The following is a 57671-nucleotide window of genomic DNA, read 5'->3' on the forward strand; positions in this document are numbered from 1 at the left end:
GTTCCCTCCCGGATCAACGCGAAGCCGTGCCCACCTTTGACGAGAGTCTGCATCTCGGAGGGGTGCGAGGCACAAGAGTGTTCTTCAAGCTGCACACCGGCGTCTCCGAGCAGTTCCAGCAGCCGCACGTGAGCATCGGGGTGTCGCTGCGGGTGGTACAGGACGGCAAGATTGCCCTGCAACTCAGCGGTCTGCAAAGAGGCCTTCGCCGCGAGCGGATCGTCTCGTCGCAAGCAGGCAACCAGCCGGTCTCGCCGCAATTCTTCGATGCGTAGATCTGGATGCCGCAAGGGCAAGGTCACAAAGGCGGCGTCGACCGTTCCCGACACAACTTCTTCCGCGAGGTGCGCGGTGTCTCCGTGCGTTGGCCGTATAGGGCAGACGGGAAGGATCTCTTTGTGCAGATCGCAGAAGGTTCGAAACAAGCCCTGGTCAACCAGAGGAGTGCATCCGAACCGAACAGAGTCAACCTCACCGCGCTCAATCGCTATGAGCGCGTCGATGACTTCATCGCGTGTCTCCAGCAGGAACTTGGCTAAGACCTTGAATGCAACTCCAGTGTCCGTGGGCCGAATACGCCCGCCCTTCATCTTGCGGAAGAGACGAACCGAAGCGTTCTCCTGGAACTGTCGGGCCTGAACGCTGAGATTGGGTTGCGCGGTACGCAACTCCTCCGCAGCAGCTCGGAATCCCTGTCTCTCCAAGATCGTCAGCAGATATCTGAAATGGCGAAGCTCGGCCCATTCATACATAACGCACCGCTCAACAAGAAGTAGTAGCGCTCTCGACTTGACTCCAAACGAGCGGGTAACCGCATCTCCGCCTGTGGAAATTCTGTCAATCTAAATCCCGGTTATCAACAGAAAAGTCGATTTTGGCCATAATTACTCCACGCGGCTAAATGCCTGTTTTCGACGAAGTTGCCCCGAGGTGATACGTGAAACGTATCACCCGATAAATGGAAAGTATTAGACAGGACTCTTCTGTCGCGAGAGGCTAGGCACATTTCCCGGTATCTTCCGATACCGTCATTCCACGTTTGGAGATCCCATATGGCTTTGGCCTCAATCATCCGACGGACAAACCGGATGGAGCCGTCGTCTGGGCGATGGAGCGAAGATCGGTGGATAGAACGAGAACCTACCACCGATGACCCTGCTCTCGAAAGACATTACTCGGTGAACGAGATTGCCAAGTCGTGGGGGCTTAGCGGAAACACCATCCGAAGGATGTTCGAAAAGGAACCGGGAGTGATCGAATGGGGTGCGGCGGAGAGCCGGTTCGCGCGAGGCTATCGAACTTTGCGGATACCGGAGAGCGTCATGTTGCGTGTTCACCTGCGCTTGCGGAAACGCGGGTGAACGTCAGCCGGGCTGAAGAGCCCGTTTTGAGTAACTCGGCGATTCAGCGCTCGCTGAGGCCGGGCGTTCGTTCAAGAATTCCCTGCTCGCTGATGAAATAATTCATCCTGTAATCAGGAGGGATCATTTCTGATGAATTCTGGCGGCGATACCTCGGATCTAGGTCCACTCCCCATCTCGGACGAAAAGGCAGAGTTGCAACGCGAGAGTATTAAGGCGCTTAATGCATTGCTGAAGGGGCACGACGCCATCATCTTCCGTGATGAACGGGTCGAGGACTATGGCGTGGACGGCTCTTTTGAACTCAAGCTGAATCGCCGAATGACCAACTTTCGCGGCCAGGTGCAGATGAAAGCAGCCGGCCGCCTCACTCCTCTCGTCGACGGATCGTTCTCGCATTCAGTCCGCACCGCCAATCTGAATTATCTGCTGAACGGAACCGCGCCAATCTATATCCTCTACGACCTTCAGAAGGACGAATTTTGGTTCACTTGGGCTCAGGATGAGAGCCGCCGATTGAATGAAGAGACTCCGAATTGGCGTAACCAGGAATGGATCGCTTTAAACTTCACCGAGCCCTTCACCCTAGCGTCACTCCCGGGTATTCACGCGCGAATCATGAAGGAGGGACGCCTGCATCGCCAAATCCATGACTCGCTGGCCAAGGCAACCGGGAGCGAAGCCGTCGTTCTCAGCATCGACAGCGAGTCGCTGAGCATCACCGATCCCATTCACGCTCGTGACGTCTTACTTGCCAGTGGAGTCGCGATCGTGGCTAGCGGTTTTCCTGTGGAAGTGCTGGATCTTTTGCGCCTTCTTGACGCAGAAATCCGGGAAACGGCTCGGATTCAAATGACCGCAGGATACGCTGAATTTACCAGAGGCGACCACTATTCGGCGCTTGGACATATACGACGGGCTTTGGCGCGGAAAAGCGAACTCAGCGCACGCGACCGATCGTTTCTCGTCACCCTTCGAGACGCAGCCGAGTTCCATATCGGACTCATTGATGCGGAAGCCTATCAACAGCGCCTCGCGGTGCGTTCCCAGACCCTGGAGGGGCTCGAAGCGCTTGAGGCACGTCAAGATGCACTGCGCCACCGATACCTTGGCGAGAAGGACGGCGACTCCCGTGCAGCCATTGTTGAGAAGTTGCGCGAGGTGACGGCAGAAATCCTCGGTCACCCCGATTCACATCGAGGACTCAAGCTGGACGCGAGATTGCTCCTCCTCTTTCTGGAAGGAATGCAGGCAAACATTCAGACAGACGAGTCGCTTTTTTATTCCGAGATTCGCGAATTCCTATATCCCAGCGATACGAAGAGCGCCACAGAGAATTTGCAAAACGCTCGGTGTAATCAATTGGGTTGGGAACAACAGGCTGACGAGGCACAGCGGGAGGCTTACGAGTTAAGACACCCTGTCCTCATCGTTCAAGCCCTCATCATTACGCTTTATGTGCGAATCGGCAGGCTATTTGAAAAACGAATGGAGGCGATCAATAGCCACCAATCTTACAAAGTGCCTGAGCCTGCAAAAACGTCAATTGAGAACATCTTCAATGAGGCTTATCGACTCTCACATTCCAGTGGTCTGGTTGAGGGCCGATTGACGCTCGACAAGTTGAAGATTCGATTCTTGGAAGTTCAAGGCGATATTGGCGGAGCCAAGGCGGCGGCGGAAAAGCTCTACCCAGAAGCGGACGCAATGGGATTCAAAGCAATCGCGGAGGAAGCAAGTGAGGTCCTCGAGGACAGAACGCTGTTGATGCGCTATGAGCAGGATATTGCCCAGTCTGATCTTCAACATCGAGATCAACTTCAGGCAACTCAATCAGACGAACAGTTGTCCCGGATGGCGATGCACCTACTGAAAATAATCGGCTCTCCGCCAGCCCATCCCAAGAAACTCCTTGGATACATGCGCTCTCTCCGATTTATCGCCCAGGAGCGATGCGGATGGTGCCACCACCTTCAACTCTTGGAGAACCTGACTCAGACAAAAGATCCGGCCATCGCTTTTAGTGTCTCGCCTTCGCGAAAGGTGATTTGTGACAAATTCAACCACATTTCCAGTCGAGAGTCTGTTGACGTGGTTGCGATCGTCGAAGATTTCAAGCACGATTTCTGTCATTCGTGTTCGGCGAGAGACCCAAGAGGTTATTAACGTTCGATAGGCATGAGACAGAATGCCGCTCAATCTGAATCGGTATCGCCAATATGCCAAGAGGCCGTCGAACCACCGTGCTTCGAGATGTCAACGGTTGCATCCAGGCCAAATCACTTATTGAGACCTGCACAGGAGGCTGGGGCGTTCGGGCTGGGTGGTCGGCTATCCGGAATTAGGTCTAGTGTTCCCCGCTTGCAATCAAAAATCGCTCTTCGATCCTCGAACGAGAACGTTTCAATTCTTCGGCAATGAGTTTTTCGTCCGGCAGGATCGTTTGATATTCGGCGGCCAGCACCTTGTTGGAGAGGTTGTCGAGTGCGTAGTGCGCCTCGGCAACTCCTTTCTCCGCGCAGAGGATCAAACCCACCGGTGGGTTTTCATCCGGTTTCATCCAATGTTCGCGGGCGTAGTTCAGATAGAGGTGCATCTGGCCCGCATCCGCGTAGTTGAACCTCCCGGCCTTGAGATCGACGATGACAAGGCAGCGCAAACGCCGATGGAAGAAGAGAAGGTCGATGCGAAACCAGGCATCGTCAATACGCAACCTGCGCTGTCGGCCAAGAAAAGCGAAGTCATCGCCCAACTCCAACAGAAAGTCGGTAAGGTGCCGGATGAGCGCCTCTTCCAAATCGGATTCAGAGTATTCGTCCTTGAGGTCGAGGAACTCCAGGACGAACGGATCTTTAATCGCTTCTTCTGGAGTGACCGCATCGTCTGGTTGAGCACTCTCGGCCTTCTTCAACATGGCCGCCTTGTTCTTGGAGAGCGCGATTCGTTCATAAAACTGACTTTCAATCTGTCGGTTGAGCTGCCGAATCGACCAGCCGGACCGAAGGGCTTCCGTCTCATAGAAGGAGCGTGCTTCTGGGCGCTTGACGGAGAGCAGCCGAACATACGCAGACCAGGGCAGCGGAAAGCGGCTGGAAAGTTGCTGGATTCCAGATTCTCCAGACGGTGTCTGGAGAATGTTTTGGTCCGGCCACGCCCGGTAGAAAGCCCGCATCTGCCAAAGATTGGCCCGGCCGAATCCTCGACCGAACTGCCGTGTTAGGTCTCTGGCGAGTTCTTCGATCAGTTGCTCGCCATACTCGGCGCGCTGTTCTCCGCGTTGCTCGAACTCGGCAATCCGTCGTCCGATCTCCCAGTACGTGGCAGTCATCAGCGCATTGACGGTGCGGGCAGACGCTGCACGGGCCGCCTGCAACAGCGCAACGATCTCTGCGCGGATACCGGTGTAGTCTTCGGAAATGGCTGGAAGATTTGCCATTGCAGATCCTTCTCCTATCGTAGTGGCAGATAACGCATGTGAACGTCGCGAAGCTGTCATGCCGCAGTGACGGCAACGGCTTTCTTATCCTTCACCGGCATGGCAGGGCGTCTCTCTTCACCTTGTTCCCATGCCATCCGCGCCGACTGTGCCAGTTGCGCCTGCCGAGCTTTGACGAAGGGTGCGTAGTGCTTCTCCGTCACCTTGACGCTGCTGTGCCCCAACAACAGAGACACCTGGTCGATGGGCACACCGGCCAAGAGCAATTCGACGGCAAAGGTATCGCGGAACATATGGGAGTGGCAGCGTTTCAGCGTGCCGTCCGGACTCTTCAGAGCCACATTCTTGAAGAGCAAAGCCAGGGAACGCACCCAGCCGCGCTTGGCCGTCTCCGGGTCGCCGTTGCCGCTCCAGAAGAAGTAGTGAGGATTGGAATTCGGGAGCGACCGCAACAGGGTATGTACTTCAGGTGGCAGCGGCACATAGACCGGCACCCCGGTCTTGGCACGATAGAGGAAGAGGTTCCCATCGTCGCTCAGGCGTGTCCGCTCCAGCGTCACCGCGTCCTTGATCGCGAGCCCCGACCACCTCATCATCAGGATCAAAGCCCGCAGCCGATCACGGCGATGCTCGAAGTCGTGGCCGCCGCGCCAGTCCCCATACGCATAGGTTCCGTCCACCAGCGCCTTGAACTCGTCTTTCGGGAAGTAGTCCGTGGGGGTGGGCTCGGCCTTGACCCGTTTCAGGAGGATGGCGGGGTTCTTCGTGATCCAGTCCATGCGGACGCAGAACCAGAGGAAGGCGATCAACCGCTCGTGCTTGCGCTGCATGGTCTGCGCGGCGTTGGTCCATCCGGAGCGGAACTTGGTCAGCACAGCCGGGGTGAGCTGGTCGAGGTAGACGATGCCCTCATTCTTTGCCCACTCCTTTAACTGTGTCTCGAAGAAGTACCGGCTCTTCTTGAGGGTGCCTTCCGTCAGGCGGCGGGAGTCTTCGTCATCCCGAAACGTCTGGATAGCATCGACGATCTTCGCGCGGGGCCTGGCCTCCGGCTTGTTGGGGTCGGACTCGTCTTCGAGCCTGCGGCAGAGCAGCTCTGCCTTCTCCCAGCTCCGCGTCTTAGCGGACTTGCGCAGGTAGCGTCCATCGGGAAGGTTTCCCTGAACCCACTTGGGGCATTTGCAGCGGCGGTAGGAGATGTCGACCTGTTTGCAGGGCGCGTAGTGGCGGGTGTAGGGCGAGAGCATGGGAGCACTCCTTTCCTTGCGCGGCAACCGCGCATAAGGAAAGTATAGGCCGCTGTACGATTTCTGTACGATACTACGGGCCTTACTCTAAGCTATTGATTCTGAAGGGTGTTGTTTGGTGGACCTGATCGGGATCGAACCGATGACCTCTTCCATGCCATGGAAGCGCGCTCCCAGCTGCGCCACAGGCCCACTCCTAGGGAAGGACTTATCTATTCTCTCGGATGCGGAGTGACAAGTCAAACGGGATCGTTCGCAGGGCACTTTTCAAGAAATCGCACCCGTCCGATATTCCCGCGAGTCTCGCCCTGATTAGAGAGATTGGCCTTTCCCTCAAAAAGCGACAATCTGCGACGTAAACGGCGCATCCCCTCTCCCCTTCGTTAAGAACGAAAGAGATTGTCTTCGGAACAAAGCCGGCATAAGCGGTGTCTAAAGATGTCAGAGTGAGCGAGCACTCGGCCGCCGGCGGCGCAGTTTTCAGCTCCTGCTCCAGGCCTGTTGCTGGTCTGATTTCGGGCTCCCGTATGGGCTGCAGTAAGGCGTTTTCGGCGTGAGGGGATGTTGTACCTCTGGACAGATAGACCTCTGCGGGCCTACGTTGAATAGATACGCAGTGGCTGCGGGCGTTTGGCCCCGGTTGAGGACGGCGATGAGCGATCTGGCAAGCGCGATCGGAATCCGGGCAGAAGAGCAGAGTCTCGTCGCAGAGTTGCAGGCGGGCTCCGAGCAGGCCTTTGCGCTGCTCATCGCTCAGTACAGCCATCCTGTCTATTCCTTGATCGCACGCAGCCTGCGCGATCCGGCCGATGCCGCCGATGTGACCCAGGAAGTCTTCGTCAAGGTCTTCCGCAGTATCTCCGGCTTCCATGGCGAAGCCAGCCTGCGCACCTGGATCTATCGCATCGCCCTGCATGAGGCCAGCAATCAACGCCGCTGGTGGGGCCGGCACAAGCGGCAGGAGTTGACCATCGACGCTCCGCTGGAGAACGAGGAAGGCGAGACCTTCTGCCTGGCCGATGCTCTGGCCACGGGGGACGCCTCTCCCTATGAATGTGTGGCTCGCTCCGAGACGCGCACGCATGTCGAAGCGGCGTTGCGGACGATTCCGGAGGCATTTCGCGAGGTTGTTGTACTGCGCGAGATTGAAGGCTTCGGTTATGAAGAGATTGCCGAGATTCTGAATGTGAACCTCGGCACGGTGAAGAGCAGGTTGACGCGAGGCCGCGCCGCCCTGCGCGAGGCGCTCCTGAAGGATGCAGCGACTCGGCCGCAAGGACAACAGGCCCACCCCAGCCGCAATCGTGACGTGGCCAAGGTGGGGCACCCGGAAGTAGGAACGCTATGAACTCGATGAGCAGTAACCAGTTCAATCCGGAGCAGAAAAACAATTCGTGCGAGTCCGTGCGAGGGGAGTTTTCTTCCTATCTCGATGGCGTGATGACCGGCGCCGAGATGGCTGCCATGGCAGGCCATCTGGATGGCTGCGGCGAGTGTGCCTCGGAGTTTACTGCGTGGCGTGAGATTCAGCAGTCGCTGGCCGACCTGGGGCCTGCGCGTCCTCCTATGAGGTTGCAGGAACGCCTGCGTGCGGCCATTGCCGTGGAGCGCGAGCGCGGAACACATCTTCCGTGGACCCGCCGGTTCCTGGCCGCGTGGGAGATCTCGATTGCGCCCATGGCACTGCGGGTTACAGGTGGGTTCGCAGCGGCGATCGTACTGCTCGGCAGCCTGGGATGGATGCTTGGCGCGCCCATTACTGTCCAGGCCAACGACGACGAGATGGCCCACCTGATTGCACCGCGTTACCTGTACTCCCAGGTGCCGCCGCAGCCGATCGAGACGGGCCGCGAGGTTCCTATCCTGGTGGAGGCGATGGTCGACACGCGTGGACGGGTGTATGACTATTCGATCATCGACGGGCCCAAGGATTTGTCCGTGCAGTTGAGGGTGACGCAGAACCTGCTCTCCAGTGTCTTCAAGCCGGCGACCGTCTTTGGTGTTCCGGTGCGCGGGCATGTGGTGATGACCTATACCGGCGTCTCGGTGCGGGGCTAGGTAGCGCAATGAGTCGCCCGCTTTCCGTGCGCTTCCCATAGACTTGTGGGGTGCGTCGAACAAGTATCGTGATCCTCACCTCCCGACCTTCGTCCCGGCTTGCGCTCTTTGGCGCGGCCTTTCTGCTTGCGAGCTCCTTTGCGGCTTTTGCGCAGAACCCCAACTCCTCCTCTTCCAGTTCGTCTTCTTCGAGCTCCTCTTCTCTCTCGGCGAGCCCTAATGATCAACATACGGAACGGCCAAACCAGGACGATCAGTCGAATTCTGTGGCGCGTCCGCGTGCCGCGCAGATTGAAGAGGGCGGCTCCGCGGTAACTCTCGAGGTCAGCGAGCCGCTCTTTGAGATGGCTGCCGCGCTCAATGCCTGCGGATACGATGCCGATCTCGACAGGTCCGCGCCGGTGCGTGCGCAGGTGCGGACCGAGATGAATGAGGCGCTTGCCGCCTCGGAGACGGCCCGTGCCAGCCGTGATGCCCTCTGCGCCTATGTGGCACAGCATCATCTCAACGATTCGGGGCTTGATGTAGGGCAGTATGTCTCGCTCTCGCTCTATCTCTCACCGCCTCCTGAACTGACCCCGAATGTGGATGAAGCCGAGTTGCCCCCCCAGGCTACGCAGGTAGTCAACGTGCTGCCGCTGCTGCGCACGTTTGCCGAAGAGATCCAGTTGCATCTCATCTGGCTGCGCCATCGTGCCGCGTACGAGGCCTTGGTGGCGCGCGTGCATGAGCCGATGGTGAAGACCATACTCAATACCAACATCTATCTGCACCAGCCGGTGAGCACCTATGACGGCCGCCGCTTCCTCGTGCTGTTGGAGCCGATGCTCTCGCCGAGCCTGACGAACGCGCGCATCTATGGCACCGACTACATCATCGTGACCTCGCCGGATAACACTGCCGGCGACCCGGTGCGCATGGACCAGATACGCCACATCTACCTGCACTATGTGATCGAGCCAATGGTCTACAGCCGCGGCTCGGCGATGGAGCGCATCCAGCCGATGTTGCGTGGTGTGCAGGATGCTCCGCTGGAGTTCTTCTACAAGAGCGACGTGGTTGCGCTGATGACCGAGTGCTTGATCAAGGCAGTCGAGGCGCATATGTATGAGATTGCCTCTCCCAAGCCGGCGAAGCCCGCGGACAAAGAGCGCGCTTCGGTGGACCTTTACGCTTCGGCCATGGACGTCTACAACCGCGAGACGGCGCTGGAGCGGCAGAAGCTGGTGGATTCCGACGAGCAGCACGGATGGGTGCTGACGGGCTACTTCTACCAGACCCTGCAGTTGATGGCGAAGAACGGCGACGGCTTGCGCGACGAGATTGCACCCATGATCTACGGTATGGACGTGGACCGCGAGCGCAAGCATGCCCAGGAGATCGTGTTTTCGAAGGAGACTTCGGTCGATCCGCTGCGTCCGCATACCGCACCGCGCAAGATTGAGGGAATGGACCTTGCCGAACTCGACCTAGCCAAGGGAAATACCGCGGATGCCTCCGATCTCGCCGAAAAAGCCCTGGCCAACCCGAAGGGCGACCATGGCCGAGCGGAGTACGTGCTGGCGCGCATCGCCCTGATGGAGAAGCAGCCAGGGGAGGCGATGAAGAACTTTGAGGACACGCTTAAGCAGAGCAAAGACCCGCGTACGCTGGCCTGGAGCCATATCTACCTGGGGCGTCTGTACGACTCGATGAATCCGCCGGATCGTGACCATGCCGTTGCTGAGTACAAGGCTGCACTGGCTGCTCGCGATGGCCGCCCGGACACCAAAGAGGCGGCGCAGAACGGGATTGCGAAGCCGTTCGCCTTGCCTCAGCGCGCGAGCCGGCCCCCTGCCAGTAACGATGACAAGGATTTCGACCCGACAGGGAAGGCCGAGAAGGATTCTTACAAACCAGCAGATGCGCCGAAGTAGGGATGCACCCAGGGCCCAGGATGGCGACGAAGAGCAGACGAAGACAGTCGTCATCCTGACGCGTAAAGTAGACAGCGGAGGGGCGATGACGACACGGCGCACCCGTAAAACTTCACCCAAGATCGAACCTATCGACGAACTGCAACGCCTGCTCGGTCATCGCTTTACCCGGCCTGAGCTGCTTGCGCTCGCACTGACGCACCGCTCGCACACCTACGAGGCTCGCCACGGTGTTCCCACCGTCATCCTGCCGGCTCATCCCGATCAGCGCGACCAGCGCAATCCACCCGGCACCGACAACGAGCAGCTCGAATTTCTGGGCGACTCGATCCTTGGCCTGGTGGTTACCGAGGCGCTCTATCGGGAGTTCCCGCAGAGCTCGGAGGGCGAGTTGACACGGCTGCGCTCCATCCTGGTCAGCCGCGCCCGCATGGCCGAGGTCGGTGTGGCGCTCGAGCTGGGCGAGCAGCTGTTTCTCGGCAAAAGCGCGGACCAGAACGGCGGCCGTAAAAAGCCCGCGCTGCTGGCCAATGCGGTCGAAGCAATTATCGCGGCGGTCTATCTGGATGCAGGCGCGAAAGGCCTCAAGGCCGTGAGAGCGATCGTCGAACGCTATGTGCTGGAGCCGGATCTCGACACCATGCGGGCGGCGCTGGCCGGAGAAGAGGGACGCGGCGCGCTGCGCGACCACAAGACGGTCCTGCAGGAGCGTGTGCAGGCGTCAGGGCTTGGCAGGCTGCGCTACGTCGACACCGATCAGACCGGCCCGGCCCATCAGCGCAGATTTTCGGTGGAGGCTCAGCTTGAAGGGGAGGCCGGGACACGTACGCTGGCTGCGGCTGAGGGCTCGAACAAGAAAGAGGCCCAGCAACGCGCGGCGGAGCTTGCGCTGGCGCAGTGGGAGGCAAACGGCCTGCCTCCCCGGCCCGTCAAACCACCCAAAGGTGATGCTTGAACGAGGAGCTACTGCCGGAGACCGTGGAAGCCGCACCGGCACGCCCTGTACAGGGGGTGCATGACGGGGTGCTGCCGCATCTGCAGGCTCTGCTGGAGATCCTGGTCCTCGCCATCTTTTTCGCCACCTTCATCGCGCAGCCGGACCGCGTCCCTTCGGGGTCGATGGAGCCGACGCTGCGGGTGGGCGACTTCTACCTTGTAAACAAGCAGGCCTGCGCGCCCAGGGGAGTCTTCGACCGCATCTTGCCGGCGGCTACGGTTCATCGCGGCGAGCTGGTTGTCTTCCACTACCCGCCGGAGCCCGGCAAGGACCTGATCAAGCGGGTGGTGGGGCTTCCGGGCGACCATCTGCGGCTGCGTGACGGGCATGTCCTGCTCGATGGGGCATCGCTGGCTGAGCCTTACGCGGTTTATAACCAGGCCCAGCCCGATGGCTTTCGCGACGATTTTCCTTCCATGAGGAGTGCGGACCCGAACGTCGATCCGCGCTGGTGGGCGGAGCTGCGGCGCATTGTGGCCAATGGCGAGATTGTTGTACCGCCGGGCCGCTACTTTGTCATGGGCGATAATCGCAACGACAGCGAGGACAGCCGCTACTGGGGTTTCGTTCCGCGTGACGCTCTCGTGGGACGGCCGTTGGTGGTGTATTTTTCCCTGGCTGCGCCACCGAACGCAGATTCGTCCGTTCGGAGATCGTTCTGGGAGGGGTTGCGCGACCGTTGGCAGGGGATTCGCGTGCTTCGGTAGGAAGCTAATTCTTGCCGCACGGTACACTGACCAGAGCCATTTGCCCATGAGCGGACACCCCAAGTTGAACAAGAGTGCAGCGAAACCTGTCGCCGAACCTAACGAGACGCCCCTGGAGGCCATCGCTTCCCTTGGCACGGTGATCATCATCTGGATCTTTGTTATAGGGTTCGTCTTTCAGAACTTCGCGATTCCCTCGGGTTCCATGGAAAACACGCTTCTGGTCGGCGATCATCTAGTCGTCGACCATACTACATTGGCTCCCCAGACAAAGTGGGCTCCCTTTGTGCACTACCGTTCGGTCCAGCGCGGCGATGTCGTGGTCTTTTGGAAGCCGCATTCAGAGTCACCGGACCTGATCCTGGTGAAGCGTGCCATTGGAGTGCCGGGCGACAAGGTTCATCTGCGCAAGGGCGTGGTGTATGTCAACGGCGTCGCCCAGAGCGAACCCTATGCCATCCAGCCCGGCGACGACAATTATGCTTCGTTCCGCGATGATTTTCCGTCGGACCTTGCAGGGCTCAGCAGGCAGGCGAGCAATAACCTGAAGGCACTTGAGGGCTGCGAGGAGCAAGCGTGCATCAACGAAAGAGCGTGGGCCAACAGAACGATCTCCTGGGTTGATGAACTGCCTGCTTTTATCCAGGGAGACGATCTTGTGGTCCCGCCGGGCAATGTCTTTGTGATGGGGGACAACCGCGCCAATAGCCTCGATAGCCGCTTCTGGGGATTTGTGCCGCAGGAGAACATCATAGGACGGCCCCTGTTTATCTATTGGTCATTCAAGACACCAGAGGACCAGGAAAATAAGACCGGCATGGGGGACCGCATCGGCTTTATCTTCCACACTGTGACGCACTTCTTCGATGGGACTCGCTGGAACCGCACGCTGCACGTTGTTCGCTAGGGCGATTCCATCGCGAAGGGAAGTCGCGCCGTCGGTAGCCTCGCAGGTTACACTGACAGAGCTATTTGCTACGAGGAGACTCACCGAGTTGAACAAGAGCGCAGAGGAACCGGTCGCCGAAGAGCGCAACGACGCTGCCGCCGGAAAGTCGAAGGACACGAAACAGAATCAGGAGCGCACCGAGACGCCGCTCGAGGCCTTGGCTTCCATCAGCACCGTTCTGGTCGTCGGGCTCTTCGTGATGTCCTTTATCTTTCAAAACTTTGAGATCCCTTCGGCCTCGATGGAGAAGACGCTGCTCATCGGCGACCATGTAGTCGTCGACCGCGCTACGCTGGCTCCGCAGACCAAATGGGCTCCTTTCTTGCACTATCGCCCGGTACAGCGTGGCGACATCATCGTCTTCCTCAAGCCGAACCCGGAGACGCCGGACCTGATCCTGGTCAAGCGCGCCATTGGGCTTCCCGGCGACCGCATTCACCTGCGCAAAGGCATCGTTTATCTCAACGGTGTGGCGCAGAACGAACCCTATGCGGGGATGCCCACGAACGACGGCGTCTATGAGCACGGCTATATCCCCTACCGCGACGATTTTCCCTCCGATGTGGCCGGGATCAGCGAGCAGGCGATCAACAACCATGCGTCCCTATGGGCCGTTGAGCTGCCCAGTCATATCCAGGGCGACGACCTCGTCGTTCCGCCAGGCACCGTCTTCGCGATGGGTGACAACCGCACGGAAAGCCTCGATGGCCGTTACTGGGGCTTTGTTCCGCAGGAGAACATCATGGGACGGCCCCTGTTCGTCTACTGGTCGTTCAAGACGCCGGCGGACCAGGAAGATAAGACCAGCATGGGCGACCGTATCGGCTTCGTCTTCCACGTGATGCTGCACATCTTCGATGGAACCCGCTGGAACCGCACCCTGCATGTCATTCGCTAGAGGCGTGGTTCAATGGACAATCCGGAGTTCTGAAGGGCATGGTCTTGTGAGCCTCATGGAACTCCAGGACACCAGCGACGAAACCCGCAGCCCTCTTGTTGGATTACGGTCGAAGGGCCGTACTCCTCAAAATGAACCGTATTCTGTACACGTCCAAGTCTTCAGCAGGCTTTAGCAACTCCCATGACCGAGCACACCTCCGACATCGAATATGACTTGCCGCCGCGTTCTGTAGCGCGACGACGGCTCGTGTTCGCCGCTGTCGCGTTACTCGTGGTGCTGGTGCTGGTCGTTACGCCGCCGCTGCTCAACGTCAACCGTCTGCGGCACCGCATTGCCACCAGCATGAGCGAGAGCCTGGGCCGGCCGGTTCATCTCGACAGCGTTACGTTGCATCTGCTGCCTATGCCCGGCTTTACGCTGAACAATCTCGTCGTCAGTGAAGACCCGGCGTTCGGCTCCGAGCCGGTGATCCGCGCCAACCAGGTAGAAGCCCGGCTACGTTTCAGCTCCCTATGGCGGCGTCAGGTGGAGTTCTCGACCATCCGCTTCATTGAAAGCGATGGCAATCATCCCAGCCTGAACATCGTGCGCAATGCACAGGGCCGCTGGAACCTTGAAGACATCCTGATGCAGGCCGCGCACGCGAACACGGCTCCCACTGCCCAGCGCAAGGCGGGCTCGGTACCGCGCTTTCCTTACATTGAAGCCACCAGCGCCCGGGTGAATATCAAGCTCGGAGAGGAGAAGATGCCGTTCTCCCTGACCGATACAGATTTTGCCCTGTGGTTGTCCTCGCCGCAGCAGTGGAGTGTGCGGCTGCAGGGCACACCGGCGCGCACGGACACCAACGCCTCCGATACGGGCGAGATGCGGCTTGAAGGAACACTGGAACGTGCTGCACGGTTTGCGGATGTCCCTTTGAAACTGACTGCGAGCTGGGCCCACGCGCAGATGGGCGAGGCTAGCCTCCTGATCGCCGGACACGACGCCGGTTGGCGCGGAACGATGGAGATGGGGGCAACACTGACAGGGCGGCTGGGCGCAGCGAACCTGACCACGGACGTGCACCTGACCGACCTGCGCCGGGCGGACTTCGTTCCCGCAAAGCAGTTGGATGTCTCCGCGCACTGCACGGCACAGGCCGAGGTGGTGACGATCACGCTGATGCAGGCTACCTGCACGCTGCCGACGTCCGGACCGCAGCCTATCGTGCTGACTTCGCCGCTGATCGATCTGCAACGGCCCGATGAAGCCGCTGGCAGCCTTGAGATCAATGCCGTTCCACTGGCCTGGGCGCTCGACTGGGCAAAGCTGTTTTCGCAGCGGATCTCGCCCGAGCTGCAGCCGGATGGCAGGATCGACGGGCAGATCCAACGTGTGGCCGGCCAGTCCTCAACCTCTTTGCTGGGTAACCTTCGCGCGACGTTACTTCCCGCAGCTCCTTCGAATAGCAGTGCGCGCACGATTGTTCCGCCCGCGCCTACTGTCTTCAATGGGCAGGTAGCGTTACCCGCTGTCTCTGTGCGAGGCAATCCTTCTGCGAACCTTCAACTGCAGCCCACCGTGCTTCGTCTCGGTACGGCGTCGCAGGTTACCTTGTCGGGTGATGTTGATCCTGCGGGCTACGTGCTGCATCTCTCCGGCAATGCCAGCCTGGCCCAGGTGAAGACGCTTGCAGGATTCCTGCCTCCACTGGGCGATGGTCTGGAGGAAGCTCTTCCGGGAAAGGCTGCCCCCGAGACATTGCGTGAGTTGTCTGTGTCTTGTTCACGGCTCTGGGATGGGATGCAGAAGTGCGTGTCTACTGCGGCGGATGTGCCACTGAAGAAGAAGCGGTCTGGTAAGAGACGGTAGATCAAGTCTCTTAGAGAGTTGTAAGTTGTAAGTTTCGGGTGCCCCATCCTCGACGCGCGGCTTTATGCGCGGCAGGGTGGGGTATCGTGCGAAGCACGACCGTCTTTGGCTTATAGAGGCGACTGTGGCCTGATTGAAGAGAGCGGTCGTTTGCTACCGCAAACGATACCCCACCTGCCGCGCATAAAGCCGCGCGTCGAGGATGGGGCACCCAGGCTGATGTATATGGCTACCAACAAAAACCCCATCCTACGGCGATAAAGCTGCCGCGAGGATGGGGTTCGTTTGGAAGTGCGTTTAGTTCTTAGGGAGTTGCGCTGCGTCCCAACCGCCGCCCAGCGCTAACTGGAGCTGCGCGCTGGCTACGATGCGCTGCGTTACCAGCGAAGCTGCCGTACGCTCGTTGGCCAACTCGATGGTCTGGGCGGTCAGCACTTCGAGATACGTTGCCAGTCCACGCTTGTAGCGCATCGTCGAGAGCTCAGTGCTGCGTTTTGCTGAAGCGACGGCGCGATCGGTTACGGTCGCCTCCTGCTCCAGCACGCGCAACGCGGAGAGTTGGTCTTCGACATCGCGGAAGGCAGAGAGCACCTGTTCGCGGTAGAGCGCCGTGGCCTGCGCACGCTGGGCTATCGCGAAGTCGACTTGCGCCTTCCTGCGGCCGGCGTCGTAGATGGTCTCGTTGATCCCCGGTCCGGCGTTCCACATTGCACTGCTTGAGTTGAAGAGCTGTCCAATCTTATCGGTCTCCACGCCACCGCTCGCTCCCAGCACAATGCTGGGATAATAGGCGGCCTTCGCAACGCCGATCAGGGCGTTCGCCGAGGCGACATGGCGTTCCGCGCTTGCAATATCAGGCCGGCGCTGGAGCAGCTCCGAAGGGATACCGGTCGGCACGCTGGGCGGATCGCCCGCAAGCGGCTTCTCCTCGATATGGAAGTTCGTGGCTGCTTCGCCGACCAGTACAGCAATCGCGTGCTCGAGCTGCGCGCGCTGCACGCCGAGATCGATGAGCTGAGCCTGTGTCTGCTCGAGCTGCGTCTGCGCCTGCTCCACATCGCTTTGCGACGCCAGGCCGCCCTTCAGCCGATCCTTTGTGAGTTGCAGCGTCTGCTGAAAGGAGTCGAGCGTCGAGCGCAAGAGCTGAGCCTGCAGGTCAACGCCGCGCAGTTGGACGTAGGAGACGGCCAGCATGCCTTGTAGACTCAGGCGGGTGTTCGCGAGATCGGCCGCCGAGGCCTGCGCATTGGCCGCGCTCGATTCGATCTGCCTGCGAATGGCACCCCAGAAGTCAGGCTCCCAGGAGATACTCAACGGAATCAGGAAGTCCCAATAGTTCGTGGCTTCGCCTGGTACGTGTAAAGGCTTGGTGTCGGAGATAAGATTCCGGGTCGCCGAGGCGCCGATGGACACGGTGGGGAATAAAGCCGCCCTGTTCTCTCGAACGATATCGTGCGCCTGTTCGTAGGAATGCAGGGCAGCTTCGATGGTCTGGTTGGACTTCGCGCAGCGCTGCTCAAAGTCATTCAATGTCGAGTCCTGGTACACGGTCCACCAATCGCCCCGGAGCGTTCCGTCCGCGGGAGTGGCTGTAGTCCAGTTGCCATTGTGGCCGTTATCGCTATACGCGGGCGGGGCAGGCATGGCCGGAGCCTTGTAGTTCGGGCCGACCTTGCACCCGCTCAGCGCCAGCGTTGCAATCAACGCTGCTGCTGTGGGAAGACTATGGGTTCTCATTACTTCGCCTCCGCTCCCGCCTGTTTCGGGGTTACGACGCGAACCTTCTCGCCATCGGTCAGCGAATCCGGCGGATTCGCGATGACCCCTTGTCCCTTCTCCAAGCCGTTCAGAACTTCAACCGAAGTGCCGAAGTCGCGGCCTACCGTTATATGCACCAGGTGCGCGATGTTGTTTCCGTCGACGGTGGCCACACGCAGCCCATCCGTCTCCAGGATCAGCGCGCTCACCGGCACGATCAGTGCGGGCGCGGGGTTGGAGGTATGCAGGTGGACTTCGGTATAGCTGCCCGGCAGAAGCTCACCGGTCGGGTTCTGGACGTCCACTTCGGCAAGCAGGGTGCGTGATGCCGGATCGACCGAGTTCGACGACCGTACCAGCTTGCCTTCGAACTTGCGGCCCGGATACTGCGGCAGTGTCAGGGTCGCGATCGCGCCGTTCTTCGCATCGGGCGAATAGATCTGCGGCACATTGATGAAGACGCGCAGGGTACGCACAGCGGAGATGTCGAAGGTCTCCTTGCTTCCTGTAATGGTTCCTGCTCCGGCTGTCGTCGTGCTGCCTTCCGCCGTAATCAACTGACCGACGTCGATGTTGCGCTGGGTGATCACGCCATCGAAGGGAGCTACGATGCGTTCGAAGGACTGGAGTTCCTCCAACCGGCGCACGTTGGCCTGTGCGGAGTTCACCATGGTGGTCTGTGATTCCAACTGGGTGGTGGCGTTGTCCGTGTCCTGCTGCGAGACGGCGTTTTTACCGATCAGGTCTACGTAGCGCTCGGCTGTTGTCTTCGCCAGGGCGGCGTTGCTCTGTGCGGTAGCGAGGTCGGCTTTCGCTTGTGCCAGCTGCTGGTCCAGTTCCGGAGTCTCGATGATGGCCAGCAGCTCGCCCTTGCTCACATGCGAACCGATGTCGCGGTACCAGGCCTTTACGTAGCCCGTGGTTCGCGCGTAGATCGGAGCGAGGGTGAAGGCCTGCATGTTACCCGGGATCACGATCTCCTGGGCGTTCTGTTGCAGCACCGGCTGCTGGATAGAGACCGGTGGCGCGGCTACCGTGTCGGTGTACTTCGCGAGCACCGTGCTCGCGTGCTGCCGATGGAGGATGCCGGCGATCGCGAGGACGACCGTCACGACGAAGACGATGAGCACCGGCACCAGTACGGACGCACGGGAGACCTTCGGTGGCGGTTCATGCTGGATCACCTCGGGGTGGTGGCCTTCTCCGTGAGAGCCCGCCTGGTTCGCCTGTGCCGGGTGCTGTTGATTCGATTGATCCGATTGATTCTGGGCACTCATTGCCTTGTCTCCATGTGCGCCTTGTGGCGCGTTGTTCTGTGGAAGTCGTTCGGCGGAATTCGTCAGTTTCTCGTCGCTCATGCGTGTGCCTCATTCCCGTGTTCTGCAGGCGGGTTGGCATGCGGCTTATCCTTGCGGTGCATGAAGGAGAAGAAGACCGGGACGAAGGTCAGGGTGCCGAACGTCGCCAGCAGCAGGCCGCCGATAACGGCACGGCCCAGAGGCGCATTCTGCTCGCCGCCATCGCCGAGGCCCAGTGCCATCGGCACCATGCCGATCATCATCGCCAGCGCCGTCATGATGACCGGACGGAAGCGCGTGAAGCCCGCGGAGAGTGCCGCCTCGGCTGCATTCAGCCCGGCCTCCATTTGCTCCTTCGCGAAGCTGACCACAAGGATCGAGTTCGCCGTTGCCACACCTACGCACATGATAGCGCCGGTCAGGGCAGGAACGCTGATGTGCGTTCCGGTAAGGAACAGCAGCCAGACGATACCGGCCAGCGCGCCCGGCAAGGCAGCGATGATGATGAACGGATCGAGCCAGCTCTGGAAGTTCACCACGATCAGCGCGTAGACCAGGATGATCGAGAACAGCAGGCCGGCCACCAGTCCGACAAAGGACGTGCGCATCGTCTGGATCTGACCGCGTACGATGACCTCGGTTCCGCGCGGCAGCTTGCCTTTATTGTTCTTCACGATCTGATCGATCTTGGTGGCGACACTGGCCAGGTCAGTCCCTTCGACGGACCCGTAGATATCGATGACCGAGCGGGCGTTGTAGTGGCTCACGGTACCCTGCTCGGTGCCGCGATCGATCGACGCGATATTGCCGAGAATCTGCGGGGTCCTGTTTGAGCCGATGGTGGCAATGGGGAAGTTCTGAAGCTGCTGCAGGTTCTGGACGTCATACTGCGGCGTCTGCACCGCAATGTTGTAACTCACGTGGTTCTGTGGGTTGAGATAGAACGTCGGCGAGGTCTGGAAGCTGCCGCTCAAGCTGGTCAGCACGTCGTTGGCCACATCGTGCTGGCTGAAGCCGACCTGCTGCGCCCGGGTGCGGTCCACGTTGACCGTCCAGCTCGGCAGGTTGAAGGGCTGCTGAATGCGCAGGTCCGTCGTGCCGGGGATCTGGCTGATCTGCTCCATCATCTGCTCAGCCAGCGCGTGATTCTGATCTATGGCCTGTCCGACCAACTGGATGTCGATTGGTGCCGGCAGGCCGAAGTTCAGGATCTGGCTCACCATGTCCGTCGGCAGGTAATAGAACTCCGTGCCGGGGAACTGCTTTGTCAGCCTGTCGCGCAGGGAGTGCGTGTACTCGTCGGTAGGACGATGCTTTTCCGCCAGCGTGACCAGGATGTCCGCATCGGCAGTGCCAACCGTGGCCGAGTTGGAGTAGGAGAGATTCAGGCCGGAGTAGGGGATGCCGATATTGTCGATGACGGTTCCCATCTCCGCCTCCGGGATCTCCTGACGAATCTCGGCTTCGATCTCGTCGCAGAGCCGGGCCGTATCTTCAATGCGCGTTCCGGTATGAGCACGCACATGCAGCTTGAACTGACCGCCGTCCACGGAGGGGAAGAAGTCCTGCCCCAGCCACGGATACAAAAGAGTGATCGATCCCACCCAGAACGCGACGATGGCGATCAGGAAGACCGCGCGGTACTCCATGCAGAAGCCCAGCACGCCGTAGTACCACTGCCGCAGCTTCTCGAAGTAGTGCTCGAAGGTGATCTGGAAGCGGACGAAGGGGTTCTTGCTCTTCTTCGCCTGTTCTTCCCGATCGTGCTCATGACCCTTCAGCAGGTACTTCGCCATCGTAGGCACAATGGTTCGCGAGAGGAAGTAGGACGCGAGCATGGCGAAGACGACGGCTTCGGCGAGAGGAACGAACAGATACTTCGCGACGCCGGTGAGGAAGAACATCGGCACGAACACGATGCAGATGGAGATCGTCGAGACGAAGGCCGGCACGGCGATCTGCGCGGCGCCGGTCAGAATCGCGTCTTCAACCTCTTTACCCTCTTCGAGGTTACGGTTGATGTTTTCGATTTCGACGGTTGCGTCGTCGACCAGGATGCCGACCGCCAGCGCGAGACCGCCGAGCGTCATGATGTTGATCGTCTCGCCCAGCGCTGCCAGCATCAGCAGTGAGCAGATGACCGAGAGCGGAATCGACACCGCAATGATGACCGTCGAACGCCAGCTTCCGAGGAAGATCAGGATCATCGCCGCGGTCAGGCAGGCGGCGATCAGGGCCTCACGTACTACACCGCTGATCGCGGCGCGCACGAAGATGGATTGATCGGCAATGGGAGTCAGCCGCAGTTGGGGAGGCAGCTGGGCAAGAATCGATGGCAACTGAGCGCGTACGTTCGCAATGATGTCCAGCGTCGAGGAGTTACCTGTCTTCTGGATGCTCAGCAGCGAGGAGCGCTGCCCATCGACGCGAACGATGTTTGTCTGCGGCGGGAATCCGTCGCGTACGTTTCCGATGTCGCGAATGTAGACCGTAGCGCCGTTCACGGTCTTGATCGGCAGATCGTTCAGGTCCTTAATCGAGGTCGGTGCGCTGTTGGTCTCGACTGGGTAGTCGATGTGGCCCATCTTGACGTCGCCGCCGGGCAGAATGATGTTCTGCGCGTTGAAGGAGTTCACCACGTCCGAAGCGGAGAGTCCATACGCCTGCAGCTTCTGCGTATTGATGTCTACCTGTACCTGGCGCTGCTTGCCGCCATAGGGGAACGCCAGAGCCGCACCCTGCACGGTCGCAAGCTGAGTACGGACAAAGTTCTGTCCGAAGTCGTTCAACTGCTGTTCGGTCAGGCCGTTTCCGGAGAGTCCCAGTTGCAGTACCGGCACGCTCGACGCGCTGTACTGAATGACCAGCGGAGGGGTGGTGCCCTGTGGGTACTGGCGCAGCGCGGTCTGCGAGATCGCCGTAACCTGCGCCACGGCCTGCGAGATGTTGACCTGCGGCCGGAAGAAGATCTTGACGACGGAGACGCCGTTCAAAGTCTGCGACTCGGAGTGCTCGATGTCGTTGACGGTTGTCGTAAGGCTGCGCTCAAAGGGCAGTACGATACGGTCGCTCAACTCCTGCGGTGACATGCCCGCGTAGTTCCAGACGACGGAGACGACGGGAATATCGATATTGGGGAAGATGTCGACCGGCGTCCGCAACATGACCACGGGGCCAATGATGAAAAGCAGCAGCGACAAAACGACGAATGTGTATGGTCTCTTAAGTGCGAGACGGACGATCCACATCGGGACTCCTTATAACTTCCTTCGCCGGTATCTATCCGGCATTTTTACCGGTACTGGCCCGGTGGCCTCTGCGCTGGCTGGATGAAGGTGATCCGGCCACTTCAGCTCGTCGAGTCAGAAATCTTTGATTCTGTACGAAATCTTTGATTCTGTGTACGTTGCGTGAATCACGATACTAAACCTGTAGTTTAGTATTGGCTCGATAATTTAGACGATGACGCCTCTGCGAAGGACTCAAAGATGTTTTGAATCCTGTTCGGTTTTCGTAGAGACCTGGTACCCAGGTCTCCGTATACCACCGAAGATGGCCTCCACCATGAACTCCGACTCCCGGTCGCTGAGCGAGCCGTGTCCGGCAAGCAGGCGAAAGATCATGGGGCCGTAGATCAGGTCGAGAACGATCTCCGTATCGATGTCTTCGCGAATCTCTCCGCGGTCTACGCCGCGCCGCCACATGATGCGCGCCGCGTCCCGCCTGGCATACAGAAAACGTTCTCGGAACAGGGCCAGAAAGCCCGGATCGCTCTGTCCCTCCGCGATGAACTGCCCGAACAGTCTGCCCAGCGGCGACTTGTAAAAGGTCATTACAGACTGCAGTTGTTCCGTGAAATCCTTCTCGGCCGATCCGGTATTCGGCATGATGACCCGCTCCGTCATGCCGGCGAGATAAGCGTCGAGTGCAACTAAACTTTTGTTGGGCCACCATTTATAAATGGTGGCTTTGCTGACGCCGGCCCGTTTGGCGATGGCGTCGGCGGTTACCTTGCGGAGCGGCTTGCGCTCCAGCAGGTAGAGCGTTGCCTTGAGAATCGCGACTTCGGCTTCAATGCTGCGCTGCCGTCCGCGCGACTTCGGCTCGTCGGGGAGCGGCATCTCTTGGAGCATCTTTACGCGGCCGCTCCTGCTTACAATGGTTCCAAGCACGAATCGTACTCCTGGAAGATCTGGCGATAATCGTTCTGTTACCGTGAGCTTTCTAATACTGAACTCGACGTTCAGTATATCCCCGAAATAAGGGAAAGTCACTCCTTTGGCACCTCCCTTATAAAGAAGGATATATCCACAAGGGGTGGGATTGCACCGGGGTATACCTCAAGATATAGTGGCTGCTCCGAGGTTTCTCCGCAAGGAGAATTAAACGGGAATCCGGTGAAAATCCCGAACTGCCCCGCAGCTGTAGCAGGTGCGAACTTTGCGCGGAATGACAACCAGAAAAGGCAAAGACGAAAGCCATAGCGGCAATCGTTCACTGCCTCTGCATGTTCCTCAATAACATCTATGCCAACGGCAAGGTAAACGTAAACACAGATCCCTGCCCAGGCTGGCTGGTAACCGAGATTGTCCCGTTATGCGCTTCTACGATGGCGCGGCAAATCGCCAGCCCCATGCCGGTTCCGGGGATATGTGCCGTTCGTTTGCGCGATCTGTAGAGCTTGTCGAAGACCAGGGGCTGCTCGGCCGGGTCGATCCCGATGCCACGGTCGGCGATGCTGCACGAGGCACACTGTCCACGCACCTCTACGCTGATATAGATAGGCTGGCCGGGGGCGGAGTACTTCGCCGCATTCTCAAGCAGGTTATAGATCACCTTCTCAATGCGGAGCGGGTCGGCGACGACACACGGTAGATCCTCGGGAATTCTTTTGATGATTTCGTGATCGGCGAGTCTGGCTCCAGCCGTCTCGATGGCCGCGTCGATCATGTCACTGAGTTGTTGAGGACTTACGTCCATGCTGACCTGCTGCGTATCGAGCTGAGCCATCTCGACGGCTTCTGTGACCAGTTGATCGAGCCGGTCGTTCTGTTCGGAAATCTCCGTCAGAAGCTCATGGGACTCGGCGGACTCGGCGTTGGCCTCCAGGAGTTTATCGATGGACGTTTTGATCGACGCTACCGGAGTTCGCAGTTCATGCGTGATTGAATCGAGGATCATCGACCGCAGACGCTCACTCTCCTGTGCGGCTTCGACGTGGGCGACCTCCTCTACCGCGCGCACGCGATCCAGGGCGACGGAGACCAGGCCTCCGAGGGCTTCGAGAGTCTGGGTGGAGAGTTTGACGCCGCGCAGAATCAGAAGGCCACGAGGCTTTACGCCGGTCCGCAGCGGCACGATGGCGGCGCCGTCCGAGGTGATGGAGACGCCGGGGGCGTGGGCCAGTTCATGCAGCTCCGTGGTGTCGATGGTCGGGGGCCAGGCGATGCTGGTGTCAAGGCCCGCCCGGTAGCTCCGATTGCCCTCCAGCAGATAGAAGAGGACCGAATTCGAACCGGTGGCAAGCGTGACCGATGCCGGAATGGAGTTGGTTAGCTGGGTCAGCTCCTCGCTCTGCAGCAGGTCGCGGCTGAGGCTGTAGAGAATCTCCAGTTCCGACTGCCGGGCACGGGCATCGCTGGACTCCGCGCGGATGCGATGCGACAGGCGGCTGGCAAAGACGGCTGTGATGAGGAATACGGCAAGGGCGACGAGGTTTTGTGGATCGGAGACCGTGAACTTGTAGAGCGGCGGAAGAAAGAAAAAATTGTAGCAGGCAGTGGCGACGAGTGAGGCTCCGATGGAGAAACGCAGACCCCATCTGGCCGCGATGAACAGGATAAGCAGCAGCAAGGTCAGAGCGACGGTCGTCTGGTTGGCATGCACGACGAGCCTGTAGAACGTTACAATTCCCGCGAGACAGGCTGCGGCGCCGATGCAACGCATAATGGTAATAAGCCGTTTCGAGTTCACTGTGAGATTCTACGACTCGTGCGGTTCTCCTGCTGGGGTATTCCGACGGGGAGGTTCCATATGTCGTTTTTAAAGAAAGCGGCTCTCGTTAAGTCCGTTATGTAGAAACAGGAGAACTGCTCTATGGGTGCATGCGACACGCCAAGGAAACGACCCGAAGACTGGCTTGAGTCCGCGGAGAACGTAGAGAAGAAGCGTGGACGCTTCAAGGTCTTTCTCGGCTATGCGCCCGGAGTAGGCAAGACCTTCAGCATGCTGAGTGAGGGCATCCGCCGTCAGGGCCGTGGCGAAGACGTCGTGATTGGGATCGTGGAAACGCATGGCCGCATCGGGACGTCCGAGGTGGCCGCGAAGATCGAGACCGTTCCGCGCCGCGAGATCGACTACAAGGGGACACTCTTTTCGGAGATGGACGTGGATGCCATTCTGGCACGGCAGCCACAGGTAGCGCTGATTGACGAACTCGCGCACACGAATGTGGAGGGCAGCCGATTTCAGAAGCGCTATGAGGATGTCTTTGCACTGCTGGATGCCGGCATCGATGTGGTGACCACGGTGAACATCCAACACGTCGAGAGCATTACGCCACGGGTACAGTCGCTCACCGGCATCACGGTGCGCGAGACGGTGCCGGACTGGGTGCTCGATCGGGCGGACGAGATCGTCATCAGCGATTTGACCCCTGAGGCGTTGGCGACGCGCATGCGGCGTGGCGATATCTATCCGATGGAACGGGTAGAGCGGGCTCTCTCGAACTTCTTTCGCCGCGGCAATCTGATTGCCCTGCGCGAGATGGCCCTGCAGCGGGTGACACGCGCTGTCGATCGCACGCTCGATGACTATGTGAAGCGCAAGCAACTAGGAGGGCATTGGACGGTTGCCGAGAAAGTTGCCGTCTGTATCAGTGCCAGTCCTGCGGCGCGTGACCTGATCGCGCGCGGTGCGCGTCTTTCGCAGGGCATGGATGCCGAGTTCTATGTGCTGCATCTCGATACGGAACGTGATCGCGAGCCGGAGGCAGCACGCGCGCTCGACGATAACCTGCAGTTCGCGCGAAACCTGGGAGCAACCATCGTGCGCCTGAAGGGTTCGAGTGTGGCGAGTGCTACGGCAGAGTTCGCGCAGCAGAATCGCATTACACAGGTGTTGTTCGGACGCTCGGCGTTGACAGGGATTAAGAAGTACCTCTACTTTCTTGCGATCCAGCAATTCGCAGCGGCGGCCCCGCATACGGACTTGCATATCATTACGCAAAAGAGCCAGTGAGTTGCCGGCAGCTTTTGTTGTTGCTCGCTTTCGCCGTTGTTTGTTTTCGCTGTTGTTTGTTTTTCGTCGTCATCCTGAGCCGTAGGCGAAGGACCCCCGCATTTTGCACGATGCTCGAGGAATAGACACCAGCTAAGCTGGCGTACAGTCGCTGAGGCCTTTCGCGTGAACCTGAAATTTGGGTGGTGATCCTAAATGCGGGGGTCCTTCGCCAAACCACCCCAGCAAGCGCAAAGTACGCGCTCGCCGGGGACCCCGGTACGGCTCAGGATGACGACGAAAAACAGGCAACGGCTAAACAAACAACAGCAAAAAGCCCTTTTAAAACCCTTATGAAACCCTTATGCTCCGCGCTCTACGATTAAAAGCGTGATGATTCGTCGTGCCCAATTAGTGCCATTTAGCTGCCGATCTTTCTTGTACGGCTGCAGATCGGCGTTATCGCCGGACGACATCCCTTCGGATAATCCCAAAATATTATGAATGATCCAGAGACGTACTTTGTAGTTCCGACACATCGGCTACGCGATGTAAGTCAAACAGTGCATGAATACGACGAGCACTTTTGGAAGAACGGTCACTCTCCACAAATGATCGTCTTCGATGACTCCACTCCCACCAACGTGGAGAAGTACTTCAGCAGCCTGGAGCAACTGAAGACGAATTCCGACCTGTTCTACGTAGGTCCCCGCGAAAAAGAAGAGTTTATTGCTTATATCAACTCTCGTCTTCGCAATAAGCGGCTAGAGCCGCTGGTGAAAAACCTCTTCCGGCCCAGCTACGGCGGCAATCGAAACTACACCTTGATGTACTCTCTGGGCGGCCTGATGGTCAGCTCCGACGATGACATGCGACCCTATTCCCTCATGGAAGATAGTCCCGAGTCACTGGAGAACAACGAGATCAGTCGCGGGCGTCTGCATAAGGTCGGTAAGAACGGTTATGCAAGAAAGTCATTCGACATCATGTCGGCTTTCTCCGATGTACTCGGCAAGCCTGTCTCTGAGATTCCGGAAAACTATGAGCATGGCGATTTCCTGATCGACACCGCGATGGACCTGGAGACCAACGTCACCAAGGGACTGATCGAAGACAATGCCACCCTCCTGCAAAGAGGACGGGTCTCGGACGATGCGGTCGTCAAAATGGCGCAGACCTTCCGTTCCGGTACGAACGATATCGACGCTATCGATTTTGTCGACATGTTCCTGAACGATGAAGACCAGACCAGCCTGGACAGCCTGAACGATCTCTACGTCCTGGTGAACTTCCGTCCGGCGGTAACGAATAAGAACTGGCGCATGGACTGCGGCGTAGCCGGCTATGACAATACGTTTGGCCTGCCGCCGTTCTTCCCGACAAGACTGCGTTTTGAGGATTACATCTATCGGCTCTGGATCCAGCAGGAAGGTATCGTAGCGGCGCATGTCGATGCGGCGCAGCACCATACCAAGAGCAACTACATGCGGAATCCTCCGGCCTCCGAGGTGTTGAACGAAGAGATTGCCAACCTGCTCAAGAGAAAGATCAAGGACTCTCTCACCAGTGTGGATGAACTCGGCATCACCTTCGGCTACACGGGAGAGGTCACAGCACAGGATGCGGAGGAGATTCTGGAGAAGATCACCAGCCTTCATACCCGCGCGCTGCGTGCGGCAGAGACGGCAAAGAGCCAGGATCGCATCGATGCGCTGCGTCTCTTTGCGGCCAATCTCGAGAAGGCATTCTATGGCTTCGAGCCTGACTTCTTCCAGCACAACCTGCTGCGTATCGTCGACGACGCGATCGCCGTCATCAAGGCTTCCATCGAGCTTTGGCCGACGCTGGTAGAGATTTGTTACTTTCAGAAACTGCGTAATGGCCTTCCGATGATGCATCTCGGACGGGCGGCACGATAGGTCCCTTATGCGAATTGCACAGGTAGCACCACTTTTTGAAAGTGTTCCCCCGGGTCTCTATGGCGGTTCGGAGCGCGTGGTCTCGTGGCTTACAGAAGAGCTGGTTCAGCTCGGCCACGAGGTCACGCTGTTTGCCAGCGGCGACTCGCAGACCTCGGCGCATCTTGTGCCGGTATGCGAGAAGGCCCTGTGGCGTGACAAGGATTGCCGCGAGACCTTGCCGCACCACGTGCGCATGATGGAGCTTGTCTTTCGGGATCTATCCCGCTTCGACATGATTCACTTTCATAGCGACTACATTCACTTCCCGCTGGTCCGCCGCTACGGCTGTCCCTCGGTGACTACGCTGCATGGCTTTGTCCATGCGCACGATCTGCGCGAACTGCTCGAGGAATATCACGACGTTCCGTTGGTCGCTATCTCCAATAGCCAGCAGGAGCCTGTTCCCAATGCCAACTGGCTGGGAACGGTGTATCACGGTCTTCCCGAGACGCTGCATCCGTTTCAATCGCAGCCCGGAGAATACTTTGCGTTTCTCGGCAGGACCTCTCCCGATAAAGGACTGGAGCGCGCTGTCGAGATCGCCAGGCTCTCCGGAGTTCGATTGAAGATCGCAGCGAAGATCTATGACGAAGACCGTAATTACTTTGAACAGGTAATTCAGCCCCTGCTGCAGAAGAGTGCGTCCTTCGTGGAGTTTGTAGGCGAGATCGGCGGCGAGGCGAAGAACGAGTTTCTCGGGCGTGCCAAGGCGTTGCTCTTTCCGGTGAACTGGCCCGAGCCATTCGGCCTGGTCATGATCGAAGCCCTGGCCTGCGGTACTCCTGTCATTGCGTGGAGACGCGGTTCTGTGCCGGAGGTCATCCAGGACGGTGTGACGGGTTTCATCGTCGACAGCGTTGAGGAGGCAGTACGCTGCGTGCCCAGGCTCGCGAACATCCGCCGCGAAGGCTGTAGAGCGATGTTTGAAGCCCGCTTTCGAGCAAAGAGGATGGCGACCGACTATGTACGGATGTACGAGAAGGTTCTAGGCCGCAGGAAAGAAGGGCAAAGAGACTTAGAAGCACCAGAACTCGATCTCGTTTCCGTAATGGCTTGATTTGTGACGGGGTCCATCTTTATGGATTCCTTATTGATTCTTTATGTCTCGGGTGAGAGTGTATGGACACCCATGCATCCCCGGCTTTCTGGCTTCTTATGGCTCTTCGTGTGGTGCACCGTTCGCGGAGCTTGTATGTCAGCTCAGGAACAACCGGCTCCATTACCGGAGAGCCCTTCTTCAAAACAGGCCCAGGCTGCGCCCCAATCTTTCTGGGGACGGCTCGATCAGTTCTACATCGAAGACTGGCATGGAACGGCTCCTGAAAGTCCTGCGCCACCGCGGCGGGGACTGCCTTCACCGCTCTCGTCGCCGCCTTTCCCAAACTCGGATTGGTCCTATGGCGGTTCGCCGGTGATCGGCGAAGCGGATACGAACAGCTATCCGTTGATGACGGCCATCAACGGCGCGCAGAGCCGGACCAAGGTGTATGGATGGATTTCGCCCTCCGTCAATGCCAGTACCTCGGCGCATGGCAATGTGCCCGAGGTCGATGATGCCTATGCAAACAGGATCGAACTGAACCAGGCGGTGCTCTATGTCGAGCGCCTGCCCAACTCAGTGCAGCGAGAGCATGTGGATGTTGGCTATCACCTGACGGCCCTCTATGGGACGGACTACAGGTTCACCACCAACAAGGGCTATTTGAGCAGCCAGTGGATCGACCACAACCATCAATATGGCTTCGATCCGGTGCTTGAGTACCTCGACGTGTATGTGCCAAAGGTTGCGCTGGGAATGAACATCCGCGTAGGGCGCTACATCTCCGTCCCCGGCATCGAGGCCCAGCTTACGCCGAACAACTATATGTTCAGCCACTCCCTGCTGTATTCAGTCGATCCGTTTACGGACACGGGAGTCCTCGCCACGGTGCAGTTGACCAGCCAATGGCTGGTGCAGGCGGGCATCACCGGCGGCCACGATATTGCACTATGGGCGAAGGGCTCGCACCCTTCGGCAACCGTTTGCGCCAGCTACACCACGGCTTCGACCAACGACAACTTTTATCTCTGCGCCAACGGCATCAACGACGGCAAGTACGCCTTCAACAACCTGCAGCAGTACGACGGCACTTGGTACCACCGGTTCTCGAAGACCTGGCACACGGCAACGGAAGCCTATGTGATGTATCAGCGCGATGTACCGAGCGTCGGCGGATCGATTGTCCCCGAGCCCAACACGAATGGGGCGACCTGCAGGCCGGGCCTGCAAACCTGCTTCGCTCCGGAGTATGCGGTCGTGAACTATGTGAATAAGCAGTTGTCGGCACATGATTTCATCTCCTTTCGCAGCGACTTTCTCAACGATAAGAAAGGCCAGCGGACCGGTGTAAACACGAAGTACACAGAGAACACGTTGTTGCTGAGCCATTGGATCGGGTCGACGATTCAGATCCGCCCGGAGATTCGATTCGACCACGCGTGGGATCGCGACGCCTACGACCGTGGAACCCGGCAGAGCCAGTTCACGGTGGCCAGTGACCTGATATTCCATTTCTGACGTTCTCGTAAAGGGCATCTTTATGCTTTCCTTATCAGCCCGGGCAGAGACTTGCAGATGGTCATGGAGCGCAAGTTTTCATGATGGTCCGTGTGGTTTTGCCGGGCCTGAGGTTCAGGAGCAAACACTTATGTGGGACATCGGATGTATTGTAGCCAGCATCGCGTTTTTCGCCATTGCCGTGGCTTACACGGTCGGATGTGAACGCCTTGCCACGAAAGCAGGCAAGTAATGATCGAAACGATTTTGCTTGACCTGGTCATTCTCGGCCTTCTCATTTATCTCGTCTACGCGCTTCTACAGCCAGAAAAGTTTTAACAGGACACCTTAGAACATGACCGCCAACGGCTGGTTTCAGATACTCCTCTTCTTCGCCCTTGTACTCGTATGCGCAAAACCTGTCGGCGTGTACATGGCGCGCGTCTTCGAGCGGGAGAAGACCTTTCTCGACGTCGTTTTTCGCCCCCTTGAGCGTCTTGTTTACAAGCTGACCGGTATCGATGAGACGCGCGAGATGCGCTGGACCGAGTACTCGATTGCGATGCTTGTCTTCAGCCTTGTCACCTTGATCGCCACCTATGCGATCGAGCGCTTGCAGCATATTCTGCCGCTTAATCCGCAGCATCTTGCAGCCGTCCCGTCCGACCTGGCCTGGAATACCGCAGTCTCGTTCACAACCAACACCAACTGGCAGTCCTACGTCCCCGAGACGACGATGAGCTATCTCACCCAGATGCTCACGCTCGCGTACCACAACTTCTTCTCGGCGGCGGTGGGCATGGCGTTGGCGGTAGCGCTTCTCCGCGGCATCTCGCGCCGTGAGTCGAAGACGCTCGGTAACTTCTGGGTCGATACGACGCGCGCTTCTCTCTGGGTTCTGCTGCCTGCCTGCTTCGTCTATGCGCTTCTGCTGGTCTCGCAGGGTGTGGTGCAGAACTTCCGCCCGTACGATCAGGCGAAGCTTGTGCAACCGATGACGGTAACAACGACCGGCGCGGATGGCAAGGCCACGACGCAGACAGTTACGACGCAGAGCATCGCGCAAGGGCCGGTCGCTTCTCAGGAAGCCATCAAGATGCTGGGCACCAACGGCGGCGGCTTCTTCAATACCAACAGCGCTCATCCGTTTGAGAATCCGACACCGTTCTCCAACTTCCTGGAGATGTTTTCCATCTTCGTTATCCCCGCCGGCTTCACGGTCATGCTCGGCAAGATGACGAAGTCGCCGGCCCACGGTTGGGCGGTGTTCGCTGCCATGTCGGCCCTCTTCTTCGCGGGTGTCCTGGTTGCGTACTACGCAGAGGCCCAGCCGAATCCGCTGCTGCACTCTGCCGCAATGCACATCGACCAGCACACCACGGCGATGCAGCCCGGCGGCAATATGGAAGGCAAAGAGGTTCGCTTCGGTATTGCGAACTCCGCGCTCTTCGCCACCGTTACGACGGATGCAAGCTGCGGCGCGGTCAATGCGATGCACGACTCCTTTATGCCGCTCGGCGGCCTGGTTCCTCTCGTCAACATCATGCTGGGTGAGGTGATCTTCGGAGGCGTTGGTGCTGGAATGTACGGCATGCTGATCTTCGTGGTGCTGGCGGTATTTATCGCGGGCCTCATGGTCGGACGCACACCCGAGTATCTCGGCAAGAAGATCGAGTCCTATGACGTGAAGATGGCGATGCTCTACACGCTCATCTTCCCGCTTTCGATCCTCGGCTTCTCCGCTGTGACGCTGATGATGCCGAGCCTTGGTCTGAGCGCGCTGGCAAACGGCGGTCCTCACGGACTTTCGGAGATCCTGTATGCCTTCACCTCGGCGACCGGTAATAACGGGTCGGCCTTTGCGGGCCTGAGCGCGAACACGCACTGGTACAACCTCTCGCTGGGGTTTGCGATGTTGATCGGCCGCTTCCTGATGGCTATTCCAGTGCTGGCTATCGCCGGCAACCTGGCGCGCAAGAAGCTTGTTCCACCTTCTCCTGGAACCTTTCCGGTGCATACGCCGCTGTTCACGATCCTGCTGATCGGCACGATCCTGATCGTTGGCGCGTTGACCTTCTTCCCGGCGCTTTCGCTTGGCCCGGTTCTCGAGCACCTTCTCCTTCACGCTGGCAAGGCCTACTAAGGAAACACCATGGCAAATACCCGTAAGCGTTCACTCTGGGATACAAAGATCGTTGGCCGCGCCCTTCACGATGCCTTCGTCAAATTGAATCCCCGCACGATGATGAAAAATCCGGTGATGTTCGTCGTTGAGATCGGCAGTGTGATCACGACGATCTACACCGTCCGCGACCTCATCCAGGCGCACCACGCACTTCGCTTCGATCTGCAGATCACTCTCTGGCTGTGGTTCACCGTGCTCTTCGCCAACTTTGCCGAGGCGATGGCCGAAGGCCGCGGCAAGGCTCAGGCCGATGCACTGCGCAAAGCGAAGTCCGATACCATCGCGATCCGCCTGCGTGCCGATGGCACGACGGAAGAGGTCCCAAGCCTCAACCTCCGTTCGGGCGATGTCTGCCTCATCACAGCAGGCTCGATGATTCCCGGTGACGGCGAGATTATTGAGGGCGTCGCCTCCGTCGATGAGTCGGCGATTACGGGTGAGTCCGCGCCGGTTATTCGTGAGGCTGGCGGCGACCGCTCGGCTGTGACCGGTGGCACGCGCGTGTTGTCGGACGAGATCAAGGTCCGCATCACATCGAATCCTGGCGAGACGTTCCTCGATCGCATGATCGCGCTCGTAGAAGGCGCGGAGCGTCAGAAGACCCCCAACGAGATTGCGTTGAACATTCTTCTCGCAGGTCTCACGATCATCTTCCTGCTCGCAGTGGTTACGCTGCAGCCGATCGCGATTTACTCCACGGCACCGCAGTCCGTCTTCGTTCTGATCTCCCTGCTTATCTGCCTGATCCCGACGACCATCGGCGGCCTGCTTTCGGCCATCGGTATTGCAGGCATGGATCGCCTGGTGCAGTACAACGTTCTGGCGATGTCTGGCCGTGCGGTGGAAGCTGCAGGCGACGTCAACACACTGCTGCTCGACAAGACCGGAACCATCACGCTCGGCAACCGCCAGGCGGCTGCGTTTATCCCCGCTCCGGGCGTCAGCAAAGACCAGCTAGCCGATGCCGCGCAGTTCTCTTCGCTGCCGGACGAGACTCCCGAAGGCCGCAGCATCGTTGTGCTCGCCAAGGAACTCTACGGCCTGCGCGGTCGCGAACTCCACGACCTGCAGGCGGAGTTCGTTCCCTTCTCCGCCACGACTCGCATGTCGGGCGTGAACATGGAAGGCCGCATCATTCGCAAGGGCTCCACGGACGCCATCGCGCGCTTCCTGCAGGAACGCGGCGGCTCGCTGCCCGACCAGGTTCGCATCGATGTCGAAACCGTGGCACGCTCCGGCGGCACGCCGCTCGTAGTCGCGGAGAACCGCCAGGCCCTCGGTGTGATTCACTTGAAGGACATCGTCAAGGGCGGCATGAAGGAGCGCTTTGCGCAGCTTCGTGCGATGGGCATCAAGACCATCATGATCACCGGCGACAACCCGCTGACCGCGGCGGCCATCGCTCGCGAAGCTGGTGTCGACGACTTTCTTGCCGAGGCCAAGCCCAAGGACAAGATGGACCTCATCAAGCGCGAGCAGGCCGAGGGCAAGCTCGTCGCGATGACGGGCGACGGCACCAATGACGCTCCCGCGCTCGCACAGGCCGATGTAGGCGTCGCAATGAACACCGGTACGCAAGCTGCCAAGGAAGCCGGCAACATGGTGGACCTGGATTCCAATCCCACCAAGCTCATCGAGATCGTTGAGATCGGCAAGCAGCTCCTGATGACGCGCGGCGCGCTCACGACGTTCTCGATTGCCAACGACGTTGCGAAGTACTTCGCCATCATTCCGGCGATGTTTGCAGCAACGTTCCCGGTGCTCGGCGCGCTCAACATCATGCACCTGAAGACACCGGAGTCTGCGATTCTCTCCGCCGTGATCTTCAACGCGCTCATTATCGTTGGGTTGATTCCGCTGGCGCTGCGTGGCGTGAGCTACAAGGCTATGTCGGCTGAGGCGCTGCTGCGCCGCAACCTGCTCATCTACGGCGTCGGAGGTTTGATCGCGCCGTTCCTGGGTATCAAGATCATCGACTTAATCATTACCGCCATCCATCTGGCATAAGGGGCAGTTATGCGACGCAATGTTGTCACCGCTATCCTCTACACACTTGTTACGACGATTATCTTTGGCGTAGCGTATCCTCTCCTGGTCACCGGCGCCGCGCAGCTTCTGTTCAAGGACAAGGCAAACGGCCAGCTCATCTCAGAGAATGGAACCGTTGTAGGCTCCCATCTCCTGGGTCAGTCCTTCACCACCCCGGCATACTTTCATTCGCGTCCGTCACAGGCAGGAAATGGGTATGATGCGGCCAATTCGAGCGGTTCGAACTATGCGCCGACCAGCCAAAAACTTATCGATCGCGTAAAGACGGATGTCACTGCTGCGAATACAGATCATCCGGGCACCGAGGTTCCTGTCGATCTGGTTACGGCGTCCGGCTCGGGCCTTGATCCTGACATTACACCGGCGGCAGCAGAGTACCAGGTGGCTCGTGTGGCGAAGGAGCGGCATCTCTCGGAGAGTGCTGTGCACGATCTGGTAGCGAAGCACACACAGGCCCGCCAGTTCGGCGTGTTGGGCGAGCCCCGCGTCAATGTGCTGGAGCTCAACCTGGATCTCGATCACGCGGCGCCTCAGGGAACCATGAAGTAGTATTGATCGGCAGGTATCTTGTCGTGAGTTTTGATCTGTATCTCTTTCGATTCAAGGCTGGGGAAGGTGCGACAGCCGACAAGAAGGTCGTGCTGTCGTTACTGCAGCAGCATTGCAAGGATGGTTGCGATAAGTTCGCAACCTACTCCGCAACCCTCCCCGATAACTCGCATATCGAGGTTCGAGCGAAGGGCCTGGAGAGTGACGAGATTTTCAGCAGTTGCTTCTGCAGCCTGCGCAGCTTTTCTCCTGCGGTCATCCGCTTCGTTTATGACATCGCTAAAGCAGCGGATCTCGTCATTTTCAACGCGCAGGGGATGGCAGACGATGCTTCGAATCCCATGGTGATTCTGACAGAGGAGGCGCAGGCGCGGGAGCTGCCGAAGGATGTAGGTTCGCATCCCGCGCTCTGTTCATCGCCGGAGCACCTGGGGCAGTTGCTGGGCATAGGTATTGGGACGTGGGCTGGACACCGCGACCAGGTGGTTGAAGCACATCGTTAGTGCGAAAACGCGACAACGCATCTCGATCGCGCTTTATCTTCGCCACAGATCCGTCATCCTGAGCGAAGCGTCCCAGCATTTGGGGACGCGGAGCCGAAGGACCCCGAAGAGCTTTATCTCGCCATGTTGTTGGGACCTTTTTCAGCAAGAAAGCCTAGGCTCGAGCGCTTGAGGTAGAAACGGTGCAAAGAGCATAGGCAAGATTGCAACCCTCGGGGTCCTTCGACTCCGCACCTCGCAAAAAGCGCGAGGCGCTCCGCTCAGGATGACGCCTCTGTGGGGGATTGAACGAAAAGATGGCGCAACCTTGGTTTTGCTCTAGTGCCGCCATTGATAGACAACGGTCTGGTGTATCACGCCGTTGTTCAGGGGCGACTCCGTGAAGGTCTCGGCATCGAGATCCTGGAACGTGCTGCTCAGGCTGGCCATGTTCCTGGAGAAGAAGGGTGGGGTATCACCACCGCCTGACTGCGCCGAGCTGCCGGAGCCATCCAGCAGATGGGTCAGCCGCACAAAGCCCTCGCGCTCGGAGCGATGATCGAAGCCCGCGATGAGGGTCGCCTTCTTTGGCGCAGAAGCTGCATGATGCGAGGCTTCGAGGAGAAGCAGCAAGGTAGCTTCATCAGAGGCAACCACGCAGACATTGCCCTGAATCGCCAGCACGAGACCGTGTATTCCACTCAGGTCTACCCAGCTCACATTGTCATGGTGATGTTCCTGCCAGGCGAGCCCAGCCTTACCGATGGTAAGTCGCGGTGCCAGCGCGGCGCTGAGAGCCTGTTGCCATGCAGCCTGGTTCCATCCTGCCGAGGAGGTGAGGACCATCGCCGTATGAATGGGGGAGAAGACTGTCTCGCTGCCCAGGGTCTTTGGCTGGCCCGTCGAAGAAAAGACGAGCATCGCCTCAGGATGTGCGGCGGCGAGCAGGTCTTGCAATTGCGAAAGAGAAGCTGCACGAGGTTGCACGACGACCGATGTCTCGTCGATGCGTTCTTCAAAGTTCGACGTATCTCCAGCGATAGGGGTGGAGAGATCGGCTCCCGGCGCGATGTGTGTGTCGCGATAGGCGCTGGTATTGCGCGAGAGCAGCTTGTCTTCAAACTGATGAAGGATCGAAGCTGAGGTGGGCTGACCCTGTGCGCGGTAGACGCCGATATTCTGCGGAAGATATCCCAGCACGGGTGCGAGGTCTGCGCTGGTTGTTTCTTTATCGGGGTTTGTAGCGAGCAGTATGCGTTCTTCGCGAAAGCTTTCGGGCGTGAGGTAGAGATCGCTCAGCGCTGAGCTGTATTGCTTGAGTTCCGTGATGTTCTGCTGTATCCAATAGCTGCGGAAGTAGGGCGAGGGCACGATCTTCGTCATGTTCAGAGCCATGCGCAGATCGCCGGGTTGTTCCTTCACGGCTGCGACAGCTTCCGCATACCAGCGTTCGTGCTGCAATGTCGCGCCCACGGGTTGCTGCATCAACTGCAACGCGTTGGCAATCAGATCCTCCCGTGTGGCAAGCAGCAGATAATCGCCATGCACGGCGAAGGCTACGGTCTGCGCGGGATCGCCCTTGGTGCGGACGAAAAAGGAGGAGTCTCCTGCTTTGCGCTCCTCAAACTTGTCGCGCATTTGCAGCAGAGGGGTCTTGGCTGCTTCTCCATGGGGCATGCGCGTGATGTAGAGGAACTCCAGGTTGCCGATGTCATACCAGGCAAAGAGACTTTGGCCACCGGCGACCTGTTGCAGGAATTGCGCGTCAGGCGGAAACCCCGCAGTGGCAGCGAACTGGTCCTGCGCTTCACCCAGGCGGGAGAACAGGCGTGAGTGCGAAAAGCTCGTGTAATTGTCGCTCTTGAGCCAATGCTGCTCCTCTTGCGAGCTCGACCAGGATTTGAGCAGGGTCTTGAAGTCGGGAGACTCGATCGACAGAAGAGCACCCTGCGGGGCAAAGGAAGCCAGGGACAGATTGTCGGGGGGAGACGATTGAAGTGCGGTGTAGACCGCGGCTCCGCAGGCTCCCAGGACTCCGAGGAGCAACATGGCTGCGAGTGCAAAATAGAATCGCTTCATCATGGGTGCACCTTCGTTGCGCTGACCGTGAGTCGCGGCCTTACGAGCACAGCCTGTTGAGTGGAGGTCTGAATGACTGGCCGACGAGTGGCATTCTCTTGTTTTACGTTCAGGCGTTCTTGTAGCGAACTGATGCGGCTCTCAATCCTGGACTGCTGCACCTTGTCCTCGGTGAGTTGAGCGGCGGTCTGCAGATCTTCGATCGCCTGTTGCTCTTCGGAGAGATGCTCTTCCATCGTCGCCAGTGCGAGAAGGAAGTCGCGCTTGTCCTGCGGTTGGGTGAGAAGAGTCGCAGCCTGCGTTCCCACTGCGCTTGAATCTTCCGTTGTGGGCTCTTCGGAATTCACCTCTGTACTTTCATCCGACGGCGCTGTCCGTAGAGAAGGGTTCTCCGAGAGGAGCGGCGCAACGGCAGTGTTGGCCTTCTCGTATTGGTTCGCGGCAACTTCGGCGGTGAAGATATCGAGCCGCAACTGATCGAGCAGAGAAGTCGGTGCATCCATGATGGCTGCACGCAGCAGCGTGCCGCGCTGTGCCATGGGCAGGGCCGCGGCCGCGCTCATGTGTGCATAGAGAAAGTAGGGCTGGTCTGCCTGTGGTGTGCCTGGCGTTGCGTTCGCCAGTTGTGTCAGCTCCGCGCTGCTGAAGCTGCGTGTTCCGGGGATGGCACGAAGCGCCTCAGCGGCCTTGGCTCTGTCGTCGTAAGGAGAGTTGTCGCTTGTCGCCACTGCCTTCAGTGTTGCTTCGGCTGCCGCATCCTGCTTGCTCGCAAACTGTGCTTCGCCAAGCCGCCGTCGATAGTCGAAGTCCCAGGGATTGCCGTTTGCTAGCTTCGTCAGCAAAGGCAGTGCCTCAGCCACATGGCCTGTGCGCATCAACAAAGCGGCGGCGGTGTCGAGGTTTTCGTACAGGTCTCCCTGCAGCGTGAGCCTGTGTAGCAGATCGAGAGCGCCGGGCACATCGTTGGTTGCGAGCCGTGCCTCCGCCAGTGCGAGATAATCCGGCGCCGCAAGCTCTTGCAGTGCGGTCTTCTGCTGAAAGACATACTCGAGCAGCAGGCGGCTGTTGGCGCTGTCCTGTTTCAGGCGAAGCTGATTCGCCACACTGGAGAGCGTGGCCAGCGCAGGTGCATGCGATGGATCGTTCTGGTAGTCCGCAATCCATTGCGGGAGCCGCGACTGGCGTGCCGCCAGCAGCAGGGTGATCGTTTGCATCTCCTCGTTTTGTCGCTGGGCAGCAGGAATGCTGTCGAGCAGGCGCTGCGCCTCTGTGATCTGTCCTTGTTGCAGGAGCCACTTGAGGTACTTGAGTTGGATGGAGGTGAGCACGCTTTGTGTGCCGTCGTCCTCAGTGCCCTTCGACTTTGCGGCCGCGGCTTGCGCTTCGGCCTGAGCCAGTGCCAGCTCGTGGCGATAGATACCGCCGAACTGCGCGCGAGGGAACCAGGTCTCATCCGTCAGACTGGAAAGAATTGCGCGCTGGTCGGTCGTGTCCGCCGCCAGTGCCAGCACCCAATCGGTGGCTTCCGTGGCGCTCACTTTTTCCAATGCAACATAAGCCGCGTGCAATAGCTCGGTCGAGCGATAGCTTCCGTTCTTTCGGATGTAGGGCGCGAGGACACCGTCCATTCCTGGCTTTAGCTGTGGTCCGATCTGATACTCGCGCGCATCGTTTGCGATGCTGGTGAAGTTTGTCCAGAAGCTCTCCGGCACAGATTGTTCGTCCACCATGGCGCGCAGCTTCGCGAGCGCCTGCTTCCACTCGGCGAGGGCTTCGTCGTGATGGCTTTCCATCCACAGGATCTCCGCCATCGCCCGGTTGGGTTCAGGGTCTTCCGGGGCAAGCTCTTCCACATGGCGATACTCGGCGATGGCAGCATCGTACTTGTGCGCATCGACATAGGCTTGTGCGAGTGCGATGTAGCTAATGCTGCCCTGCGGCATGAATTCAAGTCCGGCGGGCAGATACTCTTCCGTGTCGGCGTCGGGCTTAGCCGCGAGTGTGCGCCACACGCCATAGCGCATGGCGTAGTAGAACCACGAATCGCCGGTGATCTGTTTGGTTGCACCCGGCTGCGACTTCAGGCGCTCGCCGATCGTTCCATCGGCGAGCACCGTCTGGAAAGCTGCGTCGGTGCGCGGTGTGGTATCGCCGAAGTACAGGCCCAGCAACGCGTTCATGGCTGTGGGCCATACCGGCGGATTGGCAGCAGTGCGCGCAGCAATCACCTGGTAGGCCAAAGCCTTGGAGCCATTTGTCACGATATAGCTTGCTGCGGCATCGGCATAGTTGCCCTTTGCGGCGGCCAATCGAACCAGTGCGGCAGGGTTGTGCAGCAACAGCACTTCGAATAGCCGTTGCTGCTGTTGCTGCCCCTGGTGACTGACGACCAGCTTGCGCAGGTCGCGTGCTTCCGCCTCGAAGTTTCCTGCATCACGCCAGGCGCCTGCGGCCATCTCGAGTACGGTCGGCTGTTCTTCGCTCCTAAAGGTTGCGGCATAGGCATCCAGCGTCTGCGCGCGCGTGAGGTTGTCCATGCGCTGCGCCTCCAGTGTGTCGAAGAGGTTAAGCTGTGCCAGGGCAAGATCTTTGTCTCCGCCGAGCAGCACATCGCGACGCCATACAGCCTCACGGTCCTTCAATCCGGCTGATTGAGCTGCAGGAATCCAGACCTCGACGACTTCTTTCAGTGGACGATTCGAACGCTCCGTGTCCAGTAGGCGAGCATAGGCCAGCTGCTCTTCCGGAGTGTAGTAGTCTCCTACCGTTGCACTCAACACCCGTACCGCGCGGCTGAAGGTGTTCTGCGCAAACTGCCTGCGTTGTTCTACCTGCTGCTTACGCCAGTCCGCGTTGGTTACGGAAGCGATGCCCTTTTCTTCCACCTGCTTGACGATGAGTGCCGGTGATGAGGGAGACGTCTCCGAGGCCGCAAGGGCACTCTTCAGCAGGGCCAGTGCTTCCCGAGCCTGTCGTTGACGACCGAGCAGACCTGCGTATTGCACAGCGCCGTCTGCGTTCTGGGAACTGGTGAGCAGGTCATCGCCGGCGAGTTTCACACCCTCGTCAGCGAACTTGCGCGCTTCGGTCAGCATATCCCAGCCAGCCAGTTGGGTGGCCACGCGGAAGTTATTGGCCGCAGATGGGGGATGGCCTTCGATCCATGCGGTCTGCAGCGCCTTCACGGCCAGATCGGCGCGTCCCTGGCGGGCGCGGGCGAGTGCGGCCTTCTCCATCCACTGCGGGTCTTTGTAGGTCAGCAGGTAGAGCCTGTCGTAGTCCGCACAGGCGGCCTCGTACGACTGTTGATGCTCTTCGATATCGACGCGCGCGATATAGAGGTCTGGCCGATCTTTGCGGATCGCAATCGCCTTGGAGTAGGCAGCTAGCGCACCGTCGTAGTCCTCGAAGAGCACGTCCACGCGGCCGAGGTCGATGGCAAAACGCGAGTCGCGCGGCGAGTCGGCGACCGCCTTGTTGAGGAAGGCGACGAGCTGCGGTTCGCGGCTGTGCAGCCGCGCATAGGAGGCCGCGTTCTGCAGGATGTTCGTGTCCTCGGGGAAGGCACTGATTAGTGCGATGTGCTGGTCGAGAGCGCCGCTATAGTCTTTGAGGTCGGTCAGGGCCAGGATCATGCCCTGGCGCACGAGCGCGATCTTGTCGCGCTTATCCAGTGCACTCAATTGCGCATTCAGCGGAGCGCTCTTGAGGGAGGCAAGGGTGGCCGCGTAGAAGTCGCGCAGCCCTGTTGCATCGTGCGCGAGTGCGTAGCTGTCTGCCGTCAGCGCCAGATACTGCGCGTTGTAGGGATTGTTGGCGAGCAATGGCTTCAGTAAAGTCCGCGCGCCTACGAAGTCGCCGCTCTGGTTCGACTTGGCGATAGCCTCCAGCGTGAAGTTGTGCGCCAGTGTGGGATTAGCCTCGTGCGAGGCCTGGACCAGGGTGGCCACGGCGCGCGGCTGCTGCTTGTTGTTCCAGTAGAAGTCGGTCGTCGCGCGAACCACTCCCAGGATCTTCGCGTTGTCCTTGTAGACGGCCTCGATGAGGCGCTGTGCATCCGCGATATCGTTCTGGTCCTCATAGGCGCGCACCAGCTGATACTGCAGCTCGATGCGCTGCACGGGATCAACAGCCAGCGCGATCTCGCGTTGCAGGGCCGCCTGGTAGGCCTGCGGAAGATGGCTGTTCTGGCTAAGCTCCACGAGCTGCGCCGCATCGTCCACGTTGGCCGCTCTCTGAATAGCGGCCTGTACGAGTGCGTCGATGCTGGAGGTCTGTTGCCGGGTTTGCAGGATATCGATGCGCAGCTTCAACGCTTCGAGCGTGGGATGTTGTGTGGCGCTGCGCTCTGTCTCCTGGTCGACGAGATCTGCTGTCTCGGGGCGCGTGGCCAGCGTCAGCAGCCGCCCGCGTGCGCTGAAGCCCGACTCGTCCGCTGACGATTGATCGGTGTTCTGTGCTGTTGCCGAGCGCACGTATTCCGCAATCGCTCGCGAAAAGTCGCGCTTGTTCTCGCAGATCGCGCCGGCTTCGTAGCCATAGAGCGCTGGATTGTTGAACTGTTTGCGTGCGGCCTCGATCTGCGCGATGGCCTCGTCGAACTGGAAGTAATCCCAGAAGACGGTCGCGGATTGCAGGTACCCGTCGGAAATGCCGGGATGCACGGTACTCATCCGCTTCCAGTAGGGCGCGGCCTGCGCGAGCTGATGGTCTACGGGGAGATTCAGGCTGGCCGAGGTGCTGTCGGCGTAGATATCGCCGATGGTTGCAAGCCTGTCGAGGTTTGTGGGATCTGCCTCCGAGAGATGCTTCTCGATGGCGACAGCACGCTCAATCTGCGCGGGATCATAGTAAGCCAGCGAACGGAAGATGCTGGCCGCATCTTCGCCGACCGAGGCGTCGGCAGGATACGCCTGGGCCAGCTCCTCTAACAGCGGAGCACTCTGCTCGAAGTGCGACTGCCAAAGCTGTAACTGCGCCAGCTCGTGTGTTGCTGCGGGATTTTGCTGCTGCGCCGCAGCCGCAGGCACAAGCGCTTGCAGTGCGGTCATCTCCGCATTGAGCTTGTTCGTTCGGCTGAGGTAGTCGAAGAACTCCGCCTGCAGTTCGGGCGACTCCTGCCAATGTTCGCGGATGAGCTGTTCCCATGCGGCAGAATCGGCGGTGTCTTTTGAGGTGTATGCGGTCAGTAGATTGCGAGTGAAGGTCAGATCGTGAGGGAAGCGCTTGTGCGCATACAGGTTGAGTTGCAGATAGGCCTGGGGCCAGTTACTCGTGACGTTGCCGAAGTATTGTTCAAGCTCCGTGCCTTGAAAGATATCGACGACCTTGCGCGTAAGCGTGTCGAAGTCCTGCTGGCGTTTCTGGCGCAGGTAGAAGCGCGCGAGCTTGTCATAGAAGGTCGTGTCGTTGAAACGCGCCAGCGCCTGCTGATAGACCGCTTCCTGCTCTGCTGCGAGGTTGTTCTGTTGCAGAAAGTCCGCGAGCTTTGCGTAGAGCAGAGGATCGTTCGGATTGCGGTCAAGCTCGTGTCGCAGGACAGCAAGGGCTGTGGGTAGTTGGTTGGCCGTTGTGAGCCGTCCGAGATAGCGGTCAAGAATCTGCCGATAGGCTTCTGCCGTGGCGGTAGTCGCAGGCGCAGCTACAGGCATAGCGAGCGATGGCTTCAGTACAGCGCTCGCCTGGGCGGTAGCTGCGGGGACTGGCGCGCTGTCTGTCGTGTCACTGTCGGGCGCTGGAGCTTCGGGCGCAGGTACTGCCACTGCTCCTGCTGCCGTTAGCGGCATGCCTTGAAGGCTGCCTGCAAGCTCGGTGAGCAGATTGTCGTACAGCGCGAACTCCGACTTCGTGTCGTTCTGCCGGGCATCGGCGTCGGCTACTTCTAACGCAACTTCGAGCCGTTCGCTGGCGTGGGGAAAGTCCGCGAGAAACTGTTGTCCTGCTTTTTGGATTGCAGCGTCTTCGCCGTAGCTGGTGTAAGCGCGAATCAGGGCAGCGTGCAGTGCTGGCCTGGCGGTCGATGCAGGAAAGCGCTGGTCGAGTATGGCCAGCAACTCAGCTGCTTTCGCGCGATGAAAGTAGGGCGTAGCCTTTACCTCTTCGTCGTGAAACTCCGCGGAAGGGTTGGCGGAGTTGAACCACAGAGAGAGCACGCCATTGAGATAGCCGGGGCCCTGGTCGACGGTTGCGAGATCGCGATAGATCGAAAGGTTGCCTGAGCCCAGATCGATGGGACGTTCCGGTGCGGTCAGCAGAATGCGGATGATGCCGCTAAGGCCGACCTCTTCAGGCGCCTGTGTTGTTGTGGTCAGATGTCCCTGCGTGCCCGCGAGTGCGAAGTAGTAGCGCGCCGCCTCTTCATACTGCGTCGCGTTGTCGAGCAGTGTGGCGAAGGTGAAGAGTTCGTCGGCGGACCAGGCTGCATGGCGGCTGTCTTTGCTGGCACCGTACTCGGCCAGTGCGTTTGCCGCCGCATCGCTGCGGCCCTGCTGCTGGTAGTAGTGGAAGAGGCGCGTGGCTGCGCTGTAGTCATCGGGGTTCGAGAGCAGCCGGGCACGCGTGTCGGCGAGCATGGTGTGTTGCGTGTGGGTCGCCGCGAGCAACTGGAAGTAGCTCTGCACCAGCTCCGTGGGCCAGAGGGGTTGGTAAGCCTTATCGAAGAGAGCGAGTGCCCTGGTGGTTGCGGTGGTATCGCCTTGTTGCAGCGCTACCAGTGCCGAAGCCTTGATCGGAAAGATCTGGTCCTGAGGGAAGGCTGTCCGGTACTCCGCGACGGCCTGCTGGGCCTCGTCATAGCGCCGCCTCTTCATCAGCGAGTTGACGAAGGCCGCTCGTACGGCGGGTTCAGCGGGATAGCGGGCCATCCACGTCTTGTAGATGCCCGTGGTGGCATCGTCGCCAAGCGCCTGCTCCTGTGCGACGGTGAGGGCTCGCGCAAAGGCCTGCCATGCCTGCTGTTTGTCGGCCGCGATGAACTTTTCTCCAGCGGCAGCGGGAGAAGTGGCGGCCTGCTCCAGTGCCACAATCTCCTGCGGGCCTTGGACGCGGCGATGGTAGAAGTCAGCGAGCTCGAACTCCGCTGCCTGCTTCCCGGTTGCGTGCGCGACGAAGGCCTTCCAATCCTGCTCGGCGGCGCTGAAGTCGAGCGCCTGTTCCTCGGTGTGGGCGCGCAAAGCATAAAGCTGCGCGGCGTCCGATTTGCCTTTGAGCAGGCCGTTCAACCCATTGTGTGCCTCAGCCGGCGGCCGGGGATAGAGCGTTCGCACCCCAGGCAGCTCCATTGCACGATAGAGTGCAGCTTCAATGTCCGAACCGGAGACAACGCTTTGCAGCCACGGAGCCAGTTCCGCGCGCGCGTAGAAGCTTGCGGCGACGAGGCCCAGCACGGCCGTTGTGCAGACTGCGCGATTACGGGACCACTTCAATCTGCACCTCCTGCGAGCCGACGTTGTGGGCGATGTCCTCGGCCGTTACCGAAAGCGTGTAGGAGCCGGGGGCGAGCGTATCCGGGATGCGCATCTCTCCGGTGCTGGCGGCCGCTGCGCTGTTCCAGCGGAGATCGACCGGCATCGCGCCTTGCAGCCGTGCTGTCAGCGTTCGTGTTGTGGCGGTAGCCCCAGCCTTGATGAGCATCGCGTCGCCGCGATGAAAGCGCGTGTGGTCCAGCTTCACGCGCACGGCAGGAGGTGTCGAGGCGATGACGAAGGTCTTCTGCTCGGCGTAGGTGTTGCCCTTCAGGTCACGCAGGATGAGCCGCACCGTGTAAGTGCCGTCCTGCATGTCGGTCGGCGCGAGAAAGCGTGTCTCCCACAGACGGTCGCTGTCAGAGCCTTTCTGCTGGTCTTCCGAGGCGATGTGCCTCAGCGGCTGCGTCAGCCCGAAGGGAAACAGCGCGATGACCGAGGTGATCGCCGGATCGGTGTGAACGCGAAGCACCGGGTCGCCGGGCCGGATGACGCGCGGACGCAGCAACGACCGAGGCACTGCAAGAAACGAGGTATACGGTGTGACGAACTTGTAGCGTCGCGAGAGCTCGATGATCTCGTCGATGGCCGCGCGCGTCTCTCCGTCGCGCGCAATCTGGTCGAGCAGCGCATTCACGCGTGCCTGGGCCCAAAGCCTCGGAAGCTGCGGGTGCTCGAGTGATTCGGCGGGCAGATCGATCTTCGCTGTGGCATTCAAGGGCTTGTCGCCACGGTCTGCATGCGCTGTAAAGGTGACCTGCTTCGCGGGGACCGTATAGTCGCCGACCCATGCTGCGATGGAGCCCGCATAGACCGAGTCATCGAGAGGATAGACGGTATGAATTGCACTCGACGGCGAGATGTCGAGGTGCAGGCCGCCGACCGGGTGCGAGGTGCTATGCGCGAGGAAGGTGTTGAGCTTGGCTTCGACAGGTTCGGTCGCGAGCACGTTCTCCAGCACGCCGTCATTCTGTGCCAGCAGCTTCAGCAGGGGCAGGTTGGCGTCATCGCCTACGGCAAAGATGTTCGTGCGCGGATGCGTCGGAGATTGCTTCCACTGCTGCGCATAGGCTGTGGCAATCTTGCCCGTGATGACGGTAGTCCCGCGATCCGAGTTGCCGTCCGTCAACAGGAACAGGCTGGAGTTCGGCAGCTTCGCCTGAGCCAGTCCTGCAGTCAACGCTTTGCCCAGGTCCGTGCCGCCGCGCAGTTTGCTGGCACGCACGAAGTCCAGGGCCTGCTGCACGGCCTCGGGGGTTGCTGCCAGGGGCTCGGGCTTGAATAAGGTAACGTCCTGGTTGAAGAGCAGCAGCGAGAAGTGATCGGCGGGCTTCAAACTCAACAGCACGGCCTGCAGCGCTGCGAAGCTGCGTTCCAGGTTGTCCCACTGCATCGAAAGGGAGGTGTCGAGCAGGAGAACGACGTCGCGTGGAGCCGTCTGGGTGGGAGCCGCCGCAACCGGCGGAGCGATCAGTGTCTGCGCCAGGAAGAATCCCGGCTCCGGTTGGCGCGGTTTGGGCGAGGTCTCATCCGGCGACGGTAGTCCCGGATTGGGATTGCGGAAGGCGATCACGGAGAGGCTATCGGAAGAACGCGCGTCGAGCTGCCACGCTGCGTGGAAGTCCTCCCCGAGAGAGACGTTGGAGCCCTCCCATGTGCCGACGACCGTATGGGCATCCTGCTGGCTGAACTGCAGTGGAAAGGCCTTGCTCTCCAGCGCGAAGTGGTCGAACGCCTGGGTGGAGTGCAGTTCAAACCGCAGCTTGAGATGCGCCGCCGTCTGCACCTGGTACTGTGCCGGTTTCAGCGGAAGCACGAAGCCTTGCCTGTAACGATCGACCGGCAGCACCTGGTGGTATTCCAGCTCCAGCCGCTTCGTGCCGAACGCGGGGATCGGCACGATCTTCGCGGTAAAGGTCGAGTCTTCCTTCGGGTCGTTGCCATCGCGCTCGCCCGCCTCCAGCAGCCCCGGATCGATAGCCTGCGCGCGGGCCTGCTGATAGACCTCTTCGGCACGCTTGCGTTCCAGGACCACTGCGGGAATGCGAACCGGGCCATCCCACGTCGCGAAGTCCGACACCGTGCTGCCGGTAGGCAGTGCAAAGACGTAGGTCCCTTCTTCAATCTCCTTCGAGTGGTTGGCGAAGATCTGAGTCACGGAGACACGGGCGTCGCCGTCGTCGATGACGACGTTGACGGTCATCTCCTCCAGCGAGAGCACCGCCGGGTCCGGCTTATCTTTGTCCCTCGGGAGCAGCACCCCGGACTGGCTGAAGGCAGGCACCGCAAACAACAGAGCCATCAGGAAAGCCGCTGTGCCGCGCTGCTTCGGTCGAGAGGTCAAGCTCGGGAGGTAATCCTTCATGGCAGCCTCGCTTCAGCGATCCGTACGATTCCGTTGTCCGTTCCAATGTAAAGCTCGCCGTCGCTTTCTGCGAACGCCGTCACATTTTTTGATGGAAGCCCAGCGGTAATCTGCGACCAGCGACGCGAGGCACGGTTGTAGATCAGCAGGCCGTCGTCGAGGCTGCCCGCGAAGACGTGCTGCGCTGTTGCGAGCATTGCGTTGGGATTGATCACGGCAGAGGTCGTTGCGCCGTCCATGGCTGTGATGTGTCCGGCAGCGTCCATCTGGACAATGCCTCCGCCGTAGGTGCCGACGAACCACGTGTCGGCTGCGCCTGCCTCCGGCACTCGCAGGATCGCAGTAATCCAGTTGCGCTTCAGCCCGGAGTTCTTCAGGGTCACATTCTGGCGCACGGCTTCGTCGTCGAGGATCGAGATGCCTCCCAGCGTCCCGGCCAGCAGGTGTCCATTGGTTCGGTCCGCGGCCAGCGTGTAGACGTGGTTGTTGACCAGCCCCTGGAAGGCATAGAGGCTCTGCGCTCCGGACGGAGTAAAGAACGTGATCCCGGCCGGGGTGGCGACCGTCATGCCCTCATGGGTGAAGGCGATATCGGTTACCTGGTCGGCGATCAGGCCGTCGCGGCGTAACAGTACCTGCCGTTCTGTTGGTGTGGTCTTGGCGGGGTCGAAGAGCACCAGGCCGTTCGCGGTGGCGACATCCATCGTCTGCCGCAGAGGATCGGTGACGATGCGGTTCACGCAGAAGACGTGGTCGTCCTCAATATGTTCGGCGTGACCGTTCTGCAGGTTCAGGACATCGACCCCGCGGTCGAAGTAGCCGATCCAGAGGCGGCCATCCGGCGCGAAGTTCAGCGAGGTAACGTTGCGATCGGCGAGCGACTGCGGCGGCGCGGAGATAATCGTCTGCCAGTCTCCATTGATGCCGCCGCGTCCGTGGCGCAGCACCTTGCCGTCGCCGACCGCAAACAAGGCTCCGTCCGCCGTGAAGAGGCGCGCGTGATTCAGGCCCTCGTCTGCCGATGGCTGATGCAGAGGCTGGCGCGGCCTCAAGTCGATCTCATGCAGGCCCTGGTCGATGGTCGCAACCATCAGGATGTTTTCATCGAGCGCCAGTGAGTACGCGAACAAGCCCTGTGCGAGCACCCTGGCGGGACGGCCATTCGTGAACTCGGCGACCCCCAGCGGTGTGCCGACGAAGACTCCTGCCGCGCCGACGACGATATCTTCCACCTCCGGGTCGGGTAGGCCTGCACTCTGGTTGAAGGTATCCAGTTGACCGGCATGCCAGTGCCATACGCCCCTGGTGCGCGTCCCCACCCAGAAGTCGCTTTCGTCTCCGGCGAGTGCGGTAATGGGGAGTCCTGCGAACTCGGGCTTGAACAGCCGTAACGTCTTGCCGTTGTAGAGGAGCAAGCCCGCCCTGCGCGTGCCGATCAACAGATCGCCCGAGGCGAGAGACAAGACCGCGGTGATGTCTCGCGCTGTGGGGTCTGAAGCTCGAAGTTGCTGTATAGGCTTCGTCGTATCGTCGGGGAGCAGGAGCAGGCCTTCCCCATGCGTGGCCGCGAACAGATACTTTACGGTTCCGCCGCCGTGCAGCCTGCCTGTGGCGAGGGCGGTGATCGCCGCGGAGGGAAGATCCCGGCCGGCCTGAAGCAGCTCTGGTGGTGCATCCGGCTTGTAGTAGTCGGCCAGCCCTCCCGGTCCAGCCAGGTAAAGCTTGCCGCGGAAGGACGCGCCAGCGACGGCGTTGTTGGGAGAGGGCAGAGGTTCGAAGCCGCCTTGGGGGCTTTGTGTACCCGAGGAAGAGCTATCCAGAGCCAGCAGATCGAAGGCCAGGTTGCCCTCTGTGTCCACTCGCTGGCGGGTGCTCCGCAGGGTTGAGTTGATTCTGAAGAGAGCAAAGCCCGCGCCGCCGATCACAAGGATGAGAAGAGCGGCAGAGATACCGATTGTGGCCTTGCGCATGGACTTCGAGGGGCTCCCGGAATTCAAACTAGCATGATTCGTAGTGAATACCGTTGAAAATTCAATCTGTTCAGACGGTATAGAGTCCTACGTACTCGTCCACCGGCATCGCCTCGAGCTTCGCCTGTTCGGATGAAGCCGCGAGGATCTTCTGCTGGGCCTCAGGCGAGAGTCGGCGCTCGAGGTTTTGCCGGAACTTATCCAGCAGCAGGGGAATGCCGTCGCCGCGCCGCAACCGGTGACCGATAGGGTACTCGACGGCTACTTCGGGCAGAACCGTCCCGTCACTCAACTCAACGGTGAGCGCGTTGGCGATCGAACGCTTCTCGGGGTCGTGGTAGTCGGCGGTGTATTGCGGGTCTTCGACGCAGACGATCCGCGCCCGCACGGCATCGATGCGCGGACCCCAAGTCGTGTCGCGTGCGACGGCGTCTTCGTAGTCCTCGGCGGTGAGGCGTCCGAAGATCAGAGGCACGGCCACCATGTACTGGATGCAGTGGTCGCGGTCGGCGGGGTTATTCAGCGGACCCTGCTTGTCGATGATGCGGATACAGGCCTCGTGCGTGCGGATGGTGACCCGCTTGATGTCGGCTGCGGTCTTGCCCATGGCTGCCAGCTGCGCGTGCAGGGTCATCGCGGCTTCCACGGCAGTCTGCGAGTGGAACTCTGCGGGGAACGAGATCTTGAAGAGCACGTTCTCCATCACGTAGCTGCCGTAGGGCCGCTGAAACTTGAAGGGCTGACCCTTGAAGCTGACGTCGTAGAATCCCCAGGTCTTCGCACTCAGCACGGAGGGATAACCCATCTCTCCGGTCTGCGCGATCAGGGCGAGCCGTACCGCCCGCGAGGTCGCATCACCCGCCGCCCAGCTCTTGCGCGAGCCTGCATTCGGAGCGTGGCGATAGGTGCGCAGCGATTGGCCGTCGACCCAGGCGAGGGAGACGGCATTGAGAATCTGCTCGCGGGGTAGGCCCAGCATCTGCGCGACGACCGCCGTGGAGGCGACCTTTACCAGCACCACGTGATCGAGTCCGACCTTGTTGAAGGAGTTCTCGAGCGCCAGGCAGCCTTGAATCTCGTGGGCCTTGATCATGGCGGTCAGAACGTCGCGCATCGTAAGCCGTTTGTCGTTACGCGAGAGCCAGTCGGCGACCGCGAGGATGCCGCCGAGGTTGTCCGAAGGGTGTCCCCACTCGGCGGCGAGCCACGTGTCGTTGAAGTCGAGCCAGCGAATGATCGTGCCGATGTTGAAGGCCGCTTGTACAGGGTCAAGCTCGTACCCGGTGCCTGGAACGCGTGCACCGTTGTGCATCGTAAGCCCCGGCACCAGCGGGCCAAGCAGCTTGGTGCAGGCAGGGAAGTCGAGCGCTTGCAGGCCGCAGCCGAGCGTGTCGAGCAGGCAGTAGCGGGCGGTCTCGTAGGCGAGCGGACTTTCGATCTTGTAGTTCAGCACGTAGTCGACGATGTCGATGAGGGGCTGGTCGAACTCGGGGCGGACGTTGGAGATATGGCTGGACATAAAAGGTGTTTCTACCTTTGCTTTTCTTTCTGTCATTCCCGCAGGGAATCTGTTTTTTAGGTGCTGGCGGTTTACTCGCGTTCCGCTATCGGCACAAACTTCACATCCTCCGGCCCTGTGTAATTCGCACTCGGCCGAATAATCTTGCCATCCGCGCGCTGCTCCATCACATGGGCCGACCACCCGCTGGTGCGCGCTATGGTGAAGATCGGCGTGAACATCGCCGTCGGTATCCCCATCACGTGATACGCCACCGCGGAGAACCAGTCGAGGTTCGGGAACATCTTCTTCACCTCGAACATCACCGTCTCAAGCCGCTCCGCGATGTCGTACATCGCAAGATCTCCCGCGGTCGCCGAGAGGTCATGCGCGACCTTCTTGATGACCACATTGCGAGGATCGCTGATCGTATAGACCGGATGCCCGAAGCCGATGATGACTTCCTTGTTCGCAACGCGCGCGCGGATATCCCGCTCGGCTTCATCGGGAGAGCTGTAGCGCTGCTGAATCTCCAGAGCAACCTCGTTCGCTCCGCCGTGCTTCGGTCCCTTCAGCGCGCCGATAGCCCCGGCGATGGCCGAGAACAGATCCGAGCCCGTGCCTGCGATCACGCGGGCCGTGAAGGTGGACGCGTTGAACTCGTGCTCCGCGTAGAGAATCAGTGACACGTGCATCGCCTGCACCCACTCCGTGCTGGCCGGCTTGCCGTGCAGCAGATGCAGGAAGTGTCCGCCGATGGAGTCGTCGTCGGTTTCTACCTCAATGCGTTTACCGCTCTTCGCAAAGTGATACCAGTACAGCAACATGGAGCCGAGCGAGGCCATCAGACGATCGGCGATGCGCAGCGCGCTCTCGGGGGTGTGCGGTTGCGGCTCGGGTTCCAGCGTTGCGAGCACGGAGACGCCTACACGCTGCACGTCCATCGGATGTGCGCTCGCAGGAAGCTGCTCCAGAGCAGTCTTCACACCCTGCGGCAACCCACGCATTCCGCGCAGCCGCTGTTTATAGCTTGCGAGCTCTGACGCTGTTGGCAGCTTGCCGTAAAGCAGCAGGTAGGCGATCTCTTCGAACTCGCATTTTGCGGCCAGTTCGAGGATGTCATAGCCGCGATAGTGCAGGTCATTGCCATTGCGGCCCACGGTGCAGAGCGCGGTGTTGCCCGCAGGCACGCCCGAAAGCGCTACGGACTTCTTTGGCTTGAATGCTGGAGCTGGAGTGGTTTCGGTGCTCATGCTTTCTTTTCCTTGCTGAAGAGTTCGTCAAGCTTCTGTTCATACGCGTGATAGCCCAGGAAATCGTAGAGCTCCGCGCGCGTCTGCATGGTGTCGAGCACGTTCTTTTGTGTGCCGTCCTTGCGGATGTGCTGGTACACGTTGAGCGCGGCGGCGTTCATCGCGCGAAAGGCAGAGAGCGGATAGAGCGCGAGAGACACGTCCGCGCTGCGCAGTTCGTCGAGCGTGAACAGAGGTGTAGAGCCAAACTCCGTGATGTTGGCCAGTACCGGAACACGTGTACGCTCCGCAAACGCACGATACTGAACTAGCTCCGTGACCGCTTCGGGGAAGACCATGTCCGCACCCGCTTCGACGCAGGCGGCAGCACGGTCAAGCGCGGCATTCAGGCCTTCACTCGCCAGAGCGTCCGTGCGCGCCATGATGACGAAGCTCGCATCCGTACGGGCATCGACCGCTGCCTTGATGCGATCAACCATCTCTTCGCCTGGGACGATGGCCTTGCCCGGACGGTGTCCGCAGCGCTTGGCCTGCACCTGGTCTTCGATGTGGCAGCCCCCGGCTCCGGCCTTGATCAGTGCATGGATGGAGCGCGCGAGATTGAAGGCTCCGCCGAAGCCTGTATCGATATCGACCAGCAGTGGCAGCGAGCACACATCGGTGATGCGGCGCACATCGGTCAACACGTCGTCGATGGTGGAGATGCCAAGATCGGGCATGCCCAGCGAACCGGCGGCGACGCCTCCGCCGGAGAGATACAGCGCGCGATACCCCACGCGCTCGGCCATGCGTGCGTGGTACGCGTTGATGGTGCCGACGATCTGCAAGGGCCGTTCGGCTGCAACGGCCTCACGTAGCCTGGTGCCTGCGGAAGTGTTTGTATTCGCCATCGAGGAATCGCACTCCATACGAATCTGCAATGCTAGCAGCTTGGGTCAATAGCTTGGGGGCCAAACCGGTCAGGGCTTCGCCGGGCATAGGCAGGCTCGGAACCCTGCCTCGCTATCCTGCGTCATGGAGCAGGCATAAGCGGGCCAGAGGTGATGCAGGGCTGCGGCTTTCAGACTGGCACTAACGCCGGAGCTGGAGAGTCCGACAAAAAAGAAGTTTTGGTAAGCACTGCTATGCGCAGTGCTTCCTTGTTTGTCGGCGAGAAACTCGGAGGTCAGGGTCTCGGCAGACTTCGCTGAGAAGTCCGGCAGTCCGTAGGTCGAAGAGTAACGGTATTCCTCGTTCCAGTTTGTCGCGATGCCGGTCTGATTGTCCGCGGCGTAGACGGCGTAGTCCTTGAGGATGGCCGTGCGCGGCTCTACCTGCGCTACGGTGAAGGCCGGATTGTTGCCATTGACCGGCGAGATCGAGGGAACGAGCTTGGCGGGAATAGCTCCAACGGAGCCCTCCGTGGAGGAGCGCAATAAGCGCATCTCGTCCATGTGGGTGTGCGCGAAGATTGCCAGCTTGACCGTGTCGGGGAATTCCGTGAGGGTCTCGGCAAGCTTTCCGGAGCTGAGGAATGTCTCCGGCTTCTGCCCCGCGCATACGTCGCGGGCCTTCGAGAAGGTAGCGTAGGGATCGATTCCGGGAGGGATATGAGCCATGACCCAGACGTTCTCGTGCGCGGCACGGGCTGCGGCTAGTTGTGTGTGCAGCCACTTGGTCTGGGTGTCCGAAGCTGCCTCATCCGGCTTGTCACCGCAGGTCTCATACTTCTTCGATTCGAAGATATCCTGCAGCACGATCAACCGCGTATGCTGCATCGGTTTCGGTAGCGTAACGCTATAGTCGCCCTCGCTGGAGAACTCGCTCAGCAACTTCTTACCGTTGGCGGGATCGATCACGTCTGTCGCAAAGCTCTGGGCAGTACTCTTCAGGAACGCACTGTCCTGTGTCTCGTGATAGTCGGTGCAACCTGAATCGTTATTGCCGAGCGCGATGTAGACCGGTGTGCCGGGAAAGGCCCAGCGTAGCTCCAGCGCAACGAATGCGACTGTCTTCGTCGTGAACTCGCTGTACTCCTTCTCGCTGATTCCCGGCGCGAGATAGTGCAGTCGGCAATCGAAGCTGTGCGAGATCAGGTCACCGCTCACTGTTACAAACAGCGGTTCGCGTTGGCGTTGATAGGCCTCTTTCAGGCTCGACTGCAGCAGTGTCCACGGTGTGTCGATGCCACGGACTGGGCATGTCTTTTGCAGTGCGGCCTCATCGGCGGCCAGGGTGGGGGAGTCGGGCGCGTTCAACACGCCGGGCCATTCTTTCACCGGGGTCGTGCGCAGCTCCGCGAGCTTGGCGGGATCGTGAAAAGGATCGAAGTGAATATCGCTGAGCATCACGACAGGCAGGGTGGACGGTGTCTTCGTCTGTGCGCTCAGTGAAGCTGTAATGCAGGACAGGGGAAGGAGAGCGATCACTAACCTGAGCGGCCATGCCGCCAGTCTTGTTCGAATCACAACAGTACCTCTTCAAGTCGCGGCTGTTCCGCGCTATCGCGTGCTTGTTTCAAGTTTATCGCTGGTTGTGGTCTGTGCTGTTTTAGATCCGTTCCCGAAATAGCGCAGAGAAGCATTGCCTTTGCTTTTGCCTTTGCTCTTGCCTTTGCTCTTGCTTTTGCTTTTGCTCTTGCTCTTCTGGTTGTCATTCCGCGCTCCGCTCGGAATGACAACCAGAAAAGCAAAGACAACATACGGCATCTCTGCCACCCTGCCGAAACTGCTCTAATAAACCCATGATCCGCATCCCTTTTGACGAACTTCGCAACACCCTCGAGCGTGTCTTGCTGCATCTCGGTCTGGAGCCCGAACGCGCCGCTCTCTCCGCGCGGCTTACCGCTGAGACCGACCGCGATGGTGTGCGAACTCATGGCATCGCACGGCTGCCGCGTTTCGCGGAGATGGTGCGTAACGGCAGCGTCGACCCGCTGGCGCAGCCGGAGTGTATCGCCAGCTTTGGCGCAATGGAACGCTGGACGGGGCATCGAGGGCCGGGAAATCTTGCCGCACACGCAGCCATGGCCCGCGCAATGGAGCTTGCCACGGAGCATGGCCTTGGGGCCGTCGCGCTCGGCGACACAACCCACTGGCAGCGTGGAGGAGCCTTTGGCTGGCAGGCTGCCGAGGCTGGATTGGCGGCGCTCTGCTGGACCAACACGCTGCCGAACCTGCCTCCGTGGGGCGCGACGACGCCCGCACTCGGCAACAATCCCCTGGTGCTGGCGGTTCCTCGTACGCCTGCGGGCACCATCGTGCTCGATATGGCGATGTCGCAGTACTCCTACGGAACGCTGGCTGCGTATCGCGAACGCGGAGCACAACTGCCGTTTGACGGTGGCTTTGACGAACACGGGGTGCTGACACGCGATCCTGCTGCGATCGAGCGCTCGCAGCGGTCCTTGCCGATCGGCCTCTGGAAGGGCTCGGGTCTGTCGTTTGTGCTGGATGTTCTGGCGGCGATGCTGGCGGGCGGCAGGTCGGCCCACCAGATCGACACCGATCCTCTCAAAGAGGTGGGGCAGTCTCAGGTCTTCCTCGCCATTGCGCCACAATCGATGTCTTCGATGGAGGAACTGAACACTATCGCGCAGGGAGCTATCGAGGCTCTGCATGCCGCAACGCCGATTGAGCCGGGTAAGCCTGCGCGATATCCAGGGGAAGGCACGCTGGCTACGAGAGAAGAGAGCCTGCGGCTTGGTGTTGTCGTCGATGAGACGCAGTGGCAACGGGTGCAAGCGTTGGAGACAGTGGCTTAGGGAAGCTCTGCACAGGTCCGACGGGTAAGCTGCCGGACCTGTGCGGCGTTACGCTGGACGGGGCTCCTCAATACGGTCTTGCATAGACGACCCGCGGTCCCGGACGTACCCATCCCCTGCGCCAGGCTCGGTGATACGGATAGATTCCCGGCCCTGGATAAAACGCAGGCGGTGGAGGCACGACAACAACCGGGACTGGCCGGACAAACATTGGCCGGGCTGGCGGTGGGGGAGCAGGCGGCAGCGGTTCCGTAACGGAGGCGGTCATGACCGGCTGTCTCCTGGTATGCCTGATAGAGTGATGCACTCGAACAGGAGCGGGGGTGCATAGTTCCGCCTGATCGGATGGGAGGACAAGGTCGTTGACAACCGTTTTTACTCCGTCAATCGATCCAGCATCAGAGCCCGCAAGCGTGCGCACATCGTTGTTGCTGACGATGCCGCTCAGCGTGGCAACTCTGTTGGCCACGGCAGGATGGATGTTCTGACCCTGCAGCGTGCTTTCCGATGCCAATTTCGCCTGAATGTCGCTGGCGATCTGTTGGTCCGTGCGAGCAGGCGCAGCATGTTGCGTCTGCTTACAGCCGGTGGCAGTCAGCAGGATGCTCGCCAGCATAAGAGTTGTAAGCTTTCCAGATATTTGCATTGAACCTCTCCGTGTTTTCCCGCAGTTCCGGTGAAACCTCCACCATGCCTTCTTTAGTTACGACCCGTATCGATTGCGGAAGTTTCTTTTTGGAGGGCTAAGGAGTGTCATTCAATAGATTTTTTAGGTTTTGCCTTTCTGGTTGGCAAGGGGGTGGTTGAAAGCAAGGCTTGAAAACAATACGGCCCTCTTCGTTGCAATGAAGAGGGCCGTACTTGGTTTTTGAGCTGAGACCTGAACTACATATTCGTATGGCCGGCGCGCATGTCTTCGTTGAAGCTGGGCTTGATGAAGACCAGCGCCTCTTCGAGCTCAGCGCGATACTTGTCTTCCTGGTTGCGCAGAGTGTCGGTCGCCGTGGCCCACTCCCCATCGCCTTCGAGCAGAACCAGGCCTTCCTGCACCAGCAGGGCAGCGGTCTTCTTCAGCTCAGCCGTAGTGGTGTTCAAGTACTGGGCATCGCGCGGATCGGCGATCCACACGGGAGCGCCGCCGCCGAGCACATGGCTCAGCCAGAAGACCTTGGCTGCCAGGTAGTCGTGGCGCTGCTTCTCGTTGGTGTCGTTGAAGATGAAGCGCTGCTGCTTCATCGAGTAGTAGCGCGTGGTCACGGGCACGGGCTGGCGGTTGCCGCTCTTCACGAGCTCCAACTGGCCCTGATCGAGCGTCTTGCGCACGGCGTTGGTGATGAAGCCTTCGGCGAACGGCTGCTCCAGGGCTGCGACGACCTCGGCAAAGGTCTGTGTCAGCGCGGCTGAGACCTTCGCGTGCAGCAGGCTCTCCTTGCCGTCGGCCAGGTGAATCTCACCATGCACGATGTAGGTATCGGCGCCCGAGGTCGATCCGTGGAACGGCCAGGCGAACTTGCGGAAGGTCAGCGGCAGGCCATGCAGCGTCAGGTAGGCATCCGGGTGCGGATTGCGCAGGCGCAGCGCGGCTTCGGCGAAGAAGGTCGCAAGTTCAGCGGCAAACTTCGGATTCGAGGCGTCGAAGGCCTCGCTCAGTTCGACCGTCTGGGTCTTGCTTGGGTCGGAGGCCAGCGCGACGGTGGCGCGCGTAGTGGGGGTGCCGGAGAAGTCCGTGCCTGGCTCGATGGAGGTGAGGGTTAGTCCGGCTGCCTTGGCGGCGGCTTCGAGATGCGCTGCGGGCGCGTTGATTGCGGTGCTCATGGGGTTCCTTCAGGCAGAATGTTT

38 protein-coding genes, 1 tRNA gene and 1 riboswitch (1 of these 40 running past the window's edge) are annotated in these 57671 nt (G+C 59.8%); of the genes, 19 read left to right on the forward strand and 20 right to left on the reverse strand.

The window, feature by feature from the left end:
• Positions 1–752: the 5' portion of a LysR family transcriptional regulator gene (locus tag ACIX8_RS01500; RefSeq protein ID WP_014263544.1), read on the reverse strand. It extends 259 nt beyond the left edge of the window; 752 of the gene's 1011 nt are visible here — the first part of the coding sequence; it begins with the start codon at positions 750–752; its stop codon lies beyond the left edge, outside the window.
• A 741-nt stretch (positions 753–1493) separates the two neighbouring features.
• Between ACIX8_RS01500 and ACIX8_RS01510 the strand changes: the two genes are divergently transcribed.
• On the forward strand, positions 1494–3527 hold the full coding sequence (locus ACIX8_RS01510) for a DUF4365 domain-containing protein (RefSeq protein WP_014263546.1): 2034 nt from the start codon (positions 1494–1496) through the stop codon (positions 3525–3527).
• A 181-nt stretch (positions 3528–3708) separates the two neighbouring features.
• Here the strand turns inward: ACIX8_RS01510 and ACIX8_RS01515 are convergent, their stop codons facing one another.
• The 3 genes from ACIX8_RS01515 to ACIX8_RS01525 form a co-directional block, all read right to left on the reverse strand.
• Positions 3709–4797 (reverse strand): PDDEXK nuclease domain-containing protein, encoded by a 1089-nt coding sequence (locus ACIX8_RS01515; protein WP_014263547.1) that lies wholly within the window; start codon positions 4795–4797, stop codon positions 3709–3711.
• Positions 4798–4853: 56 nt separating this feature from the next.
• Entirely contained in the window at positions 4854–6044 is a 1191-nt protein-coding gene (locus ACIX8_RS01520; protein ID WP_014263548.1) for a tyrosine-type recombinase/integrase, read from the reverse strand.
• A gap of 116 nt (positions 6045–6160) precedes the next feature.
• Positions 6161–6236 (reverse strand) — tRNA-Ala (locus tag ACIX8_RS01525).
• Between the two features lie 460 nt (positions 6237–6696).
• On the opposite strand from ACIX8_RS01525, the gene ACIX8_RS01530 reads away from it, so the two are divergent.
• From ACIX8_RS01530 to ACIX8_RS01565, 8 genes are all read left to right on the forward strand, one after another.
• The gene (locus ACIX8_RS01530; RefSeq protein ID WP_014263550.1) at positions 6697–7392 is read left to right on the forward strand and encodes a sigma-70 family RNA polymerase sigma factor; all 696 of its coding nucleotides are present in this window, start codon (positions 6697–6699) and stop codon (positions 7390–7392) included.
• Positions 7389–8102: an anti-sigma factor family protein gene (locus ACIX8_RS01535; protein ID WP_014263551.1), complete on the forward strand. Its 714-nt coding sequence runs from the start codon at positions 7389–7391 to the stop codon at positions 8100–8102. Before ACIX8_RS01530 ends, ACIX8_RS01535 begins: the two co-directional genes overlap by 4 nt.
• 68 nt (positions 8103–8170) lie before the next feature.
• The gene (locus ACIX8_RS01540) at positions 8171–10018 is read left to right on the forward strand and encodes a tetratricopeptide repeat protein (protein ID WP_014263552.1); all 1848 of its coding nucleotides are present in this window, start codon (positions 8171–8173) and stop codon (positions 10016–10018) included.
• Positions 10005–10973, forward strand: a complete 969-nt coding sequence (rnc, locus tag ACIX8_RS01545) for a ribonuclease III (protein ID WP_223295444.1) — start codon at positions 10005–10007, stop codon at positions 10971–10973. Before ACIX8_RS01540 ends, rnc begins: the two co-directional genes overlap by 14 nt.
• Positions 10970–11722: a signal peptidase I gene (lepB, locus tag ACIX8_RS01550; RefSeq protein ID WP_014263554.1), complete on the forward strand. Its 753-nt coding sequence runs from the start codon at positions 10970–10972 to the stop codon at positions 11720–11722. Before rnc ends, lepB (ACIX8_RS01550) begins: the two co-directional genes overlap by 4 nt.
• 46 nt (positions 11723–11768) lie before the next feature.
• Positions 11769–12629, forward strand: a complete 861-nt coding sequence (lepB, locus tag ACIX8_RS01555) for a signal peptidase I (RefSeq protein WP_014263555.1) — start codon at positions 11769–11771, stop codon at positions 12627–12629.
• A gap of 88 nt (positions 12630–12717) precedes the next feature.
• Positions 12718–13569: a signal peptidase I gene (gene lepB, locus ACIX8_RS01560; RefSeq protein ID WP_014263556.1), complete on the forward strand. Its 852-nt coding sequence runs from the start codon at positions 12718–12720 to the stop codon at positions 13567–13569.
• Between the two features lie 183 nt (positions 13570–13752).
• A complete protein-coding gene (locus ACIX8_RS01565; protein ID WP_014263557.1) occupies positions 13753–15426 on the forward strand; it encodes an AsmA family protein in 1674 nt (557 codons plus the stop codon).
• Positions 15427–15723: 297 nt separating this feature from the next.
• On the opposite strand, the gene ACIX8_RS01570 is transcribed toward ACIX8_RS01565, so the two are convergent.
• From ACIX8_RS01570 to ACIX8_RS01590, 5 genes are all read right to left on the reverse strand, one after another.
• Entirely contained in the window at positions 15724–17163 is a 1440-nt protein-coding gene (locus ACIX8_RS01570) for an efflux transporter outer membrane subunit (protein ID WP_014263558.1), read from the reverse strand.
• Positions 17163–18542: an efflux RND transporter periplasmic adaptor subunit gene (locus ACIX8_RS01575; protein ID WP_014263559.1), complete on the reverse strand. Its 1380-nt coding sequence runs from the start codon at positions 18540–18542 to the stop codon at positions 17163–17165. The genes ACIX8_RS01570 and ACIX8_RS01575 overlap by 1 nt, the downstream gene beginning before the upstream one ends.
• The gene (locus tag ACIX8_RS01580; protein ID WP_014263560.1) at positions 18539–21730 is read right to left on the reverse strand and encodes an efflux RND transporter permease subunit; all 3192 of its coding nucleotides are present in this window, start codon (positions 21728–21730) and stop codon (positions 18539–18541) included. The genes ACIX8_RS01575 and ACIX8_RS01580 overlap by 4 nt, the downstream gene beginning before the upstream one ends.
• Positions 21731–21964: 234 nt before the next feature.
• A complete protein-coding gene (locus ACIX8_RS01585; RefSeq protein WP_014263561.1) occupies positions 21965–22654 on the reverse strand; it encodes a TetR/AcrR family transcriptional regulator in 690 nt (229 codons plus the stop codon).
• Positions 22655–22826: 172 nt separating this feature from the next.
• Positions 22827–22957: riboswitch (cobalamin riboswitch) on the forward strand.
• 49 nt (positions 22958–23006) lie between these two features.
• The gene (locus ACIX8_RS01590) at positions 23007–24455 is read right to left on the reverse strand and encodes a sensor histidine kinase (RefSeq protein WP_044175984.1); all 1449 of its coding nucleotides are present in this window, start codon (positions 24453–24455) and stop codon (positions 23007–23009) included.
• 123 nt (positions 24456–24578) lie between these two features.
• On the opposite strand from ACIX8_RS01590, the gene ACIX8_RS01595 reads away from it, so the two are divergent.
• The 9 genes from ACIX8_RS01595 (at position 24579) to ACIX8_RS01635 (ending at position 35483) form a co-directional block, all read left to right on the forward strand.
• Positions 24579–25721, forward strand: coding sequence for a histidine kinase (locus ACIX8_RS01595; protein ID WP_014263563.1), 1143 nt, complete (start codon positions 24579–24581; stop codon positions 25719–25721).
• A gap of 479 nt (positions 25722–26200) precedes the next feature.
• Positions 26201–27619, forward strand: coding sequence for a hypothetical protein (locus tag ACIX8_RS01605; RefSeq protein ID WP_014263564.1), 1419 nt, complete (start codon positions 26201–26203; stop codon positions 27617–27619).
• Positions 27620–27626: 7 nt separating this feature from the next.
• Positions 27627–28718 (forward strand): glycosyltransferase family 4 protein, encoded by a 1092-nt coding sequence (locus ACIX8_RS01610; RefSeq protein WP_014263565.1) that lies wholly within the window; start codon positions 27627–27629, stop codon positions 28716–28718.
• Between the two features lie 135 nt (positions 28719–28853).
• Positions 28854–30218: an outer membrane beta-barrel protein gene (locus tag ACIX8_RS01615; RefSeq protein WP_014263566.1), complete on the forward strand. Its 1365-nt coding sequence runs from the start codon at positions 28854–28856 to the stop codon at positions 30216–30218.
• Positions 30219–30449: 231 nt separating this feature from the next.
• The gene (gene kdpF / locus ACIX8_RS26460) at positions 30450–30536 is read left to right on the forward strand and encodes a K(+)-transporting ATPase subunit F (RefSeq protein WP_083836598.1); all 87 of its coding nucleotides are present in this window, start codon (positions 30450–30452) and stop codon (positions 30534–30536) included.
• A 16-nt stretch (positions 30537–30552) separates the two neighbouring features.
• Positions 30553–32340, forward strand: a complete 1788-nt coding sequence (gene kdpA, locus ACIX8_RS01620; protein ID WP_014263568.1) for a potassium-transporting ATPase subunit KdpA — start codon at positions 30553–30555, stop codon at positions 32338–32340.
• Positions 32341–32349: 9 nt separating this feature from the next.
• Complete coding sequence (gene kdpB, locus ACIX8_RS01625; RefSeq protein WP_014263569.1) at positions 32350–34389, forward strand: potassium-transporting ATPase subunit KdpB; 2040 nt, start codon at positions 32350–32352, stop codon at positions 34387–34389.
• Positions 34390–34398: 9 nt separating this feature from the next.
• Positions 34399–34980 (forward strand): potassium-transporting ATPase subunit KdpC, encoded by a 582-nt coding sequence (kdpC, locus tag ACIX8_RS01630; protein WP_014263570.1) that lies wholly within the window; start codon positions 34399–34401, stop codon positions 34978–34980.
• Positions 34981–35003: 23 nt separating this feature from the next.
• Positions 35004–35483 (forward strand): immunoglobulin domain-containing family protein, encoded by a 480-nt coding sequence (locus ACIX8_RS01635; protein ID WP_014263571.1) that lies wholly within the window; start codon positions 35004–35006, stop codon positions 35481–35483.
• Positions 35484–35801: 318 nt separating this feature from the next.
• On the opposite strand, the gene ACIX8_RS01640 is transcribed toward ACIX8_RS01635, so the two are convergent.
• From ACIX8_RS01640 to ACIX8_RS01680, 9 genes are all read right to left on the reverse strand, one after another.
• On the reverse strand, positions 35802–37544 hold the full coding sequence (locus ACIX8_RS01640; protein ID WP_014263572.1) for a hypothetical protein: 1743 nt from the start codon (positions 37542–37544) through the stop codon (positions 35802–35804).
• The gene (locus ACIX8_RS01645) at positions 37541–44965 is read right to left on the reverse strand and encodes a tetratricopeptide repeat protein (RefSeq protein WP_014263573.1); all 7425 of its coding nucleotides are present in this window, start codon (positions 44963–44965) and stop codon (positions 37541–37543) included. Before ACIX8_RS01645 ends, ACIX8_RS01640 begins: the two co-directional genes overlap by 4 nt.
• Positions 44949–47369: a VIT domain-containing protein gene (locus ACIX8_RS01650; protein WP_014263574.1), complete on the reverse strand. Its 2421-nt coding sequence runs from the start codon at positions 47367–47369 to the stop codon at positions 44949–44951. Before ACIX8_RS01650 ends, ACIX8_RS01645 begins: the two co-directional genes overlap by 17 nt.
• The gene (locus ACIX8_RS01655; protein ID WP_014263575.1) at positions 47366–49339 is read right to left on the reverse strand and encodes a ligand-binding sensor domain-containing protein; all 1974 of its coding nucleotides are present in this window, start codon (positions 49337–49339) and stop codon (positions 47366–47368) included. Before ACIX8_RS01655 ends, ACIX8_RS01650 begins: the two co-directional genes overlap by 4 nt.
• 70 nt (positions 49340–49409) lie before the next feature.
• Entirely contained in the window at positions 49410–50858 is a 1449-nt protein-coding gene (locus ACIX8_RS01660; RefSeq protein WP_044175992.1) for a bifunctional 2-methylcitrate dehydratase/aconitate hydratase, read from the reverse strand.
• 71 nt (positions 50859–50929) lie between these two features.
• The gene (prpC, locus tag ACIX8_RS01665) at positions 50930–52090 is read right to left on the reverse strand and encodes a bifunctional 2-methylcitrate synthase/citrate synthase (protein ID WP_014263577.1); all 1161 of its coding nucleotides are present in this window, start codon (positions 52088–52090) and stop codon (positions 50930–50932) included.
• Positions 52087–52980 carry a methylisocitrate lyase gene (prpB, locus tag ACIX8_RS01670; RefSeq protein WP_014263578.1) on the reverse strand — a complete coding sequence of 298 codons (894 nt, stop codon included), beginning with the start codon at positions 52978–52980 and terminating at the stop codon, positions 52087–52089. The genes prpC and prpB overlap by 4 nt, the downstream gene beginning before the upstream one ends.
• 69 nt (positions 52981–53049) lie before the next feature.
• Entirely contained in the window at positions 53050–54537 is a 1488-nt protein-coding gene (locus ACIX8_RS01675) for a metallophosphoesterase (protein WP_014263579.1), read from the reverse strand.
• Positions 54538–54570: 33 nt separating this feature from the next.
• Positions 54571–54786 carry a hypothetical protein gene (locus tag ACIX8_RS01680; RefSeq protein ID WP_044175996.1) on the reverse strand — a complete coding sequence of 72 codons (216 nt, stop codon included), beginning with the start codon at positions 54784–54786 and terminating at the stop codon, positions 54571–54573.
• Between the two features lie 26 nt (positions 54787–54812).
• Between ACIX8_RS01680 and yiaK the strand changes: the two genes are divergently transcribed.
• Complete coding sequence (gene yiaK, locus ACIX8_RS01685) at positions 54813–55832, forward strand: 3-dehydro-L-gulonate 2-dehydrogenase (RefSeq protein WP_014263581.1); 1020 nt, start codon at positions 54813–54815, stop codon at positions 55830–55832.
• A gap of 67 nt (positions 55833–55899) precedes the next feature.
• On the opposite strand, the gene ACIX8_RS01690 is transcribed toward yiaK, so the two are convergent.
• Both ACIX8_RS01690 and ACIX8_RS01695 read right to left on the reverse strand, forming a co-directional pair.
• Positions 55900–56478, reverse strand: coding sequence for a BON domain-containing protein (locus ACIX8_RS01690; protein WP_014263582.1), 579 nt, complete (start codon positions 56476–56478; stop codon positions 55900–55902).
• Positions 56479–56717: 239 nt separating this feature from the next.
• Complete coding sequence (locus tag ACIX8_RS01695; RefSeq protein ID WP_014263583.1) at positions 56718–57647, reverse strand: hypothetical protein; 930 nt, start codon at positions 57645–57647, stop codon at positions 56718–56720.
• Between the last annotated feature and the right edge of the window lie 24 nt (positions 57648–57671).

This window comes from Granulicella mallensis MP5ACTX8 (assembly GCF_000178955.2).
GTDB lineage: Bacteria > Acidobacteriota > Terriglobia > Terriglobales > Acidobacteriaceae > Granulicella > Granulicella mallensis.

Excerpts from the sequence above, each read along its gene's own strand:
- ACIX8_RS01510 (WP_014263546.1), top strand. The coding sequence starts at position 1,494 with ATGAATTCTGGCGGCGATACCTCGGATCTAGGTCCACTCCCCATCTCG.
- ACIX8_RS01515 (WP_014263547.1), bottom strand. The coding sequence starts at position 4,797 with ATGGCAAATCTTCCAGCCATTTCCGAAGACTACACCGGTATCCGCGCA.
- ACIX8_RS01520 (WP_014263548.1), bottom strand. The coding sequence starts at position 6,044 with ATGCTCTCGCCCTACACCCGCCACTACGCGCCCTGCAAACAGGTCGAC.
- ACIX8_RS01530 (WP_014263550.1), top strand. The coding sequence starts at position 6,697 with ATGAGCGATCTGGCAAGCGCGATCGGAATCCGGGCAGAAGAGCAGAGT.
- ACIX8_RS01535 (WP_014263551.1), top strand. The coding sequence starts at position 7,389 with ATGAACTCGATGAGCAGTAACCAGTTCAATCCGGAGCAGAAAAACAAT.
- rnc (WP_223295444.1), top strand. The coding sequence starts at position 10,005 with ATGCGCCGAAGTAGGGATGCACCCAGGGCCCAGGATGGCGACGAAGAG.
- lepB (WP_014263555.1), top strand. The coding sequence starts at position 11,769 with ATGAGCGGACACCCCAAGTTGAACAAGAGTGCAGCGAAACCTGTCGCC.
- ACIX8_RS01565 (WP_014263557.1), top strand. The coding sequence starts at position 13,753 with ATGACCGAGCACACCTCCGACATCGAATATGACTTGCCGCCGCGTTCT.
- ACIX8_RS01570 (WP_014263558.1), bottom strand. The coding sequence starts at position 17,163 with ATGAGAACCCATAGTCTTCCCACAGCAGCAGCGTTGATTGCAACGCTG.
- ACIX8_RS01575 (WP_014263559.1), bottom strand. The coding sequence starts at position 18,542 with ATGAGCGACGAGAAACTGACGAATTCCGCCGAACGACTTCCACAGAAC.
- ACIX8_RS01580 (WP_014263560.1), bottom strand. The coding sequence starts at position 21,730 with ATGTGGATCGTCCGTCTCGCACTTAAGAGACCATACACATTCGTCGTT.
- ACIX8_RS01595 (WP_014263563.1), top strand. The coding sequence starts at position 24,579 with ATGGGTGCATGCGACACGCCAAGGAAACGACCCGAAGACTGGCTTGAG.
- ACIX8_RS01605 (WP_014263564.1), top strand. The coding sequence starts at position 26,201 with ATGAATGATCCAGAGACGTACTTTGTAGTTCCGACACATCGGCTACGC.
- ACIX8_RS01610 (WP_014263565.1), top strand. The coding sequence starts at position 27,627 with ATGCGAATTGCACAGGTAGCACCACTTTTTGAAAGTGTTCCCCCGGGT.
- ACIX8_RS01615 (WP_014263566.1), top strand. The coding sequence starts at position 28,854 with ATGTCAGCTCAGGAACAACCGGCTCCATTACCGGAGAGCCCTTCTTCA.
- kdpF (WP_083836598.1), top strand. The coding sequence starts at position 30,450 with ATGATCGAAACGATTTTGCTTGACCTGGTCATTCTCGGCCTTCTCATT.
- kdpA (WP_014263568.1), top strand. The coding sequence starts at position 30,553 with ATGACCGCCAACGGCTGGTTTCAGATACTCCTCTTCTTCGCCCTTGTA.
- kdpB (WP_014263569.1), top strand. The coding sequence starts at position 32,350 with ATGGCAAATACCCGTAAGCGTTCACTCTGGGATACAAAGATCGTTGGC.
- kdpC (WP_014263570.1), top strand. The coding sequence starts at position 34,399 with ATGCGACGCAATGTTGTCACCGCTATCCTCTACACACTTGTTACGACG.
- ACIX8_RS01640 (WP_014263572.1), bottom strand. The coding sequence starts at position 37,544 with ATGATGAAGCGATTCTATTTTGCACTCGCAGCCATGTTGCTCCTCGGA.
- ACIX8_RS01650 (WP_014263574.1), bottom strand. The coding sequence starts at position 47,369 with ATGAAGGATTACCTCCCGAGCTTGACCTCTCGACCGAAGCAGCGCGGC.
- ACIX8_RS01655 (WP_014263575.1), bottom strand. The coding sequence starts at position 49,339 with ATGCGCAAGGCCACAATCGGTATCTCTGCCGCTCTTCTCATCCTTGTG.
- ACIX8_RS01660 (WP_044175992.1), bottom strand. The coding sequence starts at position 50,858 with ATGTCCAGCCATATCTCCAACGTCCGCCCCGAGTTCGACCAGCCCCTC.
- prpC (WP_014263577.1), bottom strand. The coding sequence starts at position 52,090 with ATGAGCACCGAAACCACTCCAGCTCCAGCATTCAAGCCAAAGAAGTCC.
- prpB (WP_014263578.1), bottom strand. The coding sequence starts at position 52,980 with ATGGCGAATACAAACACTTCCGCAGGCACCAGGCTACGTGAGGCCGTT.
- yiaK (WP_014263581.1), top strand. The coding sequence starts at position 54,813 with ATGATCCGCATCCCTTTTGACGAACTTCGCAACACCCTCGAGCGTGTC.
- ACIX8_RS01690 (WP_014263582.1), bottom strand. The coding sequence starts at position 56,478 with ATGCAAATATCTGGAAAGCTTACAACTCTTATGCTGGCGAGCATCCTG.
- ACIX8_RS01695 (WP_014263583.1), bottom strand. The coding sequence starts at position 57,647 with ATGAGCACCGCAATCAACGCGCCCGCAGCGCATCTCGAAGCCGCCGCC.